Raw genomic sequence first — 55464 nt, forward strand, 5'->3', positions numbered from 1 at the left:
CGCCCAGCCCGCGGCCGCCACGGCCACGGCACCCGCCACGGCGCCCAGGCCCGTGGACGCCCAGCGTGGCAGCGGTGGCCGCGCGCTGCGCGCCGCGGCGGCCGATGCCGGTGCGTCGAACACTTCGCGCGCGGCGCGGTTGACGATGGCCCTGGTGACCTGGCGCGCCCCCGCCGCGTAGGCGCCGAGCAGCGCCCGGTCGCACAGCAGGTTGATGCGCCGGGGCACGCCGTGGGAGAGCGCATGCACGCGCTGGATGGCGCGCCGCTCGAACGGGATCGGCCCGTTGAGCCCGGCCACGGCGAGGCGGTGCGCGATGTACTGCTGCGTCTCCTGCGGGGTCAGGGCGTCCAGGTGAAAGCGCGCGATCACGCGCTGGGCCAGCTGCTCCATCGAAGGCCGCGCCACCATGGCGCGCAGCTCGGGCTGGCCGATGAGAATGATCTGCAGCAGCTTGCGCTCGCTGGTCTCCAGGTTGGTGAGCAGGCGCAACTGCTCCAGCACGTCGGCCGCGAGGTTCTGTGCCTCGTCGATGATGAGCACGTTGTTGCGCCCCGAGGCGTGCGCGGCCAGCAGCGACGCGTTGAGCGGGTCGATGCAGTCCTTGACCGTCTCCACCCCCGGCACGGCCGGCTTGTGCGGCACGCCGAACTCGTCGCAGATGGAACGCAGCAGCTCGCCCACGGTGAGCTTGGGATTGAAGATGTAGGCCACGTTGCAGTTCGCCGGAATCTGCTCCAGGAAACAGCGGCACACCGTGGTCTTGCCCGTGCCCACCTCGCCGGTGAGCAGCACGAAGCCGCCGCCCGCGTCCAGCCCATACAGGAGGTGCGCCAGCGCCTCGCGGTGCCGCTCGCTCATGAACAGGTAGCGCGGGTCCGGTGCTATGGAAAACGGGGGATGCTGAAGACCGAAAAACGGGGCGTACATGCCGTGAGGATACCGCCCCGCCATGAAACGACCCCCGGCCGTACCCGGGCACAGCGCGGGGCCTGCCCGGACAGGGAGGCAGGGTTTCACCCACCGAGTAGTTTCCCGTAAATTGTCGTCGGCAAGACAAGATGGCGTCAAAGTGGGTCCTAGCATTGGACCCAACGCGCTGCCACAAGGCACCCAGCCGCGCCCCGGCAGCCCCCGGGCCGACACCTCTTACTTTTAGGAACCGGAATGAAGACCACGTTCCCGCAATTGCTGCTCAAGCATGCCGCCGAGCGCCCCGACGCGCCGGCGCTGCGCGAAAAAGAATACGGCATCTGGCAGACCCACAGCTGGGCCGACCTGGTGCGCCTGGTGGAACAGGTGGCGGCCGGCCTGCACCTGGCGGGCCTGCAGCGCCACGAGCACATGGTGGTGATCGGCGCCAACCGCCCCCGCCTGTATGCCACCATGCTCGCGGCGCAATCGCTGGGCGCCATTCCGGTGCCCCTGTACCAGGACGCCGTGGGCGCCGAATGCATCTTCCCCCTGAACAACGCCGAGGTGCGCTTTTGCCTGGTGGAAGACCAGGAACAGGTCGACAAGCTGCTCGAGATCCGCGCGCAGTGCCCGCAGATCTCGAACATCTTCTTTGACGATCCGCGCGGCCTGCGCAACTACGAGGAAGAAGGCCTCGCGTCGCTGGACTCGCTGATCAAGGCGGGCAAGGCGCATGCCGCCAGGAACCCCCAGTGGTTCCGCGCCGAGGTGGCCAAGGCCCAGCCCGACGATGTGGCGGCGATGTTCTTCACCTCGGGCACCACGGGCAACCCCAAGGGCGTGGTGCACACCCACAGCACGCTGCTGGACCGCGCATCCGCGGGCGCCGAGTTCGACAAGCTCACCAGCAGCGAAGAGGTGCTGGCCTACCTGCCCCCGGCCTGGATCGGCCAGAACATCTTCAGCTACGCGCAGTGGCTGGCTTGCGGCTACGTGGTGAACTGCCCCGAGTCGGCCAGCACCGTGACCATCGACCTGAAGGAAGTGGGCCCCACCTACTACTTCGCGCCACCACGCATCTTCGAAGGCCTGCTCACCAGCGTGATGATCCGCATGGAAGACGCGGGCACCCTCAAGCGCAAGATGTTCCAGGCCTGCATGGCCGTGGCCCAGCGCGTGGGCCCCGCGCTCATGGACGGCCTGCCGGTGGGCACGCTCGACCGCATCAAGTACGCCCTGGGCAACCTGCTGGTGTACGGCCCGCTGCGCAACAACCTGGGTTTCAGCCGCGTGCGCGTGGCCTACACGGCGGGCGAGGCCATCGGGCCCGACCTGTTCACCTTCTACCGCTCCATCGGCATCAACTTGAAGCAGCTGTACGGCTCCACCGAGACCGCCGTGTTCGTGTGCCTGCAGCCCGACAACCAGGCGCGCGCCGACACCGTGGGCGTGCCCATCCGGGGCGTGGAGATCAAGGTCGCCGACAACGGCGAGATCCTGGTCAAGTCCGCCGGCCTGCTCAAGGAGTACTACAAGAACCCCAAGGCCACGGCCGAGGTGCTCACGGCCGACGGCTGGTACCACACGAGCGACGCGGGCTTCCTCGACGCGCAGGGCCACTTGAAGATCATCGACCGCGTCAAGGACGTGGGCCGCATCAAGGGCGGCGCCAACGACGGCGCCATGTTCGCGCCCAAGTACGTGGAGAACAAGCTCAAGTTCTTCCCGCACATCAAGGAAGTCGTCGCCCTGGGCGACGGCCGCGAGAAGGTGTGCGTGATGGTCAACATCGACTTCGACGCCGTGGGCAACTGGGCCGAGCGCCGCAACCTGCCCTACGCGGGCTACACCGACCTGGCGCAAAAGCCCGACGTGTACGAGCTGATCCGCGAGTGCGTCGAGAAGGTCAACGCCGACCTCGCCACCGATTCCATGCTGGCGGGCAGCCAGGTCAGCCGCTTCCTGGTGCTGCACAAGGAACTCGATGCCGACGACGGCGAGCTCACGCGCACCAACAAGGTCCGCCGCGGCTTCATCGCCGAGAAATACGGCGTGCTCGTGGACGCTCTCTACGCGGGCCGCACCGAGCAGTACATCGAGACCCAGGTCAAGTTCGAGGACGGCCGTACCGGCAGCGTGAGCGCCACCCTGAAGCTGTCGGACACCAAGACCTTCGCGCCGGTGAAAAAGGCCGCATGACCCCGCACCCCACCCATTGAGTCCAGGCATTCAATCCATGACCAAAAAGAAGATCGGTGACGTCATCCTCGACGTCAAGAACATCAGCCTGCGGTTTGGCGGTGTGAAGGCGCTGACGGACATCTCGTTCAACGTCAAGGAGCACGAGATCCGCGCCATCATCGGCCCCAACGGCGCGGGCAAGAGCTCCATGCTCAACTGCATCAACGGCGTGTACACGCCGCAGGACGGCTCCATCACCTTCCGCGGCAAGACCTTCTCGCACATGAACTCGCGCCAGGTGGCCGAGATGGGCGTGGCGCGCACGTTCCAGAACCTGGCGCTGTTCAAGGGCATGAGCGTGATCGACAACATCATGACCGGGCGCAACCTCAAGATCAAAAGCAACCTGCTGATGCAGGCGCTGCGCATCGGCCCGGCCGAGCGCGAGGAGATCCGCCACCGCGAATACGTCGAGCACATCATCGACTTCCTGGAAATCCAGGCCTTCCGCAAGACCCCCGTGGGCCAGCTGCCCTACGGCCTGCAAAAGCGCGTGGACCTGGGCCGGGCCCTGGCCATGGAGCCCCAGGTGCTGCTGCTCGACGAGCCCATGGCCGGCATGAACGTGGAAGAGAAGCAGGACATGTGCCGCTTCATCCTCGACGTGAACGACGAGTTCGGCACCACCATCGTGCTCATCGAGCACGACATGGGCGTGGTGATGGACATCAGCGACCGGGTGGTGGTGCTCGACTACGGCAAGAAGATCGGCGACGGCAGCCCCGACGAAGTGCGCAACAACGAAGACGTGATCAGTGCCTATCTGGGCACGAGCCACTAAGGGCGGGAGAAAAAAACAATGGCATTCTTTCTCGAAACACTGATCGGCGGCCTCATGGCCGGCATGCTGTATTCGCTGGTGGCGCTGGGCTTCGTGCTGATCTACAAGGCATCGGGCGTCTTCAACTTCGCGCAGGGCGCGATGGTGCTGTTCGCCGCGCTGGCCATGGCCCGCTTTGCCGAGTGGATTCCCAAGTGGACGGGCATCAGCAGCCCCATCGTGGCCAACCTCGCGGCCTTCGTGATCGCGGGCGCCATCATGTTCGTGGTGGCCTGGCTGATCGAGAAGCTGGTGCTGCGCCACCTGGTGAACCAGGAAGGCGCCACGCTGCTCATGGCCACGCTGGGCATCACCTACTTCATGGAAGGCCTGGGCCAGACGCTGTTTGGCAGCGACATCTACAAGATCGACGTGGGCATGCCCAAGGACCCGATCTTCATGCTGGACAGCCTCTTCCAGGGCGGCATCCTGGTGAACAAGGAAGACGTGATCGCCGCCGCCATCGCCGCCGCACTGGTGGCGCTGCTGTCGGTGTTCTTCCAGAAGACGTCCACCGGCCGCGCCCTGCGCGCCGTGGCGGACGACCACCAGGCCGCGCAATCCATCGGCATTCCGCTCAACCGCATCTGGGTGATCGTATGGTGCGTGGCCGGCGTCGTGGCTCTGGTGGCCGGGATGATCTGGGGCAGCAAGCTCGGGGTGCAGTTCTCGCTGACCACGGTGGCGCTGCGAGCGCTGCCGGTGGTGATCCTGGGCGGCCTCACGTCCGTGCCCGGCGCCATCATCGGCGGGCTGATCATCGGCGTGGGCGAGAAGCTGTCCGAGGTGTACCTGGGCCCGTTCGTGGGCGGGGGCATCGAGATCTGGTTCGCGTATGTGCTGGCGCTGGTGTTCCTTCTGTTCAGACCGCAAGGTTTGTTCGGGGAGAAGATCATCGACCGCGTGTAACCCATAACAACAAGAACAGGAAACTTCCATGCTCTACCGCGAAAACGGCCAGTTCAAGACCAGCTACCGCGCCGACCAGCAGATCTTCCCCATCGCGCAGGACCGCATCGCCATCGCGCTGCTGCTGGCCGTCGCCTTCCTGGTCGTGCCCATGCTGGCCAGCGACTACATCTTCCGCGCCATCCTGATTCCCTTCGTCATCATGGCGCTGGCGGCCCTGGGGGTGAACATCCTCGTGGGCTACTGCGGCCAGATCTCGCTGGGCTCGGGCGCGTTCATGGCGGTGGGGGCCTATGGCGCCTACAACTTCTTCGTGCGCTTTCCGGGCATGCCGCTGATTCCGGCGCTGATCCTGGGCGGCCTGTGCGCCACGTTCTTCGGCATCCTGTTCGGGCTGCCCAGCCTGCGCGTCAAGGGCCTGTACCTGGCGGTGGCCACCCTGGCCGCGCAGTTCTTCTCCGACTGGATGTTCCTGCGCATCAAGTGGTTCACCAACAACTCGGACTCGGGCTCGGTGTCGGTGAACAACCTGCAGGTCTTCGGCCTGCCCATCGAGAGCGCCACCAGCAAGTACCTGTTCTGCCTGGCCCTGCTGGTCGTCGTGGCCCTGCTGGCCAAGAACCTGGTGCGTGGCGCCATCGGCCGCGAATGGATGGCCATCCGCGACATGGACGTGGCGGCGGCCGTGATCGGCATCCGCCCCATGTACGCCAAGCTCAGCGCCTTCGCCGTGAGCTCCTTCATCGTGGGCATGGCCGGCGCGCTGTGGGCCTTCGTGCACCTGGGCGCGTGGGAGCCCGCGGCCTTCTCGGTGGAAATCTCGTTCCGCCTCCTGTTCATGGTGATCATCGGCGGCCTGGGCTCCATCTCCGGGGGGTTCTTTGGCGCCGCCTTCATCGTGGTGCTGCCCATCGTGCTCAACCAGTTCCTGCCAGCCTTCATGGGCCTGTTCGGCATCGAGGTGTCCACCGCCGGTGTCTCGCACGCCGAGCTGATGATCTTCGGCGCGCTGATCGTGTGGTTCCTGATCGTGGAGCCGCATGGCTTGGCCAAGCTGTGGTCCACCGCCAAGCAGAAGCTGCGCCTGTGGCCCTTCCCGCATTGATTGATATGCACCCCCCGATTCGCTTCGCGCCTTCCCCCTCTCCTTCGGGAGGGGGACGCCACCGGTGGCCTGGCAAAGCCAGTTCCACGGTGGCGCTGGCCTCGTGCATGCCAGTGCAAAGCTCGCAGCCCTTGAATCCGTCGGTTTCTTCCCCGTGCTTCAACACATTCATCCAAAGGAGACATCCATGAAGCTTTCGAAACTCGTGATCGCCGCTGCCGTGGTCGCCGCCGGTGCGTCGACCATCACCACCAGTGCCTTCGCACAAGCCAAGGAGCAGTTCTTCCCGCTGCTGTCGTACCGCACCGGCCCCTACGCGCCCAACGGCGTGCCATGGGCCAACGGCAAGCAGGACTACATCAAGATGATCAACGCCCGCGACGGCGGCATCAACGGCGTGAAGCTCACCTTTGAAGAATGCGAAACCGGCTACGCCACCGACCGTGGCGTGGAGTGCTACGAGCGCCTGAAGGGGCGCCCCGGCGTGTCGCTGTTCGACCCGCAGGCCACCGGCATCACCTTCGCGCTGACCGAGAAGGCCCCCGTGGACAAGATCCCGCTGATGACGCTGGGCTACGGCCTGTCGGTGGCGCAGGACGGCCAGGCGTTCAAATGGAACTTCCCCTTCATGGGCAGCTACTGGACCGGCGCCGACATCCTGATCCAGCACATCGGCAAGGCCGCGGGCGGCATGGACAAGCTCAAGGGCAAGAAGATCGCCCTGGTGTACCACGACAGCCCGTTCGGCAAGGAGCCGATCCCGCTGCTGCAGGAACGCTCCAAGATGCATGGCTTCGAGCTGCAGATGCTGCCCGTGACCGCGCCCGGCGTGGAGCAGAAAGCCACCTGGCTGCAGGTGCGCCAGAGCCGCCCCGACTACGTGCTGCTGTGGGGCTGGGGCGTGATGAACTCCACCGCCCTCAAGGAAGCACAGGCCACCGGCTATCCGCGCGACAAGATGTATGGCGTGTGGTGGGCTGGCGCCGAGCCGGACGTGCGTGACGTGGGCGAAGGCGCCAAGGGCTACAACGCGCTGGCCTTGAACACCTCGGGCCAGCAGCCCAAGGTGATCCAGGACATCCTGAAGAACGTGCACGACAAGGGCCAGGGCACGGGACCCAAGGACGAAGTGGGCTCGGTGCTGTACACCCGCGGCGTGATCATCCAGATGCTGGCCGTGGAATCGGTGCGCCGCGCGCAGGAGCGTTTCGGCAAGGGCAAGGTCATGACCGGCGAGCAGGTGCGCTGGGGCATGGAGAACCTGGCCCTGGACCAGAAGAAGCTCGACGCCATGGGCTTTGGCGGCGTGATGCGCCCCCTGTCCACGAGCTGCGCCGACCACATGGGCTCCACCTGGGCCCGCGTGCACACCTGGGATGGCGCCAAGTGGAACTTCTCGTCCGACTGGTACCAGGCCGATGAGCAGATCCTCAAGCCCATGATCAAGGCGGGCGCCGACAAGTACCTGGCCGACAAGAAGATGACGCGCCGGGATGCGGCGGACTGCCAGTCTTGATTCGGACCATCCCCCTGAGGCGCTGACGCGCCTTCCCCCTTCTCTCTTAGCGCTTCGCGCTGCGGGAAGGGGGACGCCACTAGCGCGGCGGGGCGGCCCTTGCGCGGTGGCCCTGGCCTGGGCAGCGACCGTTTCAAGGGCCAGTGAACAGCGGTTGCCTCTTTGGCAGCCGCCAATCCAAAGGGTTGTGCAGCAGCTTTTTGGATTGGCACAGGAAGGCAAGACCATGGACTCCAACAGCAACATCGTTCTCAACGTCAACGGCATCGAGGTCATCTACAACCACGTGATCCTCGTGCTCAAGGGCGTCTCGCTGCAGGTGCGCGAAGGCAGCATCGTGGCCATCCTGGGGGGCAACGGGGCGGGCAAGACAACCACGCTGCGCGCCATCTCCAATTTGCTCAAGGGCGAACGCGGCGAGGTCACCAAGGGCAGCATCGAGCTGCGTGGCGAGCGCATCGAGAACCTCTCGCCCGCCGACCTGGTGCAGCGCGGCGTGGTGCAGGTGATGGAGGGGCGCCACTGCTTCGCCCACCTGACGATCGAAGAGAACCTGATGACGGGCAGCTACACCCGTACCAGCAAGGCCGAGATCGCGGCCAACCTGGAGAAGGTCTACAACTACTTTCCGCGCCTGAAGACGCGCCGCACCTCGCAGGCGGCGTACACGTCGGGCGGCGAGCAGCAGATGTGCGCCATCGGCCGCGCGCTCATGGCCAACCCCAGCATGGTGCTGCTCGACGAGCCCTCCATGGGCCTGGCACCGCAGATCGTGGAAGAGGTGTTCAACATCGTCAAGGACCTGAACACCAAGGAAAAGGTCACCTTCCTGCTGGCCGAGCAGAACACCAACATGGCGCTCAAGTACTCGGACTACGGCTACATCATGGAAAGCGGCCGCGTGGTGATGGACGGCGCCGCCAGCGACCTGGCCAGCAACGAGGACGTCAAGGAGTTCTACCTGGGCGTGGGCGGTGGTGAGCGCAAGAGCTTCAAGGATGTGAAGAGCTACAAGCGGCGCAAGCGCTGGCTGGCTTGACGTGCCCCCTGAGGCGCTGGCGCGCCTTCCCCCTCAGGGGGACGCACCCGGTGGCCTGGCGAAGCCAGTTCCACGGGTGCGCTGGCGGGAGCAGCGCACTTTCTGAGACCACGGATGAATCCACTCCCAAATTCATAGCTGATTGCGATTGATGGACAAGCGCTAGAGGCGAATTTCACTTCAAACCACTTCACAAGGAACACCAGGCATGAGCACGTTCTATGACGCCCTGGAAACCCGCAGCCCCGCAGAGCGCGAAGCGGCCCTGATGGCCGCGCTGCCGCGGCAGATCGCCCATGCCCAGCAGGCATCGCCCGCGTTTGCCGGCATCCTGGCGGGCGTGGATGCCGCCGCCGTCACCAGCCGCGCTGCGCTGGCGCAGCTGCCCGTCACGCGCAAGTACGAGCTGCTGGAGCGCCAGCAGGCGGGCCGCGCCGCCAACGTGTTCGGCGGGTTCAGCGCGCTGGGCTTTGGCCCCGGCATGACCCGCGTATTCGCCAGCCCCGGCACCATCTACGAGCCCGAGGGCACGCGCCGCGACTACTGGCGCATGGCGCGGGCCATCCATGCCGTGGGTTTTCGCAGCGGCGAGCTGATCCACAACAGCTTCAGCTACCACTTCGTGCCCGCGGGCTCGATGATGGAAACCGGCGCCCATGCGCTGGGCTGCACCGTGTTTCCGGGCGGCACGGGGCAGACCGAGCAGCAGGTGCAGGCCATGGCCGAATTGCGGCCAGCGGGCTACATCGGCACCCCCAGCTTCCTCAAGATCATTGTCGAGAAGGCCGCGGAAATGGGCATCGCGCTGCCCAGCGTGACCAAGGCGCTGGTCTCGGGCGAGGCGTTCCCCCCCTCGCTGCGCGACTGGTTCGCCGAGCGCGGCATCAGCGGCTACCAGTGCTACGCCACGGCCGACCTGGGGCTGATCGCCTACGAGACCAGCGCGCGCGAGGGCCTGGTGCTCGATGAAGGCGTGATCGTGGAGATCGTGCGCCCCGGCACCGGCGACCCCGTGCCCGAGGGCGAGGTGGGCGAGCTGGTCGTCACCACGCTCAACCCCGACTACCCGCTGATCCGCTTTGGCACCGGCGACCTGTCGGCCGTGCTGCCCGGCGACTGCCCCACGGGCCGGACCAACACCCGCATCAAGGGCTGGATGGGCCGCGCCGACCAGACCACCAAGGTGCGCGGCATGTTCGTGCACCCCGGCCAGGTGGCCACCATCGCGCGGCGCTTTCCGCAGGTGCTGCGCGCGCGGCTGGTGGTCAGCGGCGAGATGGCCAACGACCAGATGGTGCTGCAGGTGGAGACCAGCGAAACCGCCGAGGGCCTGGCGCGCCAGCTGGGCGACGCCATCCGCGAGGTGACCAAGCTGCGCGGCGATGTGCAGATGGTGGCCCCGGGCACCCTGCCCAACGACGGCAAGGTGATCGAGGACGCGCGGAGTTACAAGTAGCCGCCTGCGTCGCCTTCGGCGCCTTCCCCCGAGGGGACGGCCCCCTCGCTGCGGGGCGGCCCTTGCTCGGCGCCTCCCGCCTGGCCTGCGCCGGTATCGAGCGCAGAGGACTGAAGCGGTGCGGTGCAAGCGTGCAGGCAGACAGACAGGCACCCGGTCACTGGACCACCTGCAGTTTGCGGCAACGCAAGAAATGCCCACTTGGCACGGCGGGTCACCGCAGTGTTTACCCTAATCAATACTCCTTTTTTTATAGCATTTAGCGCTTTATTGACGGGCGCTGCAGGCCTTTTTCACTTAAAGCCCCTGCCCCAGGCGGGCTACGTAATATCCGCAATGTTCCCGTAAACCCCCCTCGCTATCATGGCCCGTCATTCACAGGAGAGACCATGAAAAAGATGCTGAAACTCGCACTGATCGCTGCCGCCGCAGCCACCGCTTTCGGCGCCAGCGCCCAGGAGTTCCCCGCCAAGGACAAGACGATCACGATCGTGGTCCCCTACGCCGCGGGCGGCCCCACCGACCGCGTGGCACGCGACCTGGCCGAAGCCATCCGCAAGCCCCTGGGCGGCATCAGCGTGGTGGTGGACAACTCCGCCGGCGCAGGCAGCACCATCGGCTCCGCCAAGGTGGCGCGGGCCGCACCCGATGGCTACACCCTGCTGCTGAACCACGTGAGCATGGCCACCATGCCCACCATGTACCGCAAGCTGGCCTTCAACGTGGCCAATGACTTCGAGTACCTGGGCATCATCAACGACGTGCCCATGACGCTCATCGCGCGTCCCTCGATGCCCGCGAACAACTACAAGGAACTGGCTGGCTGGCTGCAGCAGAACAAGGGCAAGATCAACCTGGGCAATGCAGGCCAGGGCTCGGCCTCGCACCTGTGCGGCCTGATCTTCCAGAGCGCCGTGCAGGTCGACATGACGGCTGTGCCCTACAAGGGCACCGCGCCCGCCATCACCGACCTGATCGGCGGCCAGATCGACCTGCTGTGCGACCAGACGACCAACACCACCTCGCAGATCGAGGCCAAGAAGGTCAAGGCCTACGCCGTGACCACCTCCAAGCGCCTGACGACGCCCGCCCTCAAGGACCTGCCCACGCTGGCCGAATCCGGCGTGAAGGACTTCAACGTGACCATCTGGCACGGCCTGTACGCGCCCAAGGGCACGCCTGCACCGGTGCTGACCAAGATCAACGAAGCCCTCAAGGTGGCCCTGAAGGACCCTGAGTTCATCAAGAAGCAGGAAGGCCTGGGCGCCGTGGTGGCCACCGACAAGCGCGTCGAACCCGCCGAGCACAAGAAGTTCGTGCTGTCCGAAACCGAGAAATTCGGCGCCGCCATCAAGGCCGCGGGCTCCTACGCGGACTGATCGGCACCTGCGCCCCCAGCCCGCGACCCTGCGGGCTGCGGTGCTCAGGATTGCTTGAAGGATTGAAGGAAGCAGGCAAGCCACCACGCCCCCCGGGGCCTGGTGGCTTTTTTCCTGCCCGCGCCGCCACGGGCCGCCGCACGCCGCCGCGCTCCGGGTAATCCATGTGAACCCCGGCATGCCGGCCCGCGTAAAAAGGGGACCACCGTGGCATTCTCTTGCCGGCAGATCCTCCCTCACAACGAAAGCCCGCCCATGGCGCAACATCGACAAGCCCACCACCACCACCTTGCGCGCAGCACCTCCCAGCCCCGCGCCCCGGCGCGCAGCCGCCGCGAGGCCCTGGCGTTCGCATTCACCCTGAGCGCGCTGGGCGCCATGGCCATCGCGGCGGCCGCCACCCTGCTCGCGCCGGGCTCCGCCCACGCCCAGGCCACGCCCGCCGCGGGGGGCTGGCCCACCAAGCCCGTGCGCATCGTCGTGCCCTTCGCGCCCGGCGGCACCACCGACATCCTGGCCCGCGCGATGGCCCCCGAACTCTCGCGCGCGTTCGGCCAGCAGTTCATCGTGGACAACCGCGCGGGCGCGGGCGGCAACGTGGGCGCCGAGATCGTGGCGAAATCCCCCGGCGACGGCTACACCCTGCTCATGGGCACCGTGGGCACGCACGGCATCAACCGCGCGCTGTACGCCAAGCTGCCGTACGACCCCATCAAGGACTTCGTGCCCATCACCCTGGTGGCCGCCGTGCCCAACGTGATGGTGATGAATGCCGACAAGGCCAAGGCCCAGGGCATCCACAACGTGCAGGACTTCATCCGCGTGGCCAAGGCCAGCCCCGGCAAGATGAACATGGCCTCCAGCGGCAACGGCACGTCCATCCACCTGGCGGGCGAGCTGTTCAAGAGCATGACGGGCACCTTCATGCTGCACCTGCCCTACCGCGGATCGGGCCCGGCCCTCATGGACATGGTGGCGGGCAATGCGGACGTGATGTTCGACAACCTGCCCTCGTCCATGGCACAGATCAAGGCGGGCAAGCTCACCGCGCTGGCCGTAACAAGCTCGGAGCGCTCCAGCGCTCTGCCCGACGTGCCCACGGTGGAGCAGGCGGGCGGCCCCGCGCTCAAGGGCTACGAGGCCAGTTCCTGGTTCGGCCTGCTGGCTCCCGCGGGCACGCCCCCCGACATCGTCCACCGCATCCAGCAGGAAGTCGCCAGGTCGCTGGCCACGCCCGCGATGAAGGAACGGCTCGTGGCGCAGGGCGCGATCCCGGGCGGCAACACGCCGGCGGACTTCGCCAGGCACATCGACAGCGAGCACAAGAAGTGGGCGCAGGTGGTGAAGACCTCGGGAGCGAAGGTCGACTGACCCGCCACGCCGGCGGCAGGCCCCCGGCGCAGCCGCCTGCCGGTCAAGTCACGGTGGCGCCGAGGGCGCGGCCAGCAAGCGCTTCTCGCCCTGGGCGAACGAGGCCCGCTGGATCCGCCCCTGAGCCACCTCGTAGACGCAGAGCATCTCCAGGGTGCCCAGCCCCTCCGGGAAATTGCGCGTGATCAGTTCGAGGTCCACCACTACGCCGCCCATCACCGTGCGCGACACCAGCCGCGCATGCAGGTCGGGCTCGGCAAAACGCGCCAGAAAGCGCGGCCGCATTTCAGCATGCCCGTGCGCGAGCCGTTCTCCATGGAGCACATGCTGCTGCGCATCGGCGGCGTAAGTGGCCAGCAGGGCCTCGATGTCCCTGGCGTTGTAGGCATCGAGTTGCGCCTGCACGACGGCCAGCGGCGAAGGGTCGTGGATCATGATGGATGGTGAAACAAGGAAAGCGCAGGAGGGCATGGCACCCGGCCCGCACAGGGGCCCGGCAGGGCGGACAGCGGGAGCCCGCTCTGGCGCGCCGCCACTCCCGCGCGGCCACGCCGCCATTCATGCGGTGCTACACGCCCCAGACCACGTCCACGTCCGCCGCCGCGCTGCGCTTGAGCATCTCGATGAACGGCGCCACCCGCTGGCGCAGGCGCACCGTGTCGGCGCGCTCCTCGGCCACGGCGTCGTCGCTGGCGTCCTCGGGCGGGGGCAGCGTTTCCTCCGCCGCCACGGCGGCCTCGAGCGCCGCGATGGCGCCCGGGATCTGCGCCGCCGTCACGATGCCGCTCGCACCGGGTGTCTTGCCCATGATGGTCACGATCTGCCGCCCTTGCGGCTCCAGCATGATCAGATCGGCGGCAGCGCGGGACTTGAATTTGTAGAGCATGGTGAAACGTATTCCTCGGTAGGGCTTGAAGCGGCCGGCAAACCCGGCACGGCGATGGTGGACAGGCGTTTGCGGGCCGCTCCGGTTCAGCGGTTGTACATGTAGTCGCGCGTGAACGGATAGTCCGATTGTGCGCCGGCCAGGGCCCCGGCCGCCATCTGGCCGTCGGGCTTGGTGGCCAGCATCTGGTGCAGCGCCATCCAGCCGCGCTCGAACCCCAGCGCGCTGCCCGCCAGGTACAGGCGGTAGGCACGCAGCACCTTGTCGCCCTGCTCGGCGCCGGACTGCGCGGCCAGCACCTCGCGCGCCGCGGGCAGGCGGGCCTCCAGCCCGTCGGACCACGCCCACAGGGTGCGCGCGTAGTGGGGGCGCAGGTTCTCGGTGTCCACCATTTCCAGGCCCGCCCGGGCCATGTCGTGCAGCACGGCGCTCACATGGATCAGCTCCCCCCCGGGGAAGATGTACTGCTCGATGAAGTCGCCCATGCCCGCGCCGAGCTGCGCGTTGTCCACCGCGCCCGCCGTGATGCCGTGGTTCATCAGCAGGCCCCCCGGGCGCAGCAGCCGGGCCACGGTGGCAAAGTAGCGTTCCATCTGCGCGCGGCCCACATGCTCGAACATGCCCACGGACGCCACCTTGTCGAAGGGCCGGTCCGCCTGCAGCTCGCGGTAGTCGCACAGCTGCATCCGCACACGGCCCTGCAGCCCCCGCGCCTCGATGAGCTGCTGCACATGCGCGTGCTGGTTGCGCGACAGCGTGATGCCCGTGGCATCCACGCCGTAGTGCTCCGCGGCCCACAGCAGCAGGCCGCCCCAGCCGGCGCCGATGTCCAGGAACCGCTCGCCGGGCGCCAGGCGCAGCTTGCGGCAGATGTGGTCCAGCTTGGCCTCCTGGGCCTGGGCCAGCGACATGCCCGCATCCCGGAAATAGGCGCACGAATAGACGCGCCGCGGGTCGAGCCAGAGCGCGTAGAAGTCGTCCGAGAGGTCATAGTGGAACTGCACCTGGCGGGCATCGCGGGCCACCGTGTGCGCCGCCATGGACCGTGCCCGCGCCAGCACCCTGCGCCACCAGCCGCTGTGCTGCTCGCGGGCCGGGTCGCGGGTGAGCAGGCCCGCCGCGGCGGCCATCAGGTCGCGCATGCCGCCCTCCAGCGCCACGCGGCCCTCGACGATGGCCGCGCCCACGTTGCCGATCTCGCCCATCGCCAGGGCCACCAGCGCCATGCGGTCGCGAAACCGCAGCGTGACGGCGGGCTCGGACGCGCCCAGCTGCTGCCCGGCGGGCAGCTGGACGGCCATGGGCACTGGCAACGCAGCCAGCCGCCCCTCCAGGGTGTGCAGCAAGTGCTTCATGCCGCCTATTTTTGAATGGGTGCTGCACTGCGTCAACACCTCCCCCGCACGCCCCCGCCGGGAAGGCCCCATTGACAGTATTTTGTTTAGGTCTAAACTATTTTCACATGAACATCCTCTGCATTGGCGGCGGGCCCGCAGGCCTCTATTTCGCACTGCTCATGAAGCAGCAAAACCCTGCCCACCGGGTCACGGTGGTCGAGCGCAACCGGCCGTTCGACACCTTTGGCTGGGGCGTGGTGCTGTCGGACCAGACGCTCGAGAACCTGCGCGCGGCCGACGGACCGACGGCCGCGCTGATCGGCGATGCGTTCAACCACTGGGACGACATCGAGGTGTTCTTCAAGGGCCGCAGCGTGCGCTCCTCGGGCCACGGCTTTTGCGGCATCGGGCGCAAGCGGCTGCTCAACATCCTGCAGGACCGCTGCCTCGCGGTCGGCGTGGAGCTGGTGTTCGAGACCGACGTGGCCGACGACCAGGCGCTGGCCGCCCAGTACCAGGCCGACCTGGTGATCGCCAGCGATGGCCTCAACAGCCGCATCCGCACCCGCTACGCCGCCACCTACCAGCCCGACATCGACCTGCGCCAGTGCCGCTTCGTCTGGCTGGGCACTCACAAAAAACTCGATGCTTTTACGTTTGCTTTCGAGCAGACCGAGCACGGCTGGTTCCAGGCGCACGCCTACCAGTTCGACGCCGACACCTCCACCTTCATCATCGAGACGCCCGAGGCCGTGTGGAAGGCCCACGGCCTGGACCAGATGGAACAGCCCGAGGCGATTGCATTCTGCGAGAAGCTGTTTGCCAAATACCTGGACGGCAACGCGCTCATCAGCAACGCTACGCACCTGCGCGGCTCGGCCAACTGGATCCGCTTCCCGCGCGTGATCTGCAACACCTGGGTGCACCGCGAGACCATCGGCGGCAAGCGCGTGCCCATCGTGCTGATGGGCGACGCGGCGCACACCGCGCATTTCTCCATCGGCAGCGGCACCAAGCTCGCGCTGGAAGACGCGATTGACCTGGCGAACGAATTTTCGACGGGCCTGCCTATCGATGAGGTGCTCACCCACTACGAGGCGCGCCGCAGCGTCGAGGTGCTCAAGATCCAGAACGCCGCGCGCAACTCCACCGAGTGGTTCGAGAACGTGGGCCGCTACGCCGGCATGGAGGTGGAGCAGTTCGCGTACTCGCTCCTCACGCGCAGCCAGCGCATCAGCCACGAGAACCTGCGACTGCGCGATGCCGCATGGCTGGAGGGCTATGAAGCGTGGCTGGCGGGCGGCAAGGCTGCAGTGCCGCCGATGCTCACACCGTTCACACTCAAGGGCGTCACCCTCAAGAACCGCATCGTCGTCTCGCCCATGGCCACCTACAGCGCGGTCGATGGCGTACCGCAGGACTTCCACCTGGTGCACCTGGGCGCGCGCGCACTCGGCGGCGCGGCGCTGGTGATGGTGGAGATGACCAGCCCCACGCCCGAGGGCCGCATCACCCCCGCCTGCACCGGGCTGTGGAACGATGCGCAGCAGGCCGCCTTCACGCGCATCGTGCATTTCGTGCACGGCAGCAGCACCGCCAAGATCGGCCTGCAGCTGGGCCACAGCGGCCCCAAGGGCTCCACGCGCGTGGGCTGGGAAGGCACGGACGAACCGCTGCCCCATGGCAACTGGCCCCTGCTCGCTGCCAGCGCGCTGGCCTATGGCGAACAGAACCAGACACCTGCGGCGATGACCCGCACCGACATGGACCGGATGACCGCCGCGTTTGTGGACAGCGCCCGGCGCGCGCTGGCCTGCGGCTTCGACTGGCTGGAGTTGCACTGCGCGCACGGCTACCTGCTGGCCAGCTTCATCAGCCCCATCACCAACCAGCGCACGGATGAGTACGGCGGTAGCCTGCAGGGCCGCTGCCGCTACCCGCTCGAAGTGTTCGCCGCCGTGCGCGCCGTGTGGCCGGCCGACAAACCCATGAGCGTGCGCATCTCGGCCCACGACTGGGCGCCGGGCGGCACCACGCCGGACGACGCGGTGGAGATCGCGCGCCTGTTCCAGGCGGCCGGCGCCGACCTGATCGACGTGTCGTCCGGCCAGACCACACGCGCCGCCAGGCCGGTGTACGGCCGCATGTACCAGACCCCGTTCGCCGACCGCATCCGCAACGAGGTGGGCATCGCCACCATGGCCGTGGGCGCGATCACCGAGGCCGACCACGCCAACAGCATCATTGCCGCAGGCCGTGCGGACCTGTGCGCCATTGCCCGCCCGCACCTGGCCGACCCGGCCTGGACGCTGCACGCGGCCGCGCAGCTGAGCCCCGTGGCCGCCGCGCACACCGACTGGCCCGTGCAGTACGCCAGCGGCCGCGACCAGATGCTGCGCGAGATTTCCAAGCAAAAACAGCTTGCAGCGCTTGCCAATCAAGCGCAGGCAGCTACCAAAAGCAGAGCACCCGAGGAAGAAGGCTAGCCATGGACCTTGAAGCCCGCCTGCACGACGCCGCCCCCAGCGAGCACCCCGAGGCCCTGCGCCTGTGGCTGCGCATGCTCACCTGCACCCAGCTCATCGAAAAACAGGTGCGCAGCCACCTGCGCGCGCAGTTCGACACCACGCTGCCGCGCTTCGACCTGATGGCGCAGCTGGAACGCGCGCCCGAGGGCATGAAGATGAAGGACCTCTCGCGCCGCATGATGGTGACCAGCGGCAACATCACCGGCATCACCGACCAGCTCGTGGCCGAAGGGCTGGTGGAGCGCATGGACGTGGAAGGCGACCGCCGCGCGTACCTCGTGCGCCTCACGCCGCAGGGCCGCCAGCAGTTCATCGACATGGCGCGCCAGCACGAGCAATGGATCGTGGAGGCCTTCGCCACGCTGGGCGAGCGCGACATCAGCACCCTGCACCGCCTGCTGGGCAAGGTCAAGGAACACACCCAGAACAACTCTTTGGAGACCACGGAATGAAGCATTTCATCGGCGCAAGCAACCCCATGCGCGAGCAGTTCAACCCCCAGGCCAGCTACGTGGCCGAGCATTTCGCGTGGAGCTTCGACGGCGGCGTGGGCACCGTCACGCTCAACCGGCCCGACCGCAAGAACCCGCTCACCTTCCAGAGCTATTCGGAGCTGCGCGATTTTTTCTACGCGCTGCGGTTCGCCACCGACGTCAAGGCCATCGTGGTCACCGGCGCGGGCGGCAACTTCTGCTCGGGCGGCGACGTGCACGAGATCATCGGGCCGCTGACCACCATGACCATGCCCGAGCTGCTGGAGTTCACGCGCATGACGGGCGATCTGGTCAAGGCCATGCGCGCCTGCCCGCAGCCCGTGCTGGGCGCCATCGACGGCATCTGCGCCGGTGCGGGCGCGATGATGGCGCTGGCCTGCGACATGCGCTACGGCACCGAGGCCACCAAGACTGCGTTCCTGTTCACCCGCGTGGGCCTGGCCGGTGCCGACATGGGCGCCTGCGCGCTGCTGCCCCGCATGATCGGCCAGGGCCGTGCGAGCGAGCTGCTGTTCACCGGCCGCGCGATGACGGCGCACGAGGGTCTGGCCTGGGGCTTCTTCAACGACCTGTATGAAAGCGCCGACCTGCTGGCCAACGTGCAGGCCACCGCGCGCACGCTGGCGGGCGGCCCCACCTTCGCCCATGGCATGACCAAGACCATGCTCAGCCAGGAGTGGAGCATGACCATCGAGCAGGCCATCGAGGCCGAGGCGCAGGCCCAGGCCATCTGCATGCAGACCGAAGATTTCCGACGCGCCTACGAGGCGTTTGCCGCCAGGCAGAAACCTGTGTTCCAGGGAGATTGAGCCCATGCACGTCGCCACCCCCCCGGCCCCCCGCCCGCCCTCGACGGCGCACCTGGCCCTGCCCTTCTTCGACGACGCCCACCGCGCGCTGGCCGAGGGCCTGGTGCCCTGGGCCGCCGCCCAGCAGGTCGATGAGACCGACGACCGCGCCGCCTGCCGCGACTGGGTGCGGCGCCTGGGCGCGGACGGCTGGCTGCGCTACTGCGTGCCCGCCGCACAGGGCGGCGCGCTGCCCGCGCTCGACTCGCGCGCGCTGGTGCTACTGCGCGAGACGCTGGCCTACCACTCGCCGCTGGCGGACTTTGCGTTCGCCATGCAGGGCCTGGGCAGCGGCGCCATCACCCTGGCCGGCAGCCCGGCGCAGCAGGCGCACTACCTGCAGGGCGTGGCGCGCGGCGAGCTGATCGCGGCGTTCGCGCTCAGCGAGCCCGAGGCAGGGTCTGACGTGGGCGCTATGCAAACAGTAGCTACCAGCGCTTATCCACCAAGCGCTAGCGGCCAAAAAGACTCATATTCCCTCACCGGCACCAAGACCTGGATCAGCAACGGCGGCATTGCAGACTTCTACTGCGTGTTCGCCAAGACCGACCCCGCCGGCGGTACGCGCGGCATCAGCGCCTTCATCGTCGATGCGGACACGCCGGGCCTCGACGCCTCGCGCCACATCCACGTGATGGCGCCGCACCCGCTGGCCACGCTGCAGTTCGACAACTGCGCCGTGCCCGCCACTGCCCTGCTCGGCGAACTGCACGGCGGCTTCAAGCTGGCCATGCGCACGCTCGACATCTTTCGCGCGTCGGTGGCCGCCGCCGCGCTGGGCATGGCGCGCCGCGCGCTGGCCGAGGCCGTGCACCACGCGCGCCAGCGCCGCATGTTCGGCCAGACGCTGGCGGACTTCCAGCTCACACAGGCGAAGATCGGCGAAATGGCCGCGCTGGTGGACAGCGCCGCGCTGCTGACCTACCGCGCGGCCTGGCTGCGCGACGAGGGCGAAAAACGCGGAGGCGCCCGCGTCACTGCCGAAGCCGCGATGGCAAAAATGACCGCCACCGAAAACGCCCAGCGCGTGATCGACATGGCGCTGCAACTGCACGGCGGGCGCGGCGTGGAAGTGGGCAGCAAGGTCGAGTCGCTGTACCGCGACATCCGCTCGCTGCGCATCTACGAAGGCGCCACCGAAGTGCAGCAACTCATCATCGGCAAGGCCGTCCTGCAGGAGTGATCCCATGAAAGCCGCATCCGCCCAGCCCGACCATTTCGTGCACGACCGCCTGCCCCCGCCCGGGGCCTGGCCCACGCTGCGCTACGACCTGCCGGAGCAGCAGATCCCCGAGCAGGTCAATCTCGTGCACGCCCTGTTCGATCAGGCCGAGCGCGCGGGCCACATCGACCGGCCCCTGCTGCGCGGCCCGCACCGCACATATACCTACCGCGACGCCTGGACCGAGGCCGCGCGCATCGCCGAGGTGCTCACGCAGGACCACGGCCTCGTGCCCGGCAACCGCGTGCTGCTGCGCGGCGGCAACACGGTGGAGATGGCGCTGGCCTGGCTGGGGACCGTCTACGCCGGGCTGGTGGCGGTGGCCACCATGCCGCTGCTGCGCGCGGGCGAACTGGCCAGCATCATCGAGCGCGCCCAGCCCACGCTGGCGCTGTGCGATGGCCGCCTGTTGGCCGAGCTGCAGGCGGCGCAGGCGCAGCACCCGGTGCTCGCCACCATCGTGCCCTTCCACACCGCGCCCGACGCGGCCGACCTCATCCAGCGCGCCCAGGACAAACCCGGCACCACACCGCACTGCCCCACGGCGGCGGACGACATCGCGCTCATGGCCTTCACCTCCGGCACCACGGGCGCGCCCAAGGCCGCCGTGCACACCCACCGCGATGTGCTGGCCGCCTGCGAGGCCTGGCCGCGCCACGTGCTGCGCGCCACGCCCGACGACATCGTGGCCGGATCGCCGCCGCTGGCCTTCACCTTCGGCCTGGGCGGCCTGCTCGTGTTCCCGATGTGGGCCGGGGCCAGCGTGTACTTCCCGGACCAGCCCTACACGCCCCAGACCATGGTGACGCTGATGCGCGACGCGGGCGTCACCATCTGCTACACCGCGCCCACCTTCTACCGGCAGATGGCGCCGTTCGCCCAACAGATCGGCCTGCCCCAGCTGCGCATCTGCGTGAGCGCCGGCGAGGGCCTGCCCGACGCCACGCGCCAGCTGTGGAAGAACGCCACCGGCATCGACATGACGGACGGCATCGGCGCCACCGAGATGTTCCACATCTTTGTATCGTCGGCGGGCGGCGAAACGCGCCCCGGCGCCATTGGCAAGGTCGTGCCCGGCTACACCGCCAAGGTGGTGGACGACGATGGCCATGAGGTGCCACGGGGCACCGTGGGCAAGCTCGCCGTCATCGGCCCCACGGGCTGCAAGTACCTCGACGACCCGCGCCAGGCCAAGTACGTGAAGGACGGCTGGAACTATCCCGGCGACGCGTTCACGCAGGACGCCGACGGCTACTTCTTCTACCAGGCGCGCGACGACGACATGATCATCACCGCCGGCTACAACGTGGGCGGCCCCGAGGTGGAAGACGCCCTGCTGCGCCACCCCGCCGTGGCCGAGTGCGGCGTGATCGGCGTGCCCGACGAGGAGCGCGGCATGGTGGTCAAGGCCATCTGCGTGCTCAAACCCGGCCACACGGGCGACGCGGCCATGGTCAAGACGCTGCAGGACCATGTGAAAGCGACCATCGCCCCGTTCAAGTACCCGCGCGTGGTGGAGTTCGTCACGGCCCTGCCCCGCACCGAGACCGGCAAGCTGCAGCGCTTCAAGCTGCGCCAGGGCGCCGTCGCCGCCACGACCACCACACCCTCCTCGACCAAGACACCATGAAGAACACCCTTTTGCAACCCGAAGGCTGGGTGACCCCCAAGGGCTACGCCAACGGCGTGGCCGCGCGCGGCACGATGGTCTTCACCGGCGGCCAGATCGGCTGGAATGCGCAGCAGCAGTTCGAGAGCGATGATTTCATCGACCAGACCCGGCAGACGCTGCTGAACGTGCGTGCGGTGCTGGAGGCCGGCGGCGCGGGGCCCGAGCACCTGGTGCGGCTGACCTGGTACGTGGTGGACCGCACGGAATACAACGCACGGTTGAAGGAGCTGGGCGCGGTGTACCGCGAGGTGCTGGGGAAAAATTTTCCGGCGATGGCATGTGTGCAGGTGGCGGGGTTGATGGAGGAGCGGGCGAAGGTGGAGATCGAGGCGACGGCGGTGGTGCCGGATAGTGCGTGATGGGGGTATTTCATGGTCGAGCGCCGCAGTGCTCAGCCGTGACGGCTGAAGCTACAGAGCCGCGAATTGACCTCCCGCCCGGTCGGGTTGAGCTTGTCGGACCCTGGGTGCGCTCGCAGGCTCGCTGATGGGCAGCATGCCTGGTTGAAGGGCGGAGGCCGGGAGTCGCCCGGCGTGCGAGTAACTTTCTTTCGCGTCGCCGAAAGAAAGTCACCAAAGAAAGGGCGACCCTACAGCCTGCGTCCCCACTCGCCCGCTGGGCGAGCGGGGCAACCTGCGGTGCTCGCGCGGGGGGCGCGCTGCGGAACTCGCTGCGCGCTTCGCGCTCCGCTCAGACAACCGCCGCGAGTCAGTCAACGAAGGCGTGTGTCCTTCGGCACACGCCCGCCCCCCGCACTGCGCTCCTCGGCGCATCCTGAAGGGCTGGGGGAGCCAACATCCACACGGGCCATCGCTGCGCCTGCGTCGGTGCGGTTGCGGGGTGAGCATGGGCGTCGCAGCGCCCATGCCTCGTGCTCTGACTCGCCGTGGTTGTCCGAGCGGCGCGCGCCAGCGCACAGCGAGTTCCACGGCGCACCCCGCAACCGCACCGACGCAGGTTTGCCCCGCAGCGCAGCGCAGGGGTCGCAGACTGTGGGTCGCCTTTCTTTTGGGTACTTTTCTTTGGCGAAGCAAAGAACAAGTACCTCGCCCGCCGGGGCGACATCCCGGCCTCTGCCCTCAAACCAAACACACCGCCCACTACAAACCAACAGGCAACAACCAACCCTATTACCCAGCCAGCTATCCAGCCCGATACCCCCCCCACGACGCCCTCCGCGCCACCCACCACCCCTGCAACGCCTTGCCATACAAAATCAACACTAGCGCCGCCCCAATCAAAGGCAACGCCGCAAACACCCACCCCGTCAGCAACTCACCCCCCAGCGCCACCCCCACCAGCAACGCCACCGCCGGATTCACGAACGAATAGCTCCCCGCCAGCGCGGCCGACGTGTTCTGCAGCAGCCACAGGTATGCATTGAGCGCCACCAGCGTGCCAAAGACCAGCAGGTACACCCACGCCGCCCACGACCGGGCGCTCACCTGCCCCAGCGCGCTCACGGGCTCGAAGCACAACGCGGCCACCAGTCCCATCGCGCCGCCCACCAGCCACTGCGCCGCAGCCGCCATGGCCGGCGCGGGCAGCGACAGCTTGCGCGATGCGTACGAGCCCACGCTCCAGCACAGCGGCGCGCCAAAGGCCAGCACGGCCCCCAGCCAGGTGGCGGAAAAGTCGCCCTCCATCGCCAGCAGCAGTGCGCCCACCACGCCCAGCACCAGGCCGATCCAGCTGGTGGCCGGCACGCGTTCGCCGCCCCAGTGCGTCCACAGCGCCAGCCACATGGGCATGGTGGTGACCACGGTGGCCATGAGGCCTGAGCCGATGCCCAGCTTCTGCGCAAAGCCCACGAGGTTCATCGCGAGGAAGACCATGAGGGCGCCGACGATGGCCGAATTGCGCCACTGCGCGGCCGTGGGCAGCGCATGCCCTTGCCACAGGGCCACCAGCAGCATCACGCCGCCCGCGCACAGAAAACGGATGGCGCTCATGAACAGCGGCGGCATGGTCTGCAGCGCGATGCCGATGGCGAAATAGGTGGTGCCCCACACCACATAGACCAGCAGCAGGGCCACGGCCACCGCCCAGGTGCGCTGTGGGCGGGCTTGCGCATTGAAAATCGCCGGCATATTCTTCACCTTACCGAATAATTTATGGAAACCGCGAGGTTTTCGGAATTTTTACCAAAATCAGGCGGCTATGCAAGCAAATATTCAGACAGATGACATGGACGCCAGAATTATTTCGGCATTGGGTGCGGATGGCCGACGTTCCTATGCCGATGTGGGCGCCGAGGTGGGGCTGTCCACCGCCGCGGTGCACGAACGGGTGAAGAAGCTGCTGGACAAGGGCGTGATCCGCCGTTTTTCGATCAGCGTGGACCCCGAGCGCGTGGGCCTGAACTTCACGGCGTTCGTGGCCATCCGCAACGATGGCGGCATCCACTGCCGCGACGTGGCGCCGCGCCTGCGCGCGATGCCGCAGGTGGAAGAACTGCACAGCGTGGCGGGCGAGTACGACTTTCTGGCCAAGGTGCGTACCACCCACGCGCGCGCGCTGGAAGACGTGATCTACGAAATCAAGGCCATCGCGGGGGTGGCCCGCACCACCAGCACCGTGGTGCTCAACACCGAGTTCGAGGACCGGCCGCTGGACCTGGGGTGGATGGGCAGCGGCAAGGCCTCGCCCTGACGCGGGACACGGCCCGGCCCACCCGCCAGGTCAGCGCACCCACGCGGCCGAGCAGCGGTACGGGTAGGCCACAGGCTTTGCCTGGGCAGGCGCGTGGGCCACACGGCCCATCAGCGCCACATAGTGCTCCAGGGCCGGCGTCGGCAGGCCAGGCACCTTGGCATGGTCGTCGTAGCGGCGCAGGCGAATGGCCTCCTGGGCAAAAGGCAGGGCTTCGAAGCGCATCGCCTCCTGCGCCGTGAAAGGCCCCCCCTGCAGGGCCAGGCTGTGCCGCGACGCGGGCGAGAGCGTCTCCCGGTAGCCCGGCTCCAGGGTGCACAGGTAGCGCTTGGCGTCCACGTGCAGGCGGATGGGCTCCAGCACCGCATCGGGCAGCAGGCCGCGCAGGAACGGGAGGGCCATGTACTGGTGCAGGTCGTCCTGTGCGGCCGCATCGCCACCGGGCGCCAGCAGGTGCCCCAGGTCATGCAGCAGGGCGGCCACCACCGTGGCGGGGGTCTCGCCGGATTTCTCTGCCCATTGCGCGCACTGGAGCGCGTGCTCCAGCTGGCTGACGGCCTCGCGGCCGTACTGATGGATGCCCCGGGTGGCCAGCAGGTGGGCGATGTCTTCAAGGCTCAATGCCACGGTGCGCCCCTGTGTCAGACCAGGGCCTTGCGGATGCGCGCCGACACCACGTCGATCGCGCTCACGGTGACCACGATGATGAGCATCACCGCGCAGGTCTCGGCGTACTGGAAGCCGCGGATGATCTCCCACAGCACAACGCCAATGCCGCCGGCCCCCACCATGCCCACCACCGAGGCAGAACGCACGTTGGCCTCGAAGCGGTAGAGGGTGTAGGAAATCCACAGCGGGATCACCTGCGGGATCACGCCGTAGATGATCTCGTGCAGCGCGCTCGCGCCGGTGGAGCGGATGCCCTCCACGGGCTGCGGATCGATGGCCTCGACCGCCTCGGAGAACAGCTTGGCCAGCGTGCCCGTGGTGTGGATCCACAGCGCCAGCACCCCCGCGAACGGGCCCAGGCCCACCGCCACCACGAAGAGCATGGCGAACACCATCTCGTTGATGGCACGGAAGGCGTCGAGCACGCGGCGCACCGGCTGGTTCACCCACCACGGCGCGATGTTGGACGAGGCCAGCAGCGCCAGCGGCACGGCGGTGACCACCGCGAGCGCCGTGCCCCACAGCGCGATCTGCAACGTGACCAGCATCTCCTGCACGTAGATCTGCCACTGCGAGAAATTGGGCGGAAAGAACTCGGCCGCGTACTGGGCCATGTTGCCCGAGTCCTTGACGAGGTCGAGCGGGCGCATGTCGGCGCCCTTCCAGGATGCGGCCAGCACCACCAGCAGGATGCCCCAGGAGAGGTACCAGGCGAGGCTGCGCTTGGGCGCGGCGGTGCTCGCCAGGGTCGCGAGCGAAGGGGTCAATGCGGAAGACATGGTGGGGGCTGGCCGGATGCGTTGCGTGCTTGCGTGTTTACTTCAGGGACGCCAGCTGCTGGTCGATCTCGGCCAGGCGGGTCTTCTTGTCGGCGTCGGCCAGCGTGGCATCGGCCTCGATCTTGTTGCGCTTGCCGAACAGGTCGAGCTGGCGAATGGGCGTGAGCTGCGCATTGGTGGATGGCTTGAAGCCCGAGAGCTTGGAGATCTTCATGACGATCTCCTTCTCGCGCGCATCGGTCTTGGCGTAGTTGTAGAAGAAGTCCTTGATCTTGGCCTTGAGCGGCTCGGGCAGGTCCTTGCGGATCACCATGGGGTCGAGCGGAATCAGGGGCGATGTCCAGATGACCTTGATGTCCTTGAACTTCTCGGGCTGGCGCTCCTTGAGCTTCTCGAGGTTTTCGCTGTTGTTGGTGGCCACGTCGACCTGCTTGTTGGCCACGGCCAGGGCGTTGGTCTCATGGTTGGCGCTGCGCGCGATCTTGAAGTGCGTCTTGGCGTCGACCTTGTTCTGCGCGAAGGCGTAGTAGCCGGGCACCAGGAAACCCGAGGTGGAGTTGGGGTCGCCGTTGCCGAAGCTCAGCGACTTGCCGTTCTTGAGCACGTCGTCCAGCGAAGCCAGGGGGCTGTCCTTGTGCACGATGAGGTGCGAGTAGTAGCCCTGCGTGCCATCGGCGTTGACCATCTGCGCGAACACTTCACCATTGGCGCGGTCCACCGCCTCCATGGCCGACTTGTTGCCCAGCCATGCCACCTGCATCTTGTTGAAACGCATGGCTTCGATGAGGCCCGCATAGTCAGACGCGAAGAAGGCGTTGATCTTCAGGCCCGTCTGCTTGGCCATGTCGTCCAGCAGGGGCTGCCAGTCGGCCTTGAGGTTCTGCGAGGCTTCGGTCGAGATCATGCCGAAGTTGATGGCGTCCTGGGCGAGGACGCCCGTGGTCAGGCCCAGGCCAAGGGCCAGGACTGCGCACAGTTTCTTGATCATGGATGGCTCCAGAGAGGTGACAACGGTAGGGAAAAGGGAAGCAAAAGACAGGGAACTTCAGGCGGCCTGGGCCAGGGGCTGGGCCGCCCAGCCGGAAGCCGGCTGCTGCGCCGGTGCAGGCACCACGGCCAGGGGCAGGCTGGCGCCCAGGATCTCGTCGGCCTGCACGCCATAGAGCTCGCGCAGCAGCGCCGGTGTGAGGGCGGCCGAGGGGCCGTCATAGACTACGCGGCCCTGGTGCAGCGCGACCACGCGGGGGCAGTATTTGATGGCCACGTCCACCTGGTGCAGCGAGACCACGACGGTGCTGCCGTCCTCGCGGTTGATGCGCGCCAGGATGTCCATGACCTTGCGCGAGGATTCGGGGTCGAGCGAGGCGATGGGCTCGTCGGCCAGCACCACCTTGGCGCCCTGCACCAGGGTGCGGGCAATGGCGGCGCGCTGCTGCTGCCCGCCCGAGAGGGTGGAGGCACGCTGCGCGTGGCAGTCGGCAATGCCCACGCGGGCCAGGGCCTCTAGCGCCAGGGCTCGCTCGTGCGGGCGGAACACGCGCAGCCAGCCGCGCCATTTCGGCGTGCGGTGCAGCATGCCCACCAGCACGTTCATCATCACCGGCAGGCGGTCCACCAGGTTGAACTGCTGGAATACGAAGCCCACCTGCGAGCGCACCTTGCGGATGTCGCGGTGGATGCGCCCGCCCTGCTGCACGCAGCGGCCGTCGACCTCGATCAGCGAGTGGCTGTCGCCATCGGCCACCACCAGGCCGGCCACATGGCGCAGCAGCGTGGACTTGCCCGAGCCCGAGGCGCCGATCAGCGCCACCATCTCGCCGGCATGCACCGTGAGGTCGATGTCGCGCAGCGCGTGCTTGCCGTTGGCGAAATGCTTGTTCAGTTGTTCGGTGCGCAGGGCAATGGGCATGGCGGATTCCAAGTCGTCTATACAAATGCAGTGTGGAAGGCGGCTGTGACAGTGCCTTGACAGTTGCGGGAAATTTGCATGTCAGGCTACGTTCAGAGCACGCGCTGCCCCTCGCGCCAGACACCGCGCACCACGGCCTGCTGTGAGCCATCGGGCAGCTCGGCCATGTGCACCTGGACCAGGTCGGCGCGCAGGCCCGCAGCCAGCTCGCCCCGGTCCTGCATGCCCGATGCGCGTGCCGGATTGCGCGTGACGGTGGCCACGGCCTCGGGCAGCGTGAGGATGCCGTCGTGGACGAGGCGCATCACCGCGCTCAGCAGGCTGCCGGGCACGTAGTCCGACGAGAGGATGTCCAGCAGGCCCTGGCGTGCCAGGTCGGCCGCCGCCACGTTGCCCGAATGCGAGCCGCCGCGCACCACGTTGGGCCCGCCCATCACGGTGAGCAGGCCGCGCTCGCGCGCGGCCTTTGCCGCCGCCAGCGTGGTCGGGAACTCGGACATGCCCGCGCCTTCGGCATGGGCCTGCTCGACGTGCGCCACCGTGGTGTCGTCGTGACTGGCCAAGGCGATGCCATGGGTGCGGCAGTAGTCCACGAAGTAGGCACGGTGCGGCTCGGCGTACTGCGCCTGCAGGGTGGCGGCATGCTGCACCTGGCGCTCGAACTTCTCGCTGCTCCAGCCCTTCTTGCCGGTGTAGTAGGTGCGCGCCTGCTCGATGTTCTCCCACTGGCGCTGGCCGGGGGTGTGGTCCATCAGCGAGATCAGCGACAGCCGCGGGTGGCCCTGGAAGGGGCCGAACAGGGCGATGGTGTTGGGCGCGGGCAGCTCGCAGCGCACGTGCAGGTGGTGGTCGGCGCGCAGCAGGTTGCGCTCGGTGCAGGTGTCGATGGTGTCGAGCACGCGGTTCCAGGCGCTGCCGCGCAGGCTGTCCACGTCGGCCTCGCCCACGCCCAGGGCGTCGAGCACGGTGGTGATGCCGGCGGCGGCGATCTCGGCATCGTGCGCCAGCAGCGCCGGCATCTCGGCCCACTGCACCTTCGGGCGCGGCATCAGGTGGCGCTCGAAGTTGTCGGTGTGCACCTCCACCAGACCGGGCAGCAGGTAGTCGCCCCCGAGGTCGATGCCCTGCAGCGCGGTGGTGCCGCCCGAGGCCAGGGCGGCTATGCGCCCGCCCTGCACCGAGAGCGAGCCCTGCACCACCTCGCCGGGCAGCACCATGCGAGCGTTGTGAAAGACCGCAGCAGCGCTCATGCGGCCACCCCGCGGAAGTCAGCCACGTTCACGCGGCGCGTGGCGACGGCGGCACCCACGTGCGCGTCGTGGAAGATGCCGACCAGGGCGGCGCCGCGCGCCACCGCCTCGCCGATCAGGGCGATCACCGTGTCGGTGTTGGCGGCGTCGAGCGATGCCGTGGGCTCGTCGAGCAGCAAGAGGGGCTTGGGCTTGATCATGTTGCGCGCGATGTTGATGCGCTGCTGCTCGCCGCCCGAGAAGGTGGCGGGCGGCAGGTGCCACAGCCGCTCGGGGATGCGCAGGCGGGTGAGCCACTGGCGAGCGGTCTCGCGCGCGGCTTCCAGTGCGTGGATGTCGTCGCCCGCGTCTTCGGCCAGGGGCTCGGCCACCACGTCGAGCGCGCTCACGCGAGGGATCACGCGCAGGAACTGGCTCACGTAGCCCACGGTGTCGCGGCGCAGTTGCACCAGCGCGCGCGGGCTGGCCTGGGTCACGTCCACCGCCGGGCCGCTGGCGGGCTGCACGGTGATGCTGCCTGCGTTGGCGCGGTAGTTGGCGTAGATCATTTTCAGCAGCGTGCTCTTGCCCATGCCCGAGGGGCCGTCGAGCACCACGCATTCGCCCGCGCCAACGGTGAGGTCCACGTTGCCGAGCACGGGCAGCTCGATGCCGTTCTGGTGGTGCAGGGTGAAGCGCTTGGCCACGCCCTTGAGCTCCAGGATGGGTGGTTGGGTGTTCATCATCATGGTTGCAGTACCGAGGAAACGAGGAGCTGGGTGTAGGGGTGCTGCGGGTCGTCGAGCACCTGGTCGGTCAGGCCCGACTCGACCACCCGGCCGCGCTGCATCACCACCATGCGGTGCGCCAGCAGGCGGGCCACGGCCAGGTCATGCGTGACCACGATGGCGGCCAGCTGCATCTGCCGCGTGAGCTGGCGCAACAGGTCCAGCAGGCGCGCCTGCACCGAGACATCGAGGCCCGAGGTGGGTTCGTCCATGAACACCAGGCGCGGCTGGGTGACCAGGTTGCGCGCGATCTGCAGGCGCTGGCGCATGCCGCCGGAGAAGGCGCGCGGCGCGTCGTCGATGCGGCTGGCATCGATCTCCACGCGCTGCAGCCATTCGGTGGCGGTGGCGCGCAGGCGGCCGTAGTGGCGCTCGCCCAGGCCCATGAGGCGCTCGCCCACGTTGGCACCGGCCGACACGTCCATGCGCAGGCCGTCGGCCGCGTTCTGGTGCACGAAGCCCCAGTCCGTGCGGGCCAGCAGGCGCTGCTGCGCCTCGCTCATGCCCAGCACGTCCTGCAGGCTGCCGTCACGCGCCTGGAACTGCACGCTGCCCGCATCGGGCCGGCTGCGCGCGGCCACAGCGTTGAGCAGGGTGGACTTGCCCGAGCCGGACTCGCCGACCACGGCCAGCACTTCGCCGGGCCACAGGTCGAACGAGGCGTCCTGCAGCGCCACGCGCTGGCCGTAGCGCTTGCTGATGCCGCGCACGCTGAGCAGGGGGGTGGGGGATGAAAGGGTGGCGTCCATGTCAAGGCTCGATCGAGAAACTGAGGCCGTGCTGCGCAAAGCCCAGGGATTCATAGAAGGCATGCGCATCGGCGCGCTTGCGGTGGGACGACAGGGCCAGCTTGTAGCAACCGGCCTCGCGCGCCTGCTGCACGGCGTGGGCCATCATCTGGCGGCCGATGCCCTGGCCCTTGCGGTCGGCGGCGACCACCACGTCCTCGACCACGGCCGAGGGGGCGCCCCGGTGGGCCAGGTTGTGCATGACCAGCAGGGCGTAGGTGCCGACCACGTCGGCACCTTGCTCGGCGCTCTCGCAGGCCACCCAGAGGCGGTAGCTTGGATAGGCGCGGAACTGCGCAAGCATGGCCTTCGCCTCGGCGAGGCTGAGCACCCGCTCGGGGCTGTCCTCGATGCCCTGGTACAGGGCCAGCACCTCATCCAGATCGGCCTCGGTGGCCTCGCGCAGGGTCACGGTGCTCATACGGTCTCTCCTTCGAACGCGGTCGCTGCGGCCTGGCGCTCCTGGCAGTAGTCCGAGTCGGAACAGACGTGCATGCGCGTGCCCTGGTCGTCGGTGATGACCTCGTCGAGGAAGCTGTCGGTGGCGCCGCACAGGGCGCAGGCGCAGTCCCAGCGCTGCACCTCGAAGGGGTGGTCCTCGAAGCCCAGGCTCTCCACCGGCGTGTAGGGCGGCACGGCGTAGATGCGCTTTTCGCGGCCTGCGCCGAAGAGCTGCAGCGCCGGGTTCATGTGCATCTTGGGGTTGTCGAACTTGGGGATGGGCGACGGCGCCATCACGTAGCGGCCGTTGACCAGCACCGGATAGTCGTAGGTGGTGGCGATGTGGCCGTAGCGCGCGATGTCTTCGTAGAGCTTGACGTGCATGAGCCCGTACTCGGCCAGGCCGTGCAGGGTGCGCGTCTCGGTCTCGCGCGGTTCCAGGCGCTGCATGGGCTCGGGCACCGGCACCTGGTAGACGAGCACCTGGCCCTCGGCCAGCGGCGTCTCGGGGATGCGGTGGCGCGTCTGGATCAGCGTGGCCTCGGTGGTGCGCGTGGTGGTGGCCACGCCCGTGGTGCGCTCGAAGAAGCGGCGGATGTTGACCGCGTTGACCGTGTCGTCCGAGCCCTGGTCGATGACCTTGAGGCAGTCGTCCGGCCCGATGATGGCCGCCGTGACCTGGATGCCGCCCGTGCCCCAGCCATAGGGCAGCGGCATCTCGCGCGAGCCGAAGGGCACCTGGTAGCCCGGGATGGCCACGGCCTTGAGGATGGCCCGGCGGATCATGCGCTTGGTACGCTCGTCCAGGTAGGCAAAGTTGAAGTGCCCGTCGGTGGGCGCGGCATCGGCGGGCAGGCCCATCAGCGCGGGCTCGTGGGGCGCGTTCATGCGTCGTCTCCCAGGGTGGTTTCTTCGGAGGGGTGGGACGCCGCAGTGGCGCGCATGCGGCGCACCAGCTCCAGCTCGGACTGGAAGTCCACGTAGTGCGGCAGCTTCAGGTGCTGCACGAAGCCCGAGGCTTCCAGGCTGTCGCTGTGCGAGAGCACGAACTCCTGCATCTGCGCGGGCGATTCCACCGGCTCGCCCAGCTCGTCGGCGCGCAGGGCGCGGTCCACCAGGCTCATGGCCATGGCCTTGCGCTCGCTGTGGCCGAAGGCCAGGCCGTAGCCGCGCGTGAACTGCGGCGGCTGCTGCTTGCTGCCCGCGAACTGGTTGACCATCTCGCATTCGGTGATCTCCATGTCGCCGATGGAGATGGCAAAGCCCAGTTCCTCGGGCACGATCTCCACGGCCACCGTGCCCAGGCGCAGCTCCCCCACGAAGGGGTGCGAGTGCGCGTAGCCGCGCTGCGTGGAATACGCCATGGCCAGCAGAAAGCCCTCGTCGCCGCGCGCCAGGTTCTGCAGGCGTGTCGCTCGATTGGCCGGAAAGCGCAGCGGCTCGCGCGTCAGGTCGGCGGGGGCCGGATCGCCTTCGGGGATGGGGCGGGTCTCGATCAGCCCTTCCTGGTTGAGCAGGTCCACCACGCGCGGCGTGGTGGCAGGCGCATCGGCCAGCGGCGCAGTGGTTGGCGCTGCGACCGATGCGTCGCCCCGGGCCAGCAGCGTGAAGTCGAGCAGGCGCTGGGTGTAGTCGTAGGTGGGGCCCAGCACCTGGCCGCCGGGCAGGTCCTTGAAGGTGGCCGAGATGCGCCGGGTGAGCGCCATGCGCGCGGTGTCCAGCGGCAAGGTGGTGCCCAGGCGCGGCAAGGTGGCGCGGTAGGCGCGCAGCAGGAAGATGGCTTCCACCAGGTCGCCCGCCGCCTGCTTGATGGCCAGGGCCGCGAGCTCGGGGTCGTAGACCGAGCCTTCGGTCATCACGCGGTCCACGGCCAGCTTGAGCTGCGCGCGGATCTGCGCCACCGAGAGCTCGGGCTCGGCCGTGTCGCCCCGGCGCTGCTCGGCCAGCAGGCGGTAGCTGTTGAGGATGGCGGTTTCCCCGCCCTTGACGGCAACGTACATGCGGCTCAGGCCTCCACGGTGGATGGTGATTCGATGCGGGTGGCGCGCGGCAGCCCGGCGATGTGCGTGGCCGTGGCCAGCACCACGTCCACCCCGCGCGGGAAGGCGCCGTGGTTGTCGGCCCACTGCGCGCAGAAGTCCTCTGACAGCCCCGCGACGTGCAGGTGCTGCGCACTGCGGATGCCGGGGCCCGCAAGGCGCCAGGCGCCTGCGCCTTCCACGGCCGGGGCCAGCACCGCCACGTCGATCACGCAGGTGGCGGACTGGTCCGGGTATTCGTCGCTGCCGCGCTGCAGGCGGGCCAGGGCAGGTATGGCATCGCCCGCAGCCACCCAGGCGAAGCGCGCCTGCTCGGGTGCATCGACCAGCACGCAGCCGGTGTGAAACCGCAGCCACACACCGGCCTGGCTGGCCGCGAGTTGGGGGGACAGCCACAGCGTGCATTCGCTGTCGAGCAAAGCCAGCAGCACGGCCGCAGAGGCCGCGTGCCCGGTGGCGGGCACTTCGGCATCGTGCACGATGGCGACCGGGGCGCCCGGCTGCGACAGGGCCCGCAGCACCGCGCGGAACACGCCCTGGCTGCCCAGGGCCTCGCTGGAGAAGCCCGCACCCAGGGCGGACAGGGAGGTCGTCGGGGTCGTGCTCATTCCTGGTCCTCCTCGCCGCCGTCGTCGTTGATGCTTCCGCTCTCGCGCGCCACGGTGAAGAAGTCCACCCGCGTGCTGGCCGCCCGAGCCTGGCGCTCGGACTGCGCCTGGGCCAGGTGGCGGCGGATGGGGTCGAGCAGGCTGGCGTCGAGCGCGGCCTGGCGCGCGGGGTCCTGCAGCAGCGCATCGGCCAGGGCGGCCAGTTGCACCTGGCGGTGCGAGCGGCCGAGCACGTAGGCCACGCCCACGGTGGGCTCCCCGCCATCGGCGCCGTCCACATTCACGCGCAGTGCGCAGCGGGTGACCGTGACCTCGCCCAGGTTGAAGCGCTCGCCGGTGCCGCCGGCGCGGCCCTGCACCATCATCAGACCCGTTTCCGGGGCGCGCAGCCAGCGGGCAGGCAGTGCGGCGTGGTCGTGCAGCGCGGGCTCCAGGATGTCGATGGGCGCGCGGGCCAGCAGCGCCATCCAGTGCGCCCGCGAGAGCGGGCGGCCCGGGCCCGGGTTGTCAAAGGCTTGAAACATGGAGGTGGTACTCTTTAAGTTGTATAGACAAATTGAACAGCTGGCGCCAGCTTAGACAGCGCGCATGTAGGTTTCATGACAGCCACCACCAGCACACAAGTTCTTGCCCACCCCGCCCCTGCCGCACGCCCGGCACGCGAGAGCTTCTGGACCCGCATCGCCGCCGAACTGGCCGAGGCCATCGGCAGCGGCATCTACCCCCCGGGCCAGCGCCTGCCCTCGGAGCACGCACTGGCCGAGCAGTTCGGGGTGAACCGCCACACCATCCGCCGCTCGCTGGCCAGCCTGTGCAGCCAGGGGCTGGTGCGCATCACCCAGGGCAGCGGCACCTACGTGGAGGACTTCGCGGTGGACCTGGCGCTGGGCAAGCGCGTGCGCCACCAGCAGGGCCTGGCGCAGGCCGGCCTGCGCGGCAGCCTGGTGATGCTGCAGGAACAGACGGTGCGCGCCACGGCCGCGCTGGCCAAGGCCCTGCAGGTGCCGACGCGCAGCCCGCTGCTGCAATTGCGCGTGATCGGCCAGGCCGAGGGCCAGCCGCTGCACGTGAGCGAGCGCTACTTTCCCCTGCCCCGCTTCGCGGGCCTGGCGGCCGTGGTGCGCGAGACCGGCTCCATCACCGCCGGCTTCACCGCGCATGGCGTGGCCGACTACACGCGGCGCGAGAGCCGCATCACCGCCGAGCTGCCCGATGCCGCCGTGGCCGCCGAGCTGCGCCAGCCCGCCGCGCGCCCGGTGCTGCTGGTCGAGAGCCTGAATGTGGACCTGGCCGGCACGCCCATCGAGTGGGCGCGCGCCTGGTTCGCGGGCGACCGCGTCAAACTCACCATCACCCATGACGACGAGTAACACCCCCTCCCCCGCTACCGCACACCGCTATGCGGTGTACTTCGCTCCCCACCCCGGCACCCTGGCCTGGCTGGCCGGCAGCCACTGGCTGGGCCGCTGCGCGGCGCTGCTGCGGCCCCTGCCACAACTGGACATCCACGGCGTGGCCAAGGAAGAACTGGAGCGCCTGACCGCCGCGCCGCGCCGCTATGGCTGGCATGCCACGCTCAAGGCGCCGTTCGCGCTGGCGCCGGGGGTGGACTGGCTCACGCTGCAGCATGCCGTGCAGACGCTGGCCGACAGCCTGCGCCCCTTCAACATGCCGCCCCTGCAGGTCCAGCGCATCGACGACTTCCTCGCGCTGGTGCCCATGCCCTCGCACCCGGCCAACGCCGAGATCCAGGCCGCAGCCGCCGCCTGCGTGACGCAGCTGCAGCCGCTGGCGGCGCCCCTGTCCGCCAGCGACCTGGCGCGCCGCCGCGCGGCCGGGCTCACGCCCCGGCAGGATGCGCTGTTGCAGCAGTGGGGCTATCCCTTCGTGCTGGAGGAGTTCCGCTTCCACCTGTCACTGACCGGATCCCTCGCGGGCGAGCGTGAAGACACCGTGGAACTGGTGCTCGATGCGGCCGAGCAGTTCTTCGCCGACCTGCCCCCGCTGCGCTTCAACAGCCTGGCACTGTTCGCCGAGCCCGCGCCGGGCGCCGACTTCGTGCTGCTGGACCACCTGGAGCTGGGCGCATGACGGCCCGGCTGGTGTACTTCATGGGCCCTTCCGGCGCGGGCAAGGACAGCCTTCTCGGCTGGCTGCACGCGCACCTGCCAGCCCCCTGCCCCGTGCACTGGGCACGGCGCACCATCAGCCGCCCCGCCGCGCCCGGCGGCGAGGCGCACGAGAGCGTGCCGCCCGAGGCCTTCGCGGCGCTGCGCGGTGAGCAGGCGTTTGCCCTGCACTGGGAGGCCAACGGCCTGGGCTATGGCATCCGGGCCGCGCAGCTCGCGCCACTGGCCCACGGCCAATGGGTGCTGCTCAACGGTTCGCGCGCCTACCTGGCCGATGCACTGGCGCGGTTCCCCGACCTGGTGGCCGTGCACATCACCGCCAGCCCGCACGTACTGCGCGAGCGACTGCTTTCGCGCGGCCGCGAGACCCCCGGGGAGGTGGAGGCCCGCGTGCAGCGTGCGGCGGCGTTCATGCCGCCCCCGGGCGCGGCCAGCCTGGAAGTGCGCAACGACGGAACGCTGAACGACGCCGGCCAGCAACTGCTGCACGCGCTGAAGCGGTTGCCGGGCTGGCCCGCGCACGGTGGCAAACTTTCAGGTCTTCACACCGCCCCTTCGTCAGCAAACCACCACGCCCCACCATGACCGCCATCACCATCTATCACAACCCAAAATGCGGCACGTCCCGCAACACGCTAGCCATGATCCGCAACAGCGGCGCCGAACCGGAAGTCATCGAATACCTCAAGACCCCGCCCGACCGTGCCACGCTGCTGGCGCTGATCGCCGCCACGGGCGAGCCCGTGATCAACGCCGTGCGCACCAAGGAAGCGGTTTTCACCGAACTGCAACTGGATGCGCCCGGCGTCACCGATGACCAGCTGATCGACGCGATGCTGGCCCACCCCATCCTCATCAACCGCCCCCTCGTCGCAACGCCGCTGGGCACGCGGCTGTGCCGTCCCTCGGAAAAGGTGCTGGACATCCTGCCCTCGCCCCAGCAAGGCGCCTTCACCAAGGAAGATGGCGAGGTCGTCGTCAACGCCCAGGGCCAGCGTGTCTGAGACCGTGGCGCCTCGCACGGCATGAGCGCCGCGCCACAGCGCTGGACCGTGGCGCGCCTGGGCACGGCCCAGACCCTGGCCTGGGCCTCGTCCTACTACCTGCCCGCCATGCTGGCCGTGCCCATGGCGCGCGACCTGGGCGTGGCCACGCCCACCGTGTTCGCCGCGTTCTCGCTGGCGCTCATCGTGTCGGCCCTGCTGGGGCCGCTGGCGGGTCGGACCATCGACCGCCATGGCGGCCGGCCGGTGCTGGTGGGCACCAACCTGCTGTTTGCCGCCAGCCTGGCGGGCATGGCACTGGCACAGGGCCCGGTGGGCCTGTTTGCCGCCTGGGTGCTGATGGGCGTGGCCATGGGATCGGGCCTGTACGAAGCGGCCTTTGCCACGCTGGTGCGCCTGTATGGGCAGGGCGCGCGCGGCGCCATCACCGGCATCACGCTGATCGCGGGCTTTGCCAGCACGGTGGGCTGGCCGCTGTCGGCCTGGATGGAGGTGCACTGGGGCTGGCGCGGCGCGTGCGCGGGCTGGGCCGCGCTGCACCTGCTGGTGGGCGTGCCGCTGAATGGCTGGCTGCCCCGCACCGCGCCCGGCGAGCATGCCCCGGCCGCACCAGCGGGCACCGACCCCGCCGCCACGCCGGTGGCGCCCGCAGTGCCTGCGCCAGGCCACGCTGTGCGCACCACCGTGCTGCTGTCCTTCGTTTTCGCCGTCACCTGGTTCACCAGCACGGCCATGGCCGCCCACCTGCCGCGCCTGCTGCAGGCCAGCGGCACCTCGCTGCAGGCGGCGGTGGCCCTGGCCGCACTGGTCGGCCCGGCCCAGGTGGCGGCGCGGTTGCTGGAGTTCGGCTTCCTGCGCCGCCTGCACCCCTTGCTGTCTGCGCAGCTGGCGGCCGCGGCCCACCCGGTGGGCGCGGCCTTGCTCATGGTGGTGGGCGGCCCGGCCGCGCTGGTGTTCACCGTGCTGCACGGGGCCGGCAACGGCATCCTGACCATCGCCAAGGGCACGCTGCCGCTGGTGTTGTTCGGGCCCGCCGGCTACGGCGCGCGCCAGGGCCTGATGATGGTGCCCGCCCGCGTGGCGCAGGCCTTCGCGCCGGTGCTGTTCGGCATGCTGCTCGATGGCGTGGGCGCAGCCGCCCTGTGGGCCACCACGCTGCTAGGCCTCGCGGCGCTGGCGGCGCTGTGGGTTCTGCGGCCGGTGGCGCGGCCCTGATCAGCCGCGCGGCGGCACAAACTCCGCGCGCGCCCGCAGCGCCGTGGAGCGCGAATGGCAGCCTTCCAGGTGGTCGTTCACGAGCCCCATGGCCTGCATGAAGGCGTACACCGTGGTGGGGCCCACGAAACTCCAGCCGCGTTTTTTCAGGTCCTTGGACAGGGCGATGGACGCGGGCGAAGTGGACAGGGTGCGCGCCACCTCGCGCGTGAGGCGCCCGGGTCGGTCGGCGGAGGAAGGCTCATAGCGCCAGGCGTAGTGCGCCAGCGATCCGAACTCGCGCCGCAGCTCCAGCACGCGCCGCGCGTTGTTGATGGTGGACTCGATCTTGCCCCGGTGGCGCACGATGGCCGCGTCCTGCACCAGGCGCTCGATGTCGGCCGGGCCGAAGGCGGCGACCTGCTCCGCGTCGAAGTGGGCAAACGCCGCGCGAAAGCCCTCGCGCTTGTTCAGGATGGTGAGCCAGCTCAGGCCCGACTGGAAACCCTCCAGGCAGATCTTCTCGAACAGCCGCCGGTCGTCCGCCACGGGAAAGCCCCATTCGTGGTCGTGGTAGTGGCGGTAGAAGGGCGTGGCCTGGCACCAGGCGCAGCGCGGGCAACCGGCCTCGTCGGCGAACAGGCCGGCAGGCAGGTCGGGGGTGGGTTCGGCGGTCATGCGCCGCATTCTAGAAACTGCACCGGCCACGCTGCTGACAACCGTTCGCACGCCCGGCGCGATCTTCTGCCCATAAACTGCCCCCATGCGCCAGTTTCTCCCCCGCCTGCGGGCCGTGTCCGCCCCGTTGCTTTGCCTTGCATTGTCCGGGTGTGCCAGCACGACCGGTTCGCTGGGCTACTACTGGCAGTCCATGGTGGGGCATCTGGAACTCATGCAGTCGGCCGAGCCCATCGACCGCTGGGTGGCACGCACCGACATCGCGCCCGCGCTGCGCGAGCGCCTGCGGCTGGCGCAGCGCGCCCGGGCCTTCGCCGTGGCCGAGCTGGGCCTGCCCGACAACGCAAGCTACCGCCGCTACGCCGACCTGAAACGCCCCGCCGCCGTGTGGAACGTGGTGGCCGCGCCGCCCTACGCGCTCACGCTGCACACCTGGTGCTTTCCGGTCACGGGCTGCATCGGCTACCGCGGCTACTTCGCCCAGGCCGACGCCCAGGCCGAGGCCGACCAGCTCGCCGCGCAGGGGCTGGAGGTGGAGGTGTACGGCGTGCCCGCGTACTCCACGCTGGGCTACATGAACTGGGCGGGGGGCGACCCGCTGCTTTCCACCTTCATCGCCTGGCCCGAGGGCGACTTCGTGCGCCTGCTGTTCCACGAACTGGCGCACCAGGTGGTGTATGCCGAAGGGGACACGCTGTTCAACGAGTCCTTTGCCACGGCGGTCGAACGCATTGGCGTGGCGCGGTGGCTGGCCACCCATTCCACCCCCCAGGCGCGCGAGGCCTACGCCACCAGCGAGGCGCGGCGCGGCGCGTTCCGCGCGCTCACGCGCGCCACGCGCGAGCAGCTGGCCGCCATCTATGCACAAAAAGATGCCCTGGCGCTGGAGGATCAAGCGCTGAATGCTATTAAAAATGAAGCAATGCAGGCATTCCGCGGGCGCTACGCCCAACTGCGCGCGCAGTGGCTGGGCACGGCTTCGGGCACCCAGCCTTCGGTCACCACGGCCCAGGTGGCGGGCTACGACCGCTGGGTGGCCAAGGCCAACAACGCGAGCTTTGCCGCCCAGGCGGCCTACGACGAACTCGTGCCCGCGTTCGAGGCCCTTTTCGAACAGCAGGGCCGCGACTGGCCCCGGTTTTATGATGCCGTACGGCAGCTGGCGCAGCAGCCCCAGCCGCAGCGCCGCGAGGCCTTGCGTGCCCTGCTGCCCGCGCAGCCCCCACAAAAATCCTCTTAAGGAGACACCCTGTGCCTGACATCCACATCCATCGCGAACACCACCTGGGCCTGAAAGAGGCCCGCAAGATCGCCTTCTCCTGGGCCGAGAAGGCCGAGGAAAAATTCGACATGGAATGTGTCTATGAAGAGGGCGACACAGAAGACACGCTCACCTTCACGCGCTCGGGCGTCAAGGGCACGCTGCTCGTGGACGCGCGGCAGTTCGAGATGAAGGCCCAGCTGGGTTTTCTGTTCGGCGCGTTCAAGGACCGCATCGAGGCCGAAATTGGCGAACAGCTCGATGCCCTGCTCAATGCGCCCCACCCCGGCACCAAGAAGCCCGCCGCCGACAAGAAGAAACACGCGGCAGAGGCGGGTGCCGGCAAGCCGGGTACCAAGGCGGCGGCCAAACCTGCGGCCAAGGCCAAGAAGGCGTAGCCGCCAGGGCCCGGACCATGACATCCACCGCCACCGGCACCGCCGCCCACAGCCCGGCGTTCGACACCCTGTCCGCGCTGCTTCACACCCGCTACAGCTGCCGCGCCTTTCTGCCCGAACCCCTGCCGCGCACCACCATGCAAGCCATCCTGGCCACCGCGCAACGCACGGCCTCGTGGTGCAACGCGCAGCCCTGGCAGCTCACCATTGCCAGCGGCGCCACGCTCGAGCGCCTGCGCGGCGCACTGCAGTCGCACATGGCCGCGGCAGCCCCTGCGCCCGACCTGCCCTGGCCCCGCGAATACCGGGGCGTGTACCAGGAGCGGCGGCGTGAATGCGGCTGGGGCCTGTACGAGGCCCTGGGCATCGCCAAGGGCGACCGCGAGGCCTCGGCGCAACAGGCGGCGCAGAACTTCACGATGTTCGGCGCGCCGCATGTGGCCATCGTCAGCAGCGACGAGGCGCTGGGCGTCTATGGCGCGGTGGACTGCGGCGCGTACGTGTCAAGCTTCATGCTGGCCGCGCACAGCCTGGGCGTGGGCTCCATCGCGCAGGCCGCGCTGGCCTCGTACCCCGGCGTGCTGCGCGAGGTGCTGGGCATCGGCGCGGACCGCACCATCGTCTGCGGCATCTCGTTCGGCCTGGCCGACCCCGCGCACCCCGCCAACCACTTTCGCACCACGCGGGCAGACCCTGCCGACAGCGTGGTGTGGCACGACTGACGGGGCGGGCACGTCCTCAGGCCGCCGCGCGCAGCAAGGGGCCGCGCGCGTGCAGCACGCCAAACAGGTTCTTGGGGTCGGACAGTTCGGGGATGAGTTCGATGGGCTGGCCCACCCCCAGTTCGGCTGCGGCATGGCGCATGAACCGCAGCGCGGAAAAATCCTCCAGCGCGAAGCCCACCGAGTCGAACACGGTCACCTGCGCATCGCTGCCGCGGCCCGGCAGGCGGCCCGCCAGCACCTCCCACAACTCGGTCACCGCGAAGTCGGACGGCAGTTGCTGGATATCGCCCTCGATGCGCGTCTGCGGCGCATATTCGACGAACACCTGCGCCTGGCGCAACACGTCGGCATGCAGCTCCGTCTTGCCGGGGCAGTCGCCGCCCACCGCATTGATGTGCATGCCGGGCGCCAGCATGTCCGGCGTGAGGATGGTGGCGTTGGTCTTGTCGGCCGTCACCGTGGTCACGATGTCGGCGCCGCGCACGGCCTCGGCCGCGCTGGCGCAGGCCACGGTGCGCAGGCCGCCGCCCTGCAGGTTGGCCTGCAGCTTGGCGGTGGCGGCCGGGTCGGTGTCGAACAACCGCAGCGTGTCGACGCCCAGCAGGTGGTGGAACGCCAGCGCCTGGAACTCGCTTTGCGCACCGTTGCCGATGAGCGCCATGGTGCGCGCGCCAGGGCGTGCCAGGGCACGTGCGGCCACCGCCGACATGGCGGCCGTGCGCAGCGCCGTGGTGAGCGTGAGCTCGCTCAGCAGCAGGGGCGCCCCCGTGGCCACGTCGGCCAGCACGCCGAACGCCATCACGGTCGACAGGCCCAGCCGGGTGTTGCGCGGGTGGCCGTTGACGTACTTGAAGGCATACGTCTCCCCGTCGGCGATGGGCATGAGCTCGATCACGCCGTCCCGCGAATGGCTGGCCACGCGCGCCGACTTGTCGAACGCCTGCCAGCGCAGGAAATCGGCATGGATGTTGTCGGCGATGCCGCGCAGGCAGGCCTCGATGCCCTTGCGGCGCACCAGGTCGATGACATCGGGCGCGCTGAGGTACAGGGTGGTGAAGGTGTTCTGGGAACGCATGGTGCTTGTCTCCGTAAGGGATGGGACAAGTTTCCCGGAGCGCCGCAGCAATGTGAATCGCCAGAACTGCCGCATATTGCAGGCCGGGTTGGCGAAACGGCAGCGCAAACTGCCCTTCTGCCCAATCCCGCGCACCACCTCTGTCTCAGCCTCTTCTGGCTACACCTGCCCGTTCAGGCGGCGTGCCGCCTCCAGCACCGGCTTCACGTAGCGCTCGTCATAGCGGTGCGCGGGCATGGTCAGCGTGACCGCCGCCGCCAGGCTGCCATCGGCATGGAACACCGGTGCCGAGATTCCGGCGACCTCGTCGAGCCGGTCGCCCACGCTGGCGGCATAGCCATCGGCCCGGATGCGCGCATGCAGCGCGCGGTCCCGCGCGCCCGGCACGCGCCCGGGCGCCGGATCGAACGCCACCAGCACCCGCCCGCCCGTGCCGCGCTCGAGCGGCAGCAGATCGCCCGCGCGGATGTGGTCGCGCACGGGGTGTGGCGAATCCACCCGGAACTGGCACAGGCGCACGTCCCCCTGGCGCACGTGGTAGGCCGCGCTTTCGCCCGTGGCGGCCACCAGATCGCGCAGCACCGGCAGCACCACCCGGTCGAGGGAGAACGCGGCGGCGTACAGCGCATACAGCCGCGCCACCTCGGGGCCCAGGGCGTAGCGACCGTCCGCGAGCCGCTGCACCCATCGTGCATGCTCCAGCGATGCGAGCAGGCGCAGCGCCGTGCTCTTGTGCAGCTGCGTGCGCGCGGCCAGTTCCGCGAGCGGCAGGGCACCGTCGCCCTGCCGGAACGCACCCAGCAGCGTGAGCGCGCGGTCCACGGCCGCCACGCCGCCCGGTGCGGCATCGGCATCGGCCAGGGATTCATGGGCGGATTTGCGGGGCATGCGGGCGCGGGGTGGAAACAGGACGCAGGGGCGGGGGCTTGACGCGAAAGCGCAAACCGTCAATCATTTCAATAGAAAGAACTTCGTTCCATCTATTAGAACGACAACCCTCCGCAGCGTCAAGCCCCGGCGCTCGGCCAGCCCCGCAGGAATCCGCCCATGCCCGTCCCCGACATCCTCATCAGCGAAGTAGGCCCGCGCGACGGCCTGCAGTCCGTGAAGGCCACCATGCCCACGGGTGACAAGCTGCGCTGGATCGACGCGCTCGTGGCGGCGGGCCTGCGCGAGATCGAGGTCGGCTCGTTCGTGCCCGCGCGCCTGCTGCCCCAGATGGCCGACGTGGCCGAGGTGGTGCGCCACGCGCTCACCCACCCCGGCATCACCGTGATGGCCCTGGTACCCAACCTGCGCGGCGCCGAGGCCGCGCTGGCCAGCGGCGTGCACAAGATCACGCTGCCCGTGTCGGCCAGCGCGGCGCATTCACTGGCCAACGTGCGCAAGAGCCCGGAGGCCATGGTGGACGAGCTGCACGCCATCACCCGCCTGCGCGCCGAGACCGCGCCACAGGTGCTGGTGGAAGTGGGCATTTCCACCGCGTTCGGCTGCACGCTGCAGGGCGAGGTGCCCGAGGACGACGTGATCCGCCTGGCCGCCAGTTGCGTGGCGGCGGGCGTGGACGAGGTTGGCCTGTCGGACACCACCGGCATGGCCAACCCCGCGCAGGTGCGGCGCCTGTTCACGCGGCTGCGCAGCGAGATCGGCCCGCGCGCGGGCGCGGCCCACATGCACAACACGCGCGGCCTGGGCCTGGCCAACTGCCTGGCCGCATACGACGTGGGCGTGCGCACCTTCGACGCATCGCTGGGCGGCCTGGGCGGCTGCCCCTATGCGCCCGGAGCCTCCGGCAACGTGGTCACCGAAGACCTGGTGTTCATGTTCGAGGCCATGGGTCTGTCCACGGGTGTGGACCTGCACAAGCTCTTCGCGGCCCGCGTGCCGCTGCAGGCGGGGCTGCCCGGCGAACCGGTCTACGGGATGACGCCCGAGGCGGGCCTGCCCAAGGGCTGGACCCAGGAGACACCACATGCCTGAAAACAACGAGAGCGCCCCAGGCGGCGGCCGGACCGCCCTGCCCTACACCGGCATCCGCGTGGTGGAGTTCACCCACATGGTCATGGGCCCCACCTGCGGCCTGGTGCTGGCCGACCTGGGGGCCGAGGTCATCAAGGTCGAGCCCATCGGCCATGGCCGCGAGGGCGATGCCACGCGCAAGCTGCGCGGGTCGGGGGCGGGCTTCTTCCCGCTGTTCAACCGCAACAAGAAGAGCCTGGCGCTGGACCTGGAAACCCCCGAGGGCAAGGAGGCCGTGCTGCGCCTGATCGCGACGGCCGACATCGTGAGCGAGAACTTCAAGCCCGGCACCATGCAGAAGCTGGGACTGGACTACGCGAGCCTGAAGGCCCTGAACCCGCGCCTCATCTACGTGAGCCACAAGGGCTTTCTACCCGGCCCGTACGACCACCGCACCGCCCTGGATGAAGTGGTGCAGATGATGGGCGGCCTGGCCTACATGACCGGCCGGCCCGGCGACCCGCTGCGCGCGGGCACCAGCGTGAACGACATCATGGGCGGCATGTTCGGCGCGATCGGCGCCATGGCCGCGCTGGCCCAGCGTGAAAAGACCGGGCGCGGCCAGGAGGTGCAGAGCGCGCTGTTCGAGAACAACGTGTTCCTCGTCGCGCAGCACATCATGCAGTTCGCCGTCACCGGCCAGCCTGCGGCCCCCATGCCCGCGCGCATCTCGGCCTGGGCGATCTACGACGTGTTCCAGGTGAAGGACGGCGAGCAGATCTTCCTGGCCGTGGTGAGCGATGGCGCCTGGGCGGTGTTCTGCGATGCCTTCGGCTTTGCCGACCTGAAGGCCGACCCGCGCCTGGCCAGCAACAACGACCGCGTGCGCGAACGCGCCTGGATGATGCCGCTGCTGCGCGAGCGGCTCGCGCCCTACAGCGCCGCGCACCTGGCCGACGTGTTCGAGCGCCACGCCCTGCCCTTTGCGCCCATCACGCGGCCAGAGGACCTGCTCACCGACCCGCACCTGAACGCCACCGGCGCCCTCGCCCCCATGACCCTGCCCGACGGCCGCGCCACCCAGACGGTGCTGCTGCCGCTGGCCATGGACGGCCAGCGCCCCGGCGTGCGCCTCTCGCCGCCCCGGGTGGGTGAGCACAATGCGGAGCTGCTGGCCGAGCTGGGTTACGACGCTATAAAAATTGAAGCACTTGGCGCTTACCCAGCAAGCGGTAGCGCCTGATTTTTCTCTGGTTGCTGAGGACGTGCCAAAAAACAAGCGGCCGAGGCCGCTTGTTTTTGACTCCGCCAGCCCGCCCACCAAGGGGCAGGGCCCAGACCAGTGTCACCGTGGAACCGGCTTTGCCGGGCCACCGGTGGCGTGTCCCCCCTGAGGGGGAAGGCGCGCAGCGCCTCAGGGGGCTACTGGAGTGACGTGATCAGGTCGACATATTGCTGCTTGGCGGCATCCGCTTCAGTGCCCTTGAGCTTTTCCCACGCGTCCCATTTGGCACGGCCCACCATGTCGGAGAAGCTGGGCTTCTTCTCGGTGTTGTCGCCCGCGGTGGCCTGCTTGTACAGCGCGTAGATCTTGAGCAGCGTGGCGTTGTCTGGGCGCTCGCTGAGGTTCTTGGAATTGGCTACGGCGGCTTCGAAGGTGGCGTTCAGGTCGGCCATGTCGGTTGCTCCTTGGATGGAAAACAAAAGAAGGGGAAGGGGGAGGGAAAGAACGGTGTCGGCAAGGGTTTGCTGCGTTGTATCTTACGGGCTGCGCACCGCGCCAAGCGGTGCCATCCATAGAGGCAAGCCCCCAAAAACAACCACAACAGGTGTACATCTGATGGTGACCCGCATCCCAGCCCCCCGCGCCCCGGCCACCGAAGGCGCCGCCAGCCCCCTGCGCAAGGTGCGCGCCCAGGCCCCCGACGTGGCCCGCCGCGCGGCCCAGGCCCTTCCGCCCGCCGCGCGCAAGGCCGCCGGCGTGGTGCAAAAGAACGTGCGCCGTGCCGCCACCGGCATGCTGGGCCTCTCGGGCGAACGCATGAGCAAGGTCGACACGGCCTGGCTGCGCATGGACTCGGCCAGCAACCTGATGATGATCAACGGCGTGTGGACGCTCTCTCCCGGCATCGGCTGGGACGCGCTGTGCGAGCGCGTGCAGCAGCGCCTGCTGCAGTACCCGCGCTTTCGCCAGCGCGTGGTGGAGGACGCGGCCGGGGCCACCTGGGTGGAAGACCGCCAGTTCGACATCGCCGCCCATGTGCTGCGCGAGACGCTGCCCCGCACCCCCGGGCAAAGCATGCAGCGCGCCCTGCAGGACCGCGTGGGCGAGCTGGCCATGCAGCCGCTGGACGCGCGCCGCCCGCTGTGGCAGATGCACCTGATCGAGGACTTCGTGGGCGACGACGGCCAGCCCGGCAGCGCCCTCGTGGTGCGCATCCACCACTGCATCGCGGACGGCATCGCGCTGATCTCGGTGACCATGTCGCTGGTCGATGGCGGTGCCGAGCCCCCCAGGCGCAAGTCCCGTGCGGACAAGGAGGCCGCCACGGCGGAGGACTGGATCGCCGACACGCTCATCAAGCCTTTCACCGGCATGACCGTGAAAGCGCTCGATATGGCCGGCGACAGCGCGGCCAGGTCGCTGCAGATGCTGGGCGACCCCGAGAAGGCGATGCAGAACGGCCTGTCGGGCACCCTGGACATGGCGCGCGTGGCCTACCAGCTGGTGAGCGACGCGGCCGCCCTGGCGCTGATGCCCGACGATTCACCCACGCGCCTGAAGGGCCAGCCCGGCCAGGCCAAGCGCGTGGCGTGGTGCCCGCCCATCCCGCTGGAGGAGGTCAAGGCCATCGGCAAGGCGCTCAACTGCTCGATCAACGACGTGCTGCTGTCCTGCGTGGCCGGCGCCATCGGCGGCTACCTGCGCAGCCAGGGCGACGACCCCACGGGGCAGGAGATCCGCGCCATGATCCCCGTGAACCTGCGCCCCATGGAAGAGGCCTGGAAGCTGGGAAACCGCTTCGGCCTGGTGCCACTGGTGCTGCCCATCGGCATGGCCAACCCGGTGGAGCGCGTGTACGAGGTGCGCAAGCGCATGAATGCGCTCAAGGGCAGCACCCAGCCCATCCTCGCGTTCGCGATGCTCGCCGTGGCGGGCCTGATGATCAAGCCCGCGCAGGACGCGCTGCTCAACCTGTTCGGCCGCAAGACCACGGCGGTCATGACCAATGTGCCGGGGCCCAAGGAGCAGCTCACGCTGTGCGGCGCGCGCGTCACGCAGTGCATGTTCTGGGTGCCGCAGTCGGGGGACATCGGCCTGGGGGTTTCCATCCTGAGCTATGGCGGCGGCGTGCAGTTCGGCGTGATCACCGACACCACGCTGTGCCCCGAGCCGCAGCGCATCATCGACGCGTTCGCGCCCGAGTTCGACCAGCTCTCGCTGCTCACGCTGATGCTGCCCTGGGGCGAATGAAGCGGCACCCTGTGACGCTGCGCGGCCTGGCGGCCCTGGCACGGCGGCCGCGGATGAAGGCCGCCGCACTGCTGGCGGCGCTGTGGGCCGCTGTGCCCCTGGCGCAGGCCGCCGTGCGCGAGGAGCATGCCGAGCGCCCGTACGCCGTGCATGCGGAGCCTGGCGACACGCTGCGCCAGGCGCTGAACGCGGCCACGCCCATCGTCACGGACGGCCAGCGCTTTCACGGCCACACCCGCTGGAACGTGCGCTGGACCTTCCGCTGGGGGCGCGAGGCCTCGTCGGGCGAATGCCGCATCACCGAGGTCACCACACGGCTGCGCACCGAGGTGCAGCTGCCCGAGCTGCGGCGCGCCACGCCGGCGCAGCGGGCGCTGTTCGACCGCTACCTGCCGGCCCTGTCACGCCACGAGCAAGGCCATGTGCAGTTCGGGCGCGACGCCGCCCGCGCCATCGACCAGGGCATTGCGCAGCTGCCCGCCGCGCCGGACTGCGCCACGCTGGAGCGCCAGGCCAACGCGCTGGGCCACCGCCTGCTGCGCGAACACGCCGAGCGCGAGAAGCAATACGACAACGACACGCGCCACGGCGCATCGCAAGGCGCCAGGCTGGAGTGAGCGGATCATCGCCCGGCCTCGGCCAGGCTAGCCCCGCACCGCGCTGCGGAAAGCCGCGGACAGCGCCGTCAGGGCGTCGCGCGGGCGGCCGTCCCTGATGCGGGTGTGCAGCAGCACGGGCAGGCGGGGCAGTGCGGGCAGCGCAAGGCGCGTGCCGACGTCCACCGCGCCCAGGGGCAGCATGCGCGGGGCCAGCGCCGCCACCCCCAGCCCGGCCATCACGGCCGCGGCCACCGCCGCCACGCCGCCGCCCACAAACACCTCGGCCCAGGCCATGCCGGCGGCATCCAGCGACCGCCCCGCCATCGCGCGCACGCCACAGGGCTCGGCCAGCGTGGCCAGGGGAAGGGGTTCGCCCGCGCGGTGCTGCCAGCCGGGGGCCGCGAGCCAGCCGAACTGCTCTTCGGCCAGCAGCTCGCCGTCGCTGCGGCCCACGTGCATGCGGGCCAGCACCGCATCCAGCTCGCGCCGGTCGTAGGCTTGCAGCAGGTCGCCGGACGAGCCGATCCGGATCTCGATCAGGAGCTGCGGGTCCTGCGCGTTCATGCGGGCGATCAGCGCGGGCAGCTCGGGCCCGGCCACGTGGTCGCTGATGCCGATGGTCAGGCGCTGGCGCGCCTGGGCGAACGTGGCGAGCGCGCGGTCGTGCACGGCCAGGAGTTCACGGGCGTGTTCCAGAAAGGCGGCGCCCCGCGCGGACAGCTGCACATACCGGGGCGTGCGCTCGATGAGCCGGCAGCCCAGGCGGGCCTCCAGCCGCTGGAGCTTGAGGCTCATCGCGGCCTGCGCCGTGCCCATGGCCTCGGCGGCGCGCGTGAAGCTGCCCAGCTCGGCAATGCGCACGAAGGCCTCGACGGCATCCAGATCCAGGGATCGCTCAACCATTTGAATTTGATATCTCTGAAATAGATATCCATAGCATATTCATATGGATAGCATTTCGCCAGCTTCTTCTTTTGTTGTTCAAAAAGGATCTTGCGATGCCCCTCATCCACATTGCCATGCGCGCCGGAAAGCCCGCGGCCTACCGCCAGGCGATCTTCGACACGCTGTACCGCGCCCTGCGCGAAACCTTCAACGTGCCCGAGAACGACCAGTTCATGACCATCTCCGAGCACGAGGCCGCGAACTTCCGCTACAGCCCCACCTACCTGGGCGTGGTGCGCAGCGACGACGTGGTGTTCATCCAGATCACCGCCAACAACACGCGCACTCTGGAGCAGAAGAAGGCGCTGTTTGCGCGCATCGCGCAGCTGCTCGGGGAAAGCCCGGGCCTCAGGCCCGAGGATGTGTTCGTGAACATCGTGGAGGTCGCCAAGGAGAACTGGTCCTTCGGGCATGGCCTGGCGCAGTACGCGTAGCCATCCCTTCCACGGCGCTGCGTGCCGTGGGCGGCGGTGAAGGCGGGTCGGCACGGCACCTGCGAACCAGCCGCCGGGCGGGGTGAACGGGCCGCCATGGCGGCCCGCCGCGTTCAGGACGCCGAGCAGGTAAAGCTCTCGGCCTTGGCGGGGTCGCCCATGCCGTTGTAGCGCGGGAACTTGGGGTACTCGCACACCGGGCGCTGGGCCAGGGGGGTGCTGGTGCCGGGGGCAAATTTCGTTGCCACCAGCTTGTCGGGGGCCGCGCCTTTTTCCACCCAGGCGTCCATGGCAGCGAGCAGGTCGATGGAACGCGGCTCGGTGCCCGCCCCGTCCAGGTCATGCCCGTTGGAAGGCGAGGTGACCATGCGCGCAAAGCCCTGCACCTTGCTCGCGCCCAGGCGCTGCTTCACCGTGTCGAAGTATTCCGCCGTGCGGTACACCGACACGCAGGTGTCGCCCAGGCCATACCAGATCAGCAGCTTGCCACCGTTGTCGGCAAAGGCGGAGATGTCCGGGTCGGTACCGTCGATCATCTCGGCCAGCCGCAGATATTTCGCCTGGTACTGGGTCGGGTCGTGCGTCAGGATGCTGGCGTTGGGGTTGCCTTCCACCAGGCGCGCGGCTTCCGTCACGGCCATGTGGTTGAACGAGTCGGGGTTCTCAAAACTGGTACCGAACATGTACGACTGCCAGTCCGAGGTGGACGCGCCGCCCCGGCCGTAGCGCGGATAGCCCACGGCACCGCGCGACAGGGTCACGGGCGTCTTGTGGTCGCTGTAGATGAGGCGGATGGATTCGATCTGCCCGGCCGTCAGGCAGCTGTCGTTGTCGGCGCCCTGGCACAGCAGGTCGGTGGGCACGTAGCTGCATGCCTCGACGTTGCCGATGATGCCGTCCTTCAGGCCATCGAGACCATCACACGCGGCCGTCTCGGCCTTGGCATACAGCGCGATCTTGGCCGGGCTCATCCAGTTCTCGCGGCTCTTGAAGATGTGGCGCAGCACCGTGGGGCCCAGGTTGACCTGGTGCGCCTGCTGGCTGATGGCGGGCTCCATGGCCACCACGCCGTCGTAGTCCTTGGGGTACTTCTGCGTGGAGATCAGACCCGAGCGCCCGCCGTTGGAGTGGCCCATGTGGTAGCGCCGCACGGGGCGCTTGCCGTAGAACTCCGTGGCGATGGTGGTGCCAATCTCCAGCACGAAGTGGTTGGCATCGAACGCATGGTTGCGCAACGCCACATCGCTGTTGCCCCAGGCGAAGCCGCGCACCTGGTGGCCAGAGTCGGAACTGATCTTCACATAGGGATTGGCCGATGGCCCCACGAGCTGCTGGTACCACGGGTCATCGGTCGGAATGAACCCGTCGAACCCACCGCCGCCAATCGTCAGCGTCTTGCCGTTCCACTGCGCCAGCGTGGGCAGCTCCACCGCCCAGTTGATCGTCGACTCGGGCGAGGACACGATCTGGCCGCGCACGATGCAGGCGTCCGGCAGCGTGCCCTCGGCCTTGCGCAACTCGGTGCGCGTGACCTTGGCGCCATGGGGCAAGGCGGTGGAGGTGTAGGCGGCGCAGGCCTCGGCCAGGGGCCTGCTGGCCAGGGGCGCGGGGGCATCGCCGCCGCCGCAGGCCGTCAGCGCCACGGCGGCAAGGGCAGTCAGGGTGCAGGCGGCCCACCGCCCCGGGGGGGCACGGTGGTGGACGCGGCGATGGGGTGCCACGCCGGCAAGGAATGGAATCGGGAACATGCGGGAGTCTCCAGTGATGGTGGTTTTCAGGAGCCCAGGCACTGGCAGCAGCAGCAGGACGGCCGCCACCGCAGCCCTTGTGGCTCCGGTGGGGACGATAGGAAAAGAAGGCACCCTTGCAGCCCCTGCAAATGCAGAGGGCCCGGGAAACTACCGAGCAGGCCTGGCTACCCGTTGCGCAGCGCCGCCACCAGCGCCAGCTTGTTGTTCACCCCCAGCACGGCGTAGGCGGTGCGCAGGTAGGTGCGCACGGTGGCGGGGGTGAGCCCCAGGGTGGCGGCGATGTCCTTGTGGGAACGCCCCTGGGCGTAGAGCATGGCGGCGCTCAGCTCGCGCGGGGCCAGTGGGGACTTCTGGTGGCGCGATGCCATGCTGACAGCCACCAGCGGACCGCAGGGTTCGAGCCGCAAGCGGCAGGATTTGCCCACCAACAGGCTGCAGGGAGCACGTGGCAGGGCCTGCAGAACCTCCAGCGGCACGCGGGTTCCCGTCCAGCCGGGGCACGCCTCGCCCAGCGCCATGCTGATGCGCAGGCCCGCAAACAGCAGCTCTCCCGAGGGCTCCGCCAGCGCAAAACTGTCCCAGGGGCGGCTGGCGGACTCGCTCTGCAGCCGCTGCAGCACGTGGTGCCAGTGCTGCAGCAGATGCACCACAAATTCGCCAAACAGCACGGTCTCTTCGTCGGTGAATTCCGAACGCGCCTGCGGGCGGTACACCGAGACAAAAAACATCAGCCCACTGTGGGGCAGCTCGGCGGTGAGGGCCATGCAGTGGTACAGGCCATGGCGCTGGCTGAACGCCACCACCTCGGGGTGTTCCACGATATCGCCCACCACATCGCGCTCGCGGATCACCACGCCCAGCCGGGTCATGGACTGGCGCGCGAACTCGTCCACCGCGGACAGTTCGTTCCATTCCTGCGCAAAGCTCTGGCTCAGGCCGATGCTGCCATGCAGCCAGTTGCGCGGACCGGTGTGCACATCGCCGGCCGACACCTCGCCCCACCAGGCCGCGTCGAAGGGGACCAGCTCCCGCAGCGTCTGCAAGGCCTGGTGCAGCATGTCCTGCGGCGGCGCTTGCTGCGCCCCCCGCGCCAGCGCGAGCAGGCTGCGGCTGAGCGCCCGCAAGGCATCGGCGGGGCCGCGCCCGCCCGTTGGCCCGCCCGTTGCGGAAGGGGGCATGCTCATCGGCATACCGCCGGGGCGTCTTGCGCTGCGCGAAGCGCGTCGTCTGCGTGGGCCATGGCGCCAGTCTCCTGTTTTTTCAGGCGATGGTAGCGGCCACGCACGGGCCGCCACCCCAAGCCCCCCCCGAGGCGGCGGCAGGTGCGTGCGCAGCCCGCTACGCGGCTGCAGCCCGCGCCGGCGCAAATGCTATCATTTTTATAGCTTTCTGCGCTTATTCACAAAGCGCCAGCGGCCAATTCCATTCCATTCAGCGGGCCAGCCCATCCACCGCCTGGAACATCGACTGCCGCGCCTGGCTGATGATCTGGCCCTTCCATTCATCGGTGTCGGTGTAGAACGCCGCCAGCATCTGCGCCTTGATCTGCGCGGCCTTGTCGGCGGGGGTGCCGGGGTGCAGGTTGAGCCACTGTTCGGCGCGAATCGCGTTCATCACATCGAGCACGGGCACGGTACCGTATTCCATGGCGATGCCGGTGTACTCGGCATGCGGGCATTCGTCGTAGATCGAGGTCCACATGAGGCCGGTGAGGAAGGCCGAGGTGGACGAGCCGTCATAGATGGAGGTGACCGGCGTGGCGCCGCCGCCATCCCACCAGGCGCGTGCGCGCGCCACGGCCACATCGTCGTCGTTGCCGGCGTAGATGCGCTCGCCATGGCCGCTGGGGCCCAGGCCCGTGTGCAGGTCGATCCACGCGATGTGCGACGCGCCCGCGCCATGCTGGCGCAGCACCTGGCGCAGCGTGCGGTTGCTCCAGGTGGGCTCGGTGCCGCCAAAGAACAGGCCTTGCGGAAACTCGTGCTGGCCCCGCGAGATGGCGGCCTGCCAGGCCGCCTCGCCCTTGGTGCCGATGTACTGCTGCACGGCGGCGGCATTCTCGGGCAACGGGGGCCACGCCTCGGGCAGCAGCAGCGGCTGGACTTCGCGGTAGGCCTCGTTCACGGGCAGGGGCTTTGAAAAGTCCTGGAAGTTGCGGTTCAGGTCCACGTTCTCGTGGGTGAAGCGGCGCACGTGCGAAAAACCATAGGGGTTGAGCGCGTGGATGTAGAGCGTGGCCACGCCGGCCGCGCGCGCCTTGTCGCGCCACTCCTGGTCGTGCAGCGCAAACACCTGCACGCCGCTGCCGCAGTAGCCTTCCACGCCGTGGCAGGCGCTGCTCACGATGAGCAGCCTGGTCGCATCGGCCGGGCCGTCGCGCACCACGTCCATGGCCAGGTCTTCGCCATCGCGCCCTTTGAGCGGGTGGGCGTGCGATTCGATGGGCAGGCCCGCAGCGGCCGCGGCCTCCAGAAATTTCTTGCGGGCCTGGGCGTAGCTGGGCGAAAAGGCGCGGGCGATGCCGATCATGGGCGGTGGCTTTCGTGGGTGGGTTGGAAACAAGAGAAAAGAAAGCCCGGGCACGCAGGGGGCCCGGGGCGTCAGGACAGCCAAGAAGCCGGCGTCAGGCCGCCGTTGGCTGCGCCAGCCACTCCTCGGCCAGCTTGACCCAGTAGGTGGCGCCCAGCGGGATCAGGTCGTCGTTGAAGTCGTAGCTCGGGTTGTGCAGCGTGCAGGGCCCGCCGCCATGGCCCATCTCGCGGTGCGCGCCGTCGCCATTGGCGATGAAGCAGTAGGCACCGGGCTTGGCCTGCAGCATGAAGGCGAAGTCTTCCGCGCCCATGGTGGGCTCCTGCACCAGCACATTGGCCTCGCCCACGATGCCGGCCATCACCTTGCGCGCAAAGTCGGCCTCGGCCGGCGAGTTCACGGTGGGCGGGTAGTTGCGGTGGAAGTGGAATTCGCAGGTGGCGTCGTGCGCGGCGCAGGTGTGCTCGGCGACCTGCTTCATGCGCTTTTCGATCAGGTCCAGCACCTCGATGGAGAACGTGCGCACCGTGCCCTGCAGCTCGCAGCTGTCGGGCACCACGTTGGTGGCCTCGCCCGCGTGCACCATCGTCACCGAGATCACGCCCGCGTCCACGGGCTTCTTGTTGCGGCTGATGATGGTCTGGAAGGCCTGCACCATCTGGCAGGCGATCGGCACCGGGTCGATGCCGTTGTGCGGCAGCGCCGCATGGCTGCCCTTGCCGCGGATGGTGATCTTGAATTCGTTGCTGGACGCCATCACCGGGCCGGGGCTCACCGCGAACTGGCCCACGGGCATGCCAGGCCAGTTGTGCATGCCGTACACGGCCTGCATGGGGAACTGCTCGAACAGGCCGTCGGTGATCATCTCGCGCGCACCGCCGCCGCCCTCTTCGGCCGGCTGGAAGATCAGGTACACGGTGCCGTCGAAATTGCGGTGCCTGGCGAAATGCTGCGCCGCGGCCAGCAGCATGGCCACATGGCCGTCATGGCCGCAGGCGTGCATCTTGCCCTGGTGCTTGCTGGCGTGGGCAAAGGTGTTGAACTCCTGCATGGGCAGGGCGTCCATGTCGGCGCGCAGGCCGATGGCCCGTCCGCTGGCGCCGCCGTCGCGGCCCTTGACGATGCCGACCACGCCCGTGGTGCCCAGGCCACGGTGGATGGGAATGCCCCATTCGGTGAGCTTTTGCGCCACCACATCGGCGGTGCGCACCTCTTCGAAGCACAGCTCGGGATGCGCGTGAATGTCCCGGCGCACGGCGGCAATACTGGCCGCCTGCGTGACGATGGAATCAATAACGTTCATGATATGTATCCTTACGATCTCACAGTCTAGCCCGCTGGCCTGCCCTGCGCCACCCGGGGTTTATTTGCACTGCAACATGAAGCTCTCCCCACACGCCCTCGAACTCGCGCAAACCCTGGTGCGCATGAACACCGTCAGCCACAACTCCAACCTGGAGCTGATCCATTTCATCCGCGACCACCTCGCCCGGCTGGGCGTGAAAAGCCGGCTGACCTTCAACGAGGACAAGACCAAGGCCAACCTGTTCGCCACCCTGGGCGAAGGCAAGCCGGCCGGCGTGATCCTTTCGGGCCACACGGACACCGTGCCGTGGGATGGGCAGGAATGGACGATGGACCCGCTGAGCGCGCGCGTCCTGGACGGCC

The 55464-nt window shown here is 68.8% G+C and carries 56 protein-coding genes (1 of these 56 only partly in view); 30 read left to right on the forward strand and 26 right to left on the reverse strand.

Annotation, left to right across the window (positions count from 1 at the left end):
- A partial coding sequence (locus tag KW843_RS21645; RefSeq protein ID WP_218297231.1) for an ExeA family protein occupies nt 1-930 on the reverse strand: 930 nt, incomplete at its 3' end.
- Nucleotides 931-1167: 237 nt separating this feature from the next.
- On the opposite strand from KW843_RS21645, the gene KW843_RS21650 reads away from it, so the two are divergent.
- The 9 genes from KW843_RS21650 to KW843_RS21690 all read left to right on the forward strand — a co-directional run bounded on the left by KW843_RS21650 (nt 1168) and on the right by KW843_RS21690 (nt 12751).
- Nucleotides 1168-3114, forward strand: a complete 1947-nt coding sequence (locus KW843_RS21650; RefSeq protein ID WP_218297232.1) for a long-chain fatty acid--CoA ligase — start codon at nt 1168-1170, stop codon at nt 3112-3114.
- A 37-nt stretch (nt 3115-3151) separates the two neighbouring features.
- Nucleotides 3152-3937, forward strand: a complete 786-nt coding sequence (locus KW843_RS21655) for an ABC transporter ATP-binding protein (protein WP_055400027.1) — start codon at nt 3152-3154, stop codon at nt 3935-3937.
- Between the two features lie 18 nt (nt 3938-3955).
- Nucleotides 3956-4885: a branched-chain amino acid ABC transporter permease gene (locus KW843_RS21660; protein ID WP_218297233.1), complete on the forward strand. Its 930-nt coding sequence runs from the start codon at nt 3956-3958 to the stop codon at nt 4883-4885.
- Between the two features lie 28 nt (nt 4886-4913).
- The gene (locus KW843_RS21665; protein ID WP_218297234.1) at nt 4914-5990 is read left to right on the forward strand and encodes a branched-chain amino acid ABC transporter permease; all 1077 of its coding nucleotides are present in this window, start codon (nt 4914-4916) and stop codon (nt 5988-5990) included.
- Nucleotides 5991-6177: 187 nt separating this feature from the next.
- Nucleotides 6178-7506, forward strand: coding sequence for an ABC transporter substrate-binding protein (locus KW843_RS21670; protein WP_218297235.1), 1329 nt, complete (start codon nt 6178-6180; stop codon nt 7504-7506).
- A gap of 226 nt (nt 7507-7732) precedes the next feature.
- Nucleotides 7733-8545: an ABC transporter ATP-binding protein gene (locus KW843_RS21675; RefSeq protein WP_218297236.1), complete on the forward strand. Its 813-nt coding sequence runs from the start codon at nt 7733-7735 to the stop codon at nt 8543-8545.
- 208 nt (nt 8546-8753) lie between these two features.
- A complete protein-coding gene (locus tag KW843_RS21680; protein WP_218297237.1) occupies nt 8754-10001 on the forward strand; it encodes a phenylacetate--CoA ligase family protein in 1248 nt (415 codons plus the stop codon).
- 389 nt (nt 10002-10390) lie between these two features.
- Nucleotides 10391-11380 carry a tripartite tricarboxylate transporter substrate-binding protein gene (locus KW843_RS21685; protein ID WP_218297238.1) on the forward strand — a complete coding sequence of 330 codons (990 nt, stop codon included), beginning with the start codon at nt 10391-10393 and terminating at the stop codon, nt 11378-11380.
- 378 nt (nt 11381-11758) lie between these two features.
- Nucleotides 11759-12751 (forward strand): tripartite tricarboxylate transporter substrate binding protein, encoded by a 993-nt coding sequence (locus KW843_RS21690; RefSeq protein ID WP_218297390.1) that lies wholly within the window; start codon nt 11759-11761, stop codon nt 12749-12751.
- Between the two features lie 48 nt (nt 12752-12799).
- Here the strand turns inward: KW843_RS21690 and KW843_RS21695 are convergent, their stop codons facing one another.
- The 3 genes from KW843_RS21695 to KW843_RS21705 form a co-directional block, all read right to left on the reverse strand.
- Nucleotides 12800-13186, reverse strand: coding sequence for a nuclear transport factor 2 family protein (locus KW843_RS21695; protein WP_255594863.1), 387 nt, complete (start codon nt 13184-13186; stop codon nt 12800-12802).
- A gap of 133 nt (nt 13187-13319) precedes the next feature.
- Complete coding sequence (locus tag KW843_RS21700) at nt 13320-13637, reverse strand: DUF1840 domain-containing protein (protein ID WP_218297239.1); 318 nt, start codon at nt 13635-13637, stop codon at nt 13320-13322.
- Between the two features lie 86 nt (nt 13638-13723).
- Entirely contained in the window at nt 13724-14992 is a 1269-nt protein-coding gene (locus KW843_RS21705) for a class I SAM-dependent methyltransferase (RefSeq protein ID WP_218297240.1), read from the reverse strand.
- Nucleotides 14993-15099: 107 nt separating this feature from the next.
- Between KW843_RS21705 and KW843_RS21710 the strand changes: the two genes are divergently transcribed.
- Genes KW843_RS21710 through KW843_RS21735 form a run of 6 tightly spaced genes read left to right on the forward strand, consistent with a single transcriptional unit; the run spans nt 15100 to nt 22097 of the window.
- Nucleotides 15100-17460, forward strand: coding sequence for a bifunctional salicylyl-CoA 5-hydroxylase/oxidoreductase (locus tag KW843_RS21710; RefSeq protein WP_218297241.1), 2361 nt, complete (start codon nt 15100-15102; stop codon nt 17458-17460).
- 2 nt (nt 17461-17462) lie between these two features.
- A complete protein-coding gene (locus tag KW843_RS21715) occupies nt 17463-17954 on the forward strand; it encodes a MarR family winged helix-turn-helix transcriptional regulator (protein WP_218297242.1) in 492 nt (163 codons plus the stop codon).
- The gene (locus KW843_RS21720) at nt 17951-18805 is read left to right on the forward strand and encodes an enoyl-CoA hydratase family protein (protein WP_218297243.1); all 855 of its coding nucleotides are present in this window, start codon (nt 17951-17953) and stop codon (nt 18803-18805) included. The genes KW843_RS21715 and KW843_RS21720 overlap by 4 nt, the downstream gene beginning before the upstream one ends.
- A gap of 4 nt (nt 18806-18809) precedes the next feature.
- On the forward strand, nt 18810-20027 hold the full coding sequence (locus tag KW843_RS21725; RefSeq protein ID WP_218297244.1) for an acyl-CoA dehydrogenase family protein: 1218 nt from the start codon (nt 18810-18812) through the stop codon (nt 20025-20027).
- 4 nt (nt 20028-20031) lie between these two features.
- Nucleotides 20032-21696 (forward strand): AMP-binding protein, encoded by a 1665-nt coding sequence (locus KW843_RS21730; protein ID WP_218297245.1) that lies wholly within the window; start codon nt 20032-20034, stop codon nt 21694-21696.
- Complete coding sequence (locus KW843_RS21735; RefSeq protein ID WP_218297246.1) at nt 21693-22097, forward strand: RidA family protein; 405 nt, start codon at nt 21693-21695, stop codon at nt 22095-22097. The genes KW843_RS21730 and KW843_RS21735 overlap by 4 nt, the downstream gene beginning before the upstream one ends.
- Nucleotides 22098-22880: 783 nt before the next feature.
- Here KW843_RS21735 and KW843_RS21740 read toward each other — a convergent pair.
- On the reverse strand, nt 22881-23828 hold the full coding sequence (locus KW843_RS21740; protein WP_218297247.1) for an EamA family transporter: 948 nt from the start codon (nt 23826-23828) through the stop codon (nt 22881-22883).
- Nucleotides 23829-23925: 97 nt separating this feature from the next.
- On the opposite strand from KW843_RS21740, the gene KW843_RS21745 reads away from it, so the two are divergent.
- A complete protein-coding gene (locus KW843_RS21745; protein ID WP_218297248.1) occupies nt 23926-24390 on the forward strand; it encodes an Lrp/AsnC family transcriptional regulator in 465 nt (154 codons plus the stop codon).
- A 30-nt stretch (nt 24391-24420) separates the two neighbouring features.
- Here KW843_RS21745 and KW843_RS21750 read toward each other — a convergent pair whose 3' ends face one another.
- The 12 genes from KW843_RS21750 to phnG all read right to left on the reverse strand — a co-directional run bounded on the left by KW843_RS21750 (nt 24421) and on the right by phnG (nt 34164).
- Nucleotides 24421-25017 (reverse strand): phosphonate degradation HD-domain oxygenase, encoded by a 597-nt coding sequence (locus tag KW843_RS21750; protein ID WP_218297249.1) that lies wholly within the window; start codon nt 25015-25017, stop codon nt 24421-24423.
- 14 nt (nt 25018-25031) lie between these two features.
- Nucleotides 25032-25838 (reverse strand): phosphonate ABC transporter, permease protein PhnE, encoded by an 807-nt coding sequence (phnE, locus tag KW843_RS21755; protein ID WP_218297250.1) that lies wholly within the window; start codon nt 25836-25838, stop codon nt 25032-25034.
- A gap of 37 nt (nt 25839-25875) precedes the next feature.
- Entirely contained in the window at nt 25876-26826 is a 951-nt protein-coding gene (phnD, locus tag KW843_RS21760) for a phosphonate ABC transporter substrate-binding protein (protein WP_218297251.1), read from the reverse strand.
- A 57-nt stretch (nt 26827-26883) separates the two neighbouring features.
- Complete coding sequence (gene phnC, locus KW843_RS21765) at nt 26884-27747, reverse strand: phosphonate ABC transporter ATP-binding protein (RefSeq protein WP_218297252.1); 864 nt, start codon at nt 27745-27747, stop codon at nt 26884-26886.
- Nucleotides 27748-27839: 92 nt separating this feature from the next.
- Nucleotides 27840-28997: an alpha-D-ribose 1-methylphosphonate 5-triphosphate diphosphatase gene (locus tag KW843_RS21770; protein WP_218297253.1), complete on the reverse strand. Its 1158-nt coding sequence runs from the start codon at nt 28995-28997 to the stop codon at nt 27840-27842.
- On the reverse strand, nt 28994-29725 hold the full coding sequence (phnL, locus tag KW843_RS21775; protein WP_370628527.1) for a phosphonate C-P lyase system protein PhnL: 732 nt from the start codon (nt 29723-29725) through the stop codon (nt 28994-28996). The genes KW843_RS21770 and phnL overlap by 4 nt, the downstream gene beginning before the upstream one ends.
- Nucleotides 29722-30513 (reverse strand): phosphonate C-P lyase system protein PhnK, encoded by a 792-nt coding sequence (phnK, locus tag KW843_RS21780; protein WP_218297254.1) that lies wholly within the window; start codon nt 30511-30513, stop codon nt 29722-29724. Before phnK ends, phnL begins: the two co-directional genes overlap by 4 nt.
- A gap of 1 nt (nt 30514) precedes the next feature.
- The gene (locus tag KW843_RS21785; RefSeq protein WP_218297255.1) at nt 30515-30973 is read right to left on the reverse strand and encodes a GNAT family N-acetyltransferase; all 459 of its coding nucleotides are present in this window, start codon (nt 30971-30973) and stop codon (nt 30515-30517) included.
- The gene (locus KW843_RS21790) at nt 30970-31881 is read right to left on the reverse strand and encodes an alpha-D-ribose 1-methylphosphonate 5-phosphate C-P-lyase PhnJ (RefSeq protein ID WP_370628528.1); all 912 of its coding nucleotides are present in this window, start codon (nt 31879-31881) and stop codon (nt 30970-30972) included. The genes KW843_RS21785 and KW843_RS21790 overlap by 4 nt, the downstream gene beginning before the upstream one ends.
- Nucleotides 31878-32993, reverse strand: coding sequence for a carbon-phosphorus lyase complex subunit PhnI (locus KW843_RS21795; RefSeq protein WP_218297256.1), 1116 nt, complete (start codon nt 32991-32993; stop codon nt 31878-31880). Before KW843_RS21795 ends, KW843_RS21790 begins: the two co-directional genes overlap by 4 nt.
- A gap of 5 nt (nt 32994-32998) precedes the next feature.
- Nucleotides 32999-33640, reverse strand: coding sequence for a phosphonate C-P lyase system protein PhnH (phnH, locus tag KW843_RS21800; RefSeq protein WP_218297257.1), 642 nt, complete (start codon nt 33638-33640; stop codon nt 32999-33001).
- Nucleotides 33637-34164 (reverse strand): phosphonate C-P lyase system protein PhnG, encoded by a 528-nt coding sequence (gene phnG / locus KW843_RS21805; protein WP_218297258.1) that lies wholly within the window; start codon nt 34162-34164, stop codon nt 33637-33639. The genes phnH and phnG overlap by 4 nt, the downstream gene beginning before the upstream one ends.
- A gap of 75 nt (nt 34165-34239) precedes the next feature.
- On the opposite strand from phnG, the gene phnF reads away from it, so the two are divergent.
- The 5 genes from phnF to KW843_RS21830 are packed head-to-tail and all read left to right on the forward strand — an operon-like array spanning nt 34240 to nt 37988.
- On the forward strand, nt 34240-35010 hold the full coding sequence (gene phnF, locus KW843_RS21810) for a phosphonate metabolism transcriptional regulator PhnF (RefSeq protein WP_218297259.1): 771 nt from the start codon (nt 34240-34242) through the stop codon (nt 35008-35010).
- On the forward strand, nt 34997-35731 hold the full coding sequence (locus tag KW843_RS21815; protein WP_218297260.1) for a DUF1045 domain-containing protein: 735 nt from the start codon (nt 34997-34999) through the stop codon (nt 35729-35731). Before phnF ends, KW843_RS21815 begins: the two co-directional genes overlap by 14 nt.
- Entirely contained in the window at nt 35728-36354 is a 627-nt protein-coding gene (gene phnN / locus KW843_RS21820; protein WP_218297261.1) for a phosphonate metabolism protein/1,5-bisphosphokinase (PRPP-forming) PhnN, read from the forward strand. Before KW843_RS21815 ends, phnN begins: the two co-directional genes overlap by 4 nt.
- Nucleotides 36351-36773 (forward strand): arsenate reductase (glutaredoxin), encoded by a 423-nt coding sequence (gene arsC, locus KW843_RS21825; RefSeq protein ID WP_218297262.1) that lies wholly within the window; start codon nt 36351-36353, stop codon nt 36771-36773. Before phnN ends, arsC begins: the two co-directional genes overlap by 4 nt.
- 21 nt (nt 36774-36794) lie before the next feature.
- A complete protein-coding gene (locus KW843_RS21830) occupies nt 36795-37988 on the forward strand; it encodes an MFS transporter (RefSeq protein ID WP_218297263.1) in 1194 nt (397 codons plus the stop codon).
- Here KW843_RS21830 and KW843_RS21835 read toward each other — a convergent pair whose 3' ends face one another.
- Nucleotides 37989-38645, reverse strand: a complete 657-nt coding sequence (locus KW843_RS21835) for a DNA-3-methyladenine glycosylase I (RefSeq protein ID WP_218297264.1) — start codon at nt 38643-38645, stop codon at nt 37989-37991.
- Nucleotides 38646-38730: 85 nt separating this feature from the next.
- On the opposite strand from KW843_RS21835, the gene KW843_RS21840 reads away from it, so the two are divergent.
- Genes KW843_RS21840 through KW843_RS21850 form a run of 3 tightly spaced genes read left to right on the forward strand, consistent with a single transcriptional unit; the run spans nt 38731 to nt 41026 of the window.
- On the forward strand, nt 38731-39885 hold the full coding sequence (locus KW843_RS21840; protein ID WP_218297265.1) for an aminopeptidase: 1155 nt from the start codon (nt 38731-38733) through the stop codon (nt 39883-39885).
- A gap of 11 nt (nt 39886-39896) precedes the next feature.
- Complete coding sequence (locus tag KW843_RS21845) at nt 39897-40304, forward strand: polyhydroxyalkanoic acid system family protein (RefSeq protein ID WP_218297266.1); 408 nt, start codon at nt 39897-39899, stop codon at nt 40302-40304.
- Between the two features lie 17 nt (nt 40305-40321).
- Entirely contained in the window at nt 40322-41026 is a 705-nt protein-coding gene (locus KW843_RS21850; protein WP_218297267.1) for a nitroreductase, read from the forward strand.
- A 16-nt stretch (nt 41027-41042) separates the two neighbouring features.
- Here the strand turns inward: KW843_RS21850 and KW843_RS21855 are convergent, their stop codons facing one another.
- The gene (locus KW843_RS21855; protein WP_218297268.1) at nt 41043-42104 is read right to left on the reverse strand and encodes an ornithine cyclodeaminase; all 1062 of its coding nucleotides are present in this window, start codon (nt 42102-42104) and stop codon (nt 41043-41045) included.
- A gap of 159 nt (nt 42105-42263) precedes the next feature.
- The gene (locus tag KW843_RS21860; RefSeq protein WP_218297269.1) at nt 42264-42992 is read right to left on the reverse strand and encodes an IclR family transcriptional regulator; all 729 of its coding nucleotides are present in this window, start codon (nt 42990-42992) and stop codon (nt 42264-42266) included.
- 159 nt (nt 42993-43151) lie between these two features.
- On the opposite strand from KW843_RS21860, the gene KW843_RS21865 reads away from it, so the two are divergent.
- Together KW843_RS21865 and KW843_RS21870 are read left to right on the forward strand one after the other, a co-directional pair.
- Complete coding sequence (locus KW843_RS21865; protein ID WP_218297270.1) at nt 43152-44084, forward strand: hydroxymethylglutaryl-CoA lyase; 933 nt, start codon at nt 43152-43154, stop codon at nt 44082-44084.
- A complete protein-coding gene (locus KW843_RS21870) occupies nt 44077-45306 on the forward strand; it encodes a CaiB/BaiF CoA-transferase family protein (RefSeq protein ID WP_218297271.1) in 1230 nt (409 codons plus the stop codon). Before KW843_RS21865 ends, KW843_RS21870 begins: the two co-directional genes overlap by 8 nt.
- Nucleotides 45307-45485: 179 nt before the next feature.
- On the opposite strand, the gene KW843_RS21875 is transcribed toward KW843_RS21870, so the two are convergent.
- The gene (locus KW843_RS21875; RefSeq protein WP_218297272.1) at nt 45486-45740 is read right to left on the reverse strand and encodes an acyl-CoA-binding protein; all 255 of its coding nucleotides are present in this window, start codon (nt 45738-45740) and stop codon (nt 45486-45488) included.
- Between the two features lie 163 nt (nt 45741-45903).
- On the opposite strand from KW843_RS21875, the gene KW843_RS21880 reads away from it, so the two are divergent.
- Together KW843_RS21880 and KW843_RS21885 are read left to right on the forward strand one after the other, a co-directional pair.
- Nucleotides 45904-47538, forward strand: coding sequence for a wax ester/triacylglycerol synthase family O-acyltransferase (locus tag KW843_RS21880; RefSeq protein WP_218297273.1), 1635 nt, complete (start codon nt 45904-45906; stop codon nt 47536-47538).
- A complete protein-coding gene (locus tag KW843_RS21885) occupies nt 47535-48155 on the forward strand; it encodes a DUF922 domain-containing Zn-dependent protease (RefSeq protein ID WP_255594865.1) in 621 nt (206 codons plus the stop codon). Before KW843_RS21880 ends, KW843_RS21885 begins: the two co-directional genes overlap by 4 nt.
- A gap of 27 nt (nt 48156-48182) precedes the next feature.
- On the opposite strand, the gene KW843_RS21890 is transcribed toward KW843_RS21885, so the two are convergent.
- On the reverse strand, nt 48183-49040 hold the full coding sequence (locus KW843_RS21890) for a LysR family transcriptional regulator (RefSeq protein ID WP_218297274.1): 858 nt from the start codon (nt 49038-49040) through the stop codon (nt 48183-48185).
- Nucleotides 49041-49135: 95 nt separating this feature from the next.
- On the opposite strand from KW843_RS21890, the gene KW843_RS21895 reads away from it, so the two are divergent.
- Nucleotides 49136-49516, forward strand: a complete 381-nt coding sequence (locus KW843_RS21895; RefSeq protein WP_218297275.1) for a tautomerase family protein — start codon at nt 49136-49138, stop codon at nt 49514-49516.
- A gap of 113 nt (nt 49517-49629) precedes the next feature.
- On the opposite strand, the gene KW843_RS21900 is transcribed toward KW843_RS21895, so the two are convergent.
- The 4 genes from KW843_RS21900 to KW843_RS21915 all read right to left on the reverse strand — a co-directional run bounded on the left by KW843_RS21900 (nt 49630) and on the right by KW843_RS21915 (nt 55099).
- On the reverse strand, nt 49630-51264 hold the full coding sequence (locus tag KW843_RS21900) for a tannase/feruloyl esterase family alpha/beta hydrolase (protein ID WP_255594867.1): 1635 nt from the start codon (nt 51262-51264) through the stop codon (nt 49630-49632).
- Nucleotides 51265-51431: 167 nt separating this feature from the next.
- Nucleotides 51432-52445, reverse strand: a complete 1014-nt coding sequence (locus KW843_RS21905; protein ID WP_255594868.1) for a LuxR C-terminal-related transcriptional regulator — start codon at nt 52443-52445, stop codon at nt 51432-51434.
- Between the two features lie 253 nt (nt 52446-52698).
- On the reverse strand, nt 52699-53796 hold the full coding sequence (locus tag KW843_RS21910; protein ID WP_218297277.1) for a M14 family metallopeptidase: 1098 nt from the start codon (nt 53794-53796) through the stop codon (nt 52699-52701).
- 94 nt (nt 53797-53890) lie between these two features.
- Complete coding sequence (locus KW843_RS21915; RefSeq protein ID WP_218297278.1) at nt 53891-55099, reverse strand: M20 aminoacylase family protein; 1209 nt, start codon at nt 55097-55099, stop codon at nt 53891-53893.
- Nucleotides 55100-55175: 76 nt separating this feature from the next.
- On the opposite strand from KW843_RS21915, the gene argE reads away from it, so the two are divergent.
- Nucleotides 55176-55464 carry the start of an acetylornithine deacetylase gene (gene argE / locus KW843_RS21920; protein ID WP_218297279.1) on the forward strand. The gene runs 884 nt beyond the window's last position, so the window shows 289 of its 1173 coding nt (coding positions 1-289); it begins with the start codon at nt 55176-55178; the stop codon falls past the right edge of the window.

The sequence above is a fragment of the Acidovorax sp. sif1233 genome (assembly GCF_019218755.1).
Lineage (GTDB): Bacteria > Pseudomonadota > Gammaproteobacteria > Burkholderiales > Burkholderiaceae_C > Acidovorax.

Bases quoted from the DNA above. Each gene is read 5' to 3' on its own strand.
- KW843_RS21855 (WP_218297268.1), bottom strand. From the start codon at position 42,104: ATGCGTTCCCAGAACACCTTCACCACCCTGTACCTCAGCGCGCCCGAT.
- KW843_RS21835 (WP_218297264.1), bottom strand. From the start codon at position 38,645: ATGACCGCCGAACCCACCCCCGACCTGCCTGCCGGCCTGTTCGCCGAC.
- phnN (WP_218297261.1), top strand. From the start codon at position 35,728: ATGACGGCCCGGCTGGTGTACTTCATGGGCCCTTCCGGCGCGGGCAAG.
- KW843_RS21815 (WP_218297260.1), top strand. From the start codon at position 34,997: ATGACGACGAGTAACACCCCCTCCCCCGCTACCGCACACCGCTATGCG.
- KW843_RS21900 (WP_255594867.1), bottom strand. From the start codon at position 51,264: ATGTTCCCGATTCCATTCCTTGCCGGCGTGGCACCCCATCGCCGCGTC.
- KW843_RS21735 (WP_218297246.1), top strand. From the start codon at position 21,693: ATGAAGAACACCCTTTTGCAACCCGAAGGCTGGGTGACCCCCAAGGGC.
- KW843_RS21865 (WP_218297270.1), top strand. From the start codon at position 43,152: ATGCCCGTCCCCGACATCCTCATCAGCGAAGTAGGCCCGCGCGACGGC.
- KW843_RS21880 (WP_218297273.1), top strand. From the start codon at position 45,904: ATGGTGACCCGCATCCCAGCCCCCCGCGCCCCGGCCACCGAAGGCGCC.
- KW843_RS21905 (WP_255594868.1), bottom strand. From the start codon at position 52,445: ATGCCCCCTTCCGCAACGGGCGGGCCAACGGGCGGGCGCGGCCCCGCC.
- arsC (WP_218297262.1), top strand. From the start codon at position 36,351: ATGACCGCCATCACCATCTATCACAACCCAAAATGCGGCACGTCCCGC.
- KW843_RS21700 (WP_218297239.1), bottom strand. From the start codon at position 13,637: ATGCTCTACAAATTCAAGTCCCGCGCTGCCGCCGATCTGATCATGCTG.
- phnL (WP_370628527.1), bottom strand. From the start codon at position 29,725: ATGATGATGAACACCCAACCACCCATCCTGGAGCTCAAGGGCGTGGCC.
- KW843_RS21690 (WP_218297390.1), top strand. From the start codon at position 11,759: ATGGCCATCGCGGCGGCCGCCACCCTGCTCGCGCCGGGCTCCGCCCAC.
- KW843_RS21770 (WP_218297253.1), bottom strand. From the start codon at position 28,997: ATGAGCGCTGCTGCGGTCTTTCACAACGCTCGCATGGTGCTGCCCGGC.
- KW843_RS21665 (WP_218297234.1), top strand. From the start codon at position 4,914: ATGCTCTACCGCGAAAACGGCCAGTTCAAGACCAGCTACCGCGCCGAC.
- KW843_RS21705 (WP_218297240.1), bottom strand. From the start codon at position 14,992: ATGAAGCACTTGCTGCACACCCTGGAGGGGCGGCTGGCTGCGTTGCCA.
- phnK (WP_218297254.1), bottom strand. From the start codon at position 30,513: ATGGACGCCACCCTTTCATCCCCCACCCCCCTGCTCAGCGTGCGCGGC.
- KW843_RS21660 (WP_218297233.1), top strand. From the start codon at position 3,956: ATGGCATTCTTTCTCGAAACACTGATCGGCGGCCTCATGGCCGGCATG.
- KW843_RS21675 (WP_218297236.1), top strand. From the start codon at position 7,733: ATGGACTCCAACAGCAACATCGTTCTCAACGTCAACGGCATCGAGGTC.
- KW843_RS21790 (WP_370628528.1), bottom strand. From the start codon at position 31,881: ATGAACGCGCCCCACGAGCCCGCGCTGATGGGCCTGCCCGCCGATGCC.
- KW843_RS21685 (WP_218297238.1), top strand. From the start codon at position 10,391: ATGAAAAAGATGCTGAAACTCGCACTGATCGCTGCCGCCGCAGCCACC.
- KW843_RS21725 (WP_218297244.1), top strand. From the start codon at position 18,810: ATGCACGTCGCCACCCCCCCGGCCCCCCGCCCGCCCTCGACGGCGCAC.
- KW843_RS21740 (WP_218297247.1), bottom strand. From the start codon at position 23,828: ATGCCGGCGATTTTCAATGCGCAAGCCCGCCCACAGCGCACCTGGGCG.
- KW843_RS21895 (WP_218297275.1), top strand. From the start codon at position 49,136: ATGCCCCTCATCCACATTGCCATGCGCGCCGGAAAGCCCGCGGCCTAC.
- KW843_RS21650 (WP_218297232.1), top strand. From the start codon at position 1,168: ATGAAGACCACGTTCCCGCAATTGCTGCTCAAGCATGCCGCCGAGCGC.
- KW843_RS21670 (WP_218297235.1), top strand. From the start codon at position 6,178: ATGAAGCTTTCGAAACTCGTGATCGCCGCTGCCGTGGTCGCCGCCGGT.
- phnC (WP_218297252.1), bottom strand. From the start codon at position 27,747: ATGCCCATTGCCCTGCGCACCGAACAACTGAACAAGCATTTCGCCAAC.
- KW843_RS21885 (WP_255594865.1), top strand. From the start codon at position 47,535: ATGAAGCGGCACCCTGTGACGCTGCGCGGCCTGGCGGCCCTGGCACGG.
- KW843_RS21830 (WP_218297263.1), top strand. From the start codon at position 36,795: ATGAGCGCCGCGCCACAGCGCTGGACCGTGGCGCGCCTGGGCACGGCC.
- KW843_RS21785 (WP_218297255.1), bottom strand. From the start codon at position 30,973: ATGAGCACCGTGACCCTGCGCGAGGCCACCGAGGCCGATCTGGATGAG.
- KW843_RS21680 (WP_218297237.1), top strand. From the start codon at position 8,754: ATGAGCACGTTCTATGACGCCCTGGAAACCCGCAGCCCCGCAGAGCGC.
- phnD (WP_218297251.1), bottom strand. From the start codon at position 26,826: ATGATCAAGAAACTGTGCGCAGTCCTGGCCCTTGGCCTGGGCCTGACC.
- KW843_RS21795 (WP_218297256.1), bottom strand. From the start codon at position 32,993: ATGTACGTTGCCGTCAAGGGCGGGGAAACCGCCATCCTCAACAGCTAC.
- KW843_RS21890 (WP_218297274.1), bottom strand. From the start codon at position 49,040: ATGGTTGAGCGATCCCTGGATCTGGATGCCGTCGAGGCCTTCGTGCGC.
- KW843_RS21850 (WP_218297267.1), top strand. From the start codon at position 40,322: ATGACATCCACCGCCACCGGCACCGCCGCCCACAGCCCGGCGTTCGAC.
- KW843_RS21655 (WP_055400027.1), top strand. From the start codon at position 3,152: ATGACCAAAAAGAAGATCGGTGACGTCATCCTCGACGTCAAGAACATC.
- KW843_RS21720 (WP_218297243.1), top strand. From the start codon at position 17,951: ATGAAGCATTTCATCGGCGCAAGCAACCCCATGCGCGAGCAGTTCAAC.
- KW843_RS21910 (WP_218297277.1), bottom strand. From the start codon at position 53,796: ATGATCGGCATCGCCCGCGCCTTTTCGCCCAGCTACGCCCAGGCCCGC.
- KW843_RS21695 (WP_255594863.1), bottom strand. From the start codon at position 13,186: ATGATCCACGACCCTTCGCCGCTGGCCGTCGTGCAGGCGCAACTCGAT.
- KW843_RS21870 (WP_218297271.1), top strand. From the start codon at position 44,077: ATGCCTGAAAACAACGAGAGCGCCCCAGGCGGCGGCCGGACCGCCCTG.
- KW843_RS21915 (WP_218297278.1), bottom strand. From the start codon at position 55,099: ATGAACGTTATTGATTCCATCGTCACGCAGGCGGCCAGTATTGCCGCC.
- phnH (WP_218297257.1), bottom strand. From the start codon at position 33,640: ATGAGCACGACCCCGACGACCTCCCTGTCCGCCCTGGGTGCGGGCTTC.
- KW843_RS21875 (WP_218297272.1), bottom strand. From the start codon at position 45,740: ATGGCCGACCTGAACGCCACCTTCGAAGCCGCCGTAGCCAATTCCAAG.
- KW843_RS21745 (WP_218297248.1), top strand. From the start codon at position 23,926: ATGGACGCCAGAATTATTTCGGCATTGGGTGCGGATGGCCGACGTTCC.
- KW843_RS21730 (WP_218297245.1), top strand. From the start codon at position 20,032: ATGAAAGCCGCATCCGCCCAGCCCGACCATTTCGTGCACGACCGCCTG.
- phnF (WP_218297259.1), top strand. From the start codon at position 34,240: ATGACAGCCACCACCAGCACACAAGTTCTTGCCCACCCCGCCCCTGCC.
- KW843_RS21715 (WP_218297242.1), top strand. From the start codon at position 17,463: ATGGACCTTGAAGCCCGCCTGCACGACGCCGCCCCCAGCGAGCACCCC.
- phnE (WP_218297250.1), bottom strand. From the start codon at position 25,838: ATGTCTTCCGCATTGACCCCTTCGCTCGCGACCCTGGCGAGCACCGCC.
- KW843_RS21860 (WP_218297269.1), bottom strand. From the start codon at position 42,992: ATGCCCCGCAAATCCGCCCATGAATCCCTGGCCGATGCCGATGCCGCA.
- KW843_RS21710 (WP_218297241.1), top strand. From the start codon at position 15,100: ATGAACATCCTCTGCATTGGCGGCGGGCCCGCAGGCCTCTATTTCGCA.
- KW843_RS21840 (WP_218297265.1), top strand. From the start codon at position 38,731: ATGCGCCAGTTTCTCCCCCGCCTGCGGGCCGTGTCCGCCCCGTTGCTT.
- phnG (WP_218297258.1), bottom strand. From the start codon at position 34,164: ATGTTTCAAGCCTTTGACAACCCGGGCCCGGGCCGCCCGCTCTCGCGG.